Consider the following 57,280-nt stretch of genomic DNA (forward strand, 5'->3'; position numbering starts at 1 on the left):
GGACGCGCAGCGCCTCGCGGGTCTCGGCGACGACGACGCCCCCGAGCGTCACGACGACGTGCTCGGAGGTGGTCTCGACCCTGGGGGGTCGCGGGTAGTCCCAGACGGATTCCTGGCCCTCGGCGGGCGGCACGCGCTTCATCCCGCTCACGCTACGCGGCGGGGAGCGGCGCTCCGGCGCCTCCCAGAGGATGCCCGGCCGGGCGCCGCGACCCGGCGGATCGCCGCCGCCGGGACGCACGGGGGCCCCGGTCGCGTAACGTCGTCCCTGCGGCGGAACCCCGAGCCCGCGCGCAGAAGGAATCCAGAGTGCCCACCGAATGCATCCACGGCCTCGACATCGCGCTCTGCGACGTCTGCACCCCGAAGAAGCTCCCCGAGCAGGTCGGCCGTGCCACCCGCACCCCCGCGCGCGTGCCCGGCACCTCCCGTGCAGCCACCGCCCGCGCGGCCGCGCGCGGCACGGCGCGCGAGAAGCCCCTGCCCAAGGTCGACATCGCCGCGCAGCGGATCTACCACGTCACCCACCTCGACAACCTCGAGGCGATCGTCGCCGCCGGCGCGATCCTGGCGGACCAGCAGCTCGAGGAGCGCCCCGCGATCGACGTCAGTGCCGAGACCACCCGCGAGCACCGCCGTGCCGTCCAGGTGAAGGACGGCATGAGCGTCGCCGGCTTCGTGCCCTTCTTCCTCTCCCCCGACGCCGCACTCTGGGCCGACCTGCGCGGCGAGCGGGTCGCTCCGCACTGGTCGCCGAGCGCCCACACGACCACGGCCTCGCAGTACGTCGTCCTGGTGGGCTCGCTCGCCTCCGCCCCGGTGCTGAGCGACGGCGACGCCTCCCACGTCCTCACGCGCTTCACCGAGGGCGACGCGCTCGTGCGCACCTTCGCGCGCCTCCTCGTCGACGAGCCGGCTCTGCGCAGCGCCGAGGCGCTCGTGCCCGAGCGCTTCCCGCTCGACGGCGTCGCGACGGTCGGCGTGGCGTCGGTCGCCGCCCGGAACCGCGTCAAGGCTCTCTTCGAGGGCATCGACGCCTCTCCCCGCGTCGCTGTCTACCCGCCGTGGTTCCACCCGGTGGCCGAGGAGGAGTGACCCGGCGCTAGTCGGCCTCGAGGAGGTCGAGGCGGTCGGCCAGGTACCGGCGCAGCGGCATCAGTCCCTGCTCGCCCAGACCGGGCGCCCAGCGCACGAGCACCTCGGAGCCGCGCAGGGCCAGCGGCTCCTGGCCCGACTCGAGCGCCGGGGCGTCCAGGATGAGGCGCCGCCAGCCGTAGTTGACGATCTCGCCCTCCTGGAACGGTCCGTCGAAGGCGGCGCGCCGGATCTCGCGGCGCGCCTCCTGCGACTCCGACTGGTTGTTGGCGTGCAGTGGAGCGACGGCGCGGGTCACCGAGCCCGTCGCGAACAGCTCGCCTCCGCGCCCGAGGAGCACGACGCCCAGGCGCCACGCGCGGGTGACGGAGGCCATCACGGGCTTGCGGCGGAAGCCGAGGATCGCGCGCGGAGTCCGCAGCTCGGCGACGGCCTGGTCGGCGATGCCGCGGGCGTCGAGCTCGGCGGAGACCTCGCGCAGGAGCGCGGCCAGATCGGCGGCGGCCTGCTCGGCCCCTGGTGCTGCGGGCATCGGTCCTCCTCGGCTCGTCCCGCCAGCCTACGGGCGCGGTGTGCACCGGCCTCCCCGCTCCGCACCGCTAGCATCGCCTGACGACACCGAGGAGGACGAGCGATGCGCGTCATCATGATGGGCCCGCCCGGCGTGGGCAAGGGCACCCAGGCGGCCGTGCTGTCGCGCGAGCTGGGGGTGCCGGCCATCTCCACCGGCGATCTGTTCCGCGCGCACGTCGCCGACGGCACCGACCTCGGACGGCGCCTGCAGGCGCTCGTGGAGGCCGGCGAGTACGTGCCGGACGAGCTGACGAACGCGCTGGTGGCGGAGCGCATCGCCGAGGAGGACGCCCGGGACGGGTTCATCCTCGACGGCTACCCGCGCACGCTCGCCCAGGTGGACGCGCTGGCGGAGCTCCTCGAGGAGCGGGGCACGCCGCTGACGTGCGTCGTGCTGCTCACGGCCGACGCGGACGTGGTCCTCGCGCGGCTGCACGTGCGGGCGCAAGAGCAGGACCGTGCCGACGACGACCCCGAGGTCGTCCGGAACCGGATCGAGGTCTACGAGCGCGAGACCGCTCCCCTGGCGGAGGTCTACGACGAGCGCGAGCTCCTGGTGCGGATCGACGGCTCCGCCTCGCAGGACGAGGTCGCCGCGAGGATCATCGCGGCGTGCCGACCCGAGTGAGCCGGCCCGCCGCGACGGGAGGTCAGATCGCCGAGGCGAGGACCTCGTCGAGCTTGGCCGAGGCCTCCTCATCGGTGCCCTTCAGGGCGAGCGAGAGCTCCGACACGAGGATCTGACGCGCCTTGAGGAGCATCCGCTTCTCGCCGGCGGAGACGCCGCCCGCCTGCTCGCGGCGCCACAGGTCGCGGACGACCTCGCTGACGCGGTACACACTGCCGCTGGCCATCTTCTCCTGGTTGGCCTTGAAGCGGCGGGACCAGTTGCTTGCCTCCTCCGCGACGTCGCTGCGCAGGACGTCGTAGACGGCCTGGACTCCGGCGTCGTCGATGATCTCGCGGACGCCGACGAGCTCGGCGTTCTCGACGGGGAGGGTGATGGTGAGCTCGCTGGTGTGCACGTTCATGGTCATGAACGTCTTCTCGACGCCCTTGACCGAGCGCTTCTCGAGCCCGGTGATCGTCACCGCTCCGTGGTGCGGGTAGACCAGCGTCTCGCCGACCTCGAATGTCATCATGTCGTGCCTTTCGTCGTGGGGCGTGGTGGGAGTGAGGAGTCCAGGGGGCGCAGCGGCGCCGCGGCGAGCCAGGCCGGGAGCAGCGCGACGAGGTGCTCGACCAGCTCCTCGTCGGTGCCGTCGAGGGAGCCGGCGAGCCAGGCGCCGACCACGGAGAGGACACCGCCGGCCGCGAAGACCGCGGTGAGCTCGGGGTCGACCGATGCGGGGACGTCGACCCGGGCGAGCACCTCGCGGTGCAGGGCGAGCGCCGTGTCGAGCACGGCGTCGTCGGAGGCGACCCGGGCGGAGGCTCGCGCGCGGAGCCGGGCGTGGAAGGCGTGGCGGTCGACCAGCCGCTCGACGAGCCGCGAGTAGCCGCGCTGCAGGGCGTCGGCTCCGCAGCGGTCGGCGGGATCGCCCTCGGCGACGTCGGCGACCGCGAGGTCCTGGCGGAGCAGCGCGGAGGCGACTCCCGCCGCGTCGTCGAAGTGGGCGTAGAACGAGCTGCGGCTGATCCCGGCCTCGCGCACGATGTCGCTCACCGCGATGCCCTCGGCCCTCTCGCCGTCGCTCTGCATGACGAGGCGCTCGACCGCGTCGAACACGCGGCGGCGGGTGCGCCGGGCCCGCGGGTCGGCGGAACCGGGCGCCACCGGGTACTCCGCCGCGGGCACGGAGGCGAGGCGGGCGGAAGTCATCGACGTCAGTCTACCACTTCTCGGACAGGTGTACGGAAAGAGCGTCAGGCGCCGGTGCGCACCGGATCGAGGCCGGCGATGCGGTCGATCGCGGCCTGCTCGCTCGGCGAGACCCGGCCGAGATACCGGCCCAGGAACACGAACAGCAGGCGGTTCGCCGTGATCGCCGGCCACCACGGGCGCCGGAGGCCCAGGAGCCTCCGCACCTCGGGGCTGAGCGAGGCGACCGCGCCGGCGAACAGCAGCGGGTAGACCACGCCCGCCTCCCCCGGCAGCCGGATGTCGCGGAGGAAGCCGACCGCCTCGTGCACGCGCGCGTCGGGCTTGAGCTCGCCCGCGAATCCGGCGAGCTGCGCGCGGAGCTCCGCGACGCTCTCGGGCGGATCCTCCACTCCGAGCAGTCGGCCGGAGGCGGCCCACTCGCGCACGTAGGCGTCGGGGCCGCCGGGGATCCGTCCACCCCAGATCTCGTGAGCGCCGAGGAACGCGTCGGTGAAGGCGTCGTGCACCCAGAGCAGCAGGCGGGGATCCTGGGCGGAGTAGGAGCGCTCGCGCCCGCCGGCGTCCTCGTAGGAGCCGACGATCCGCTCGTGCACGCCGGTCACCCAGCGCGCCGCTCCGCTCGCCGCGGCGGTGTCCCCGAAGCTGGTGGTCAGGACCCAGCGGACCGTGTTGTCGAGCCGGCCCATCGGGTCCTCGCGGTAGCGGGAGTGATCGTGGACACCGGCCATCGCTCCGGCGTGAAGGGTCTGCATGAGCAGAGCCCGCACTCCGGCGATCATCGTCGGCAGCCCTCCGTTCACCGCCCAGACCGCGCTGCCCGGCCCGAAGAGCCCGGCGTCGTCGCCCTTCTCGAGGGCCACGATCCAGTCGGCGCGGGGGCGGGGGCGGCGGCGTCTCATCCGCTCAGTGTGCGCTCGGACCCTGGGTCGCGGCTGGCCGTTCCGTCACCCTTCGTGGGGCCGTGGTCACTCGGCCAACAGCTCGCGGACGTCATCGGCCGTCAGCGCCCGCGCGAAGAGCTCGCCCTCGTCGAGCACCGCTGCGCTGAGACGGCCCTTGCGCTCCTGGAGGCGCACGATCTTCTCCTCGATCGTGTCCGCCGCCACCAGCCGGTACACGTTCACCCGCCGCTCCTGGCCGATGCGATGCGCGCGGTCGACGGCCTGCGCCTCGGCCGCCGGGTTCCACCACGGGTCGAGGATGAAGACGTGATCGGCCTCGGTGAGCGTGAGCCCGGTGCCGCCCGCCTTCAGGCTGATCAGGAAGACGGGCGCGGCTCCCGAGCGGAACTCCTCGATCACTCCCGCGCGGTCCCGGGTGGAGCCGTCGAGCTGCACGAAGGGGATGCCGCGCCGGCGCAGCCGCTCCCCCGCCCGCTCCAGGTACGACGTGAAAGTGCTGAAGACGAGGGCTCGGCGGCCCTCCGCGATCACGTCGTCGAGCTGCTGGACGAGCACGTCGAGCTTCGCGGACGGAACGTGCCGGTAGGCCGGGTCGACCAGGGACGCGTCGAGCGCGAGCAGGCGCAGCAGGGTGAGCGAGCGGAACACCGTGAAGCGCTGCCGGTCGAGGTCGTCGACCAGGCCCAGGAGCTTCCGGCGCTCGCGCTGGAGGTAGCCGTCGTAGAGCACTCGGTGGGCGGGAGTCAGCGCGACCTCGATCGTCTGCTCCTGCTTCTCGGGGAGCTCCGGCGCCACCGCCTCCTTGGTGCGGCGGAGCAGGAACGGACGCAGTCGCCGACGCAGTCTCTCGAGGCGGCGGCGCGCGCCCTCGGTGTGGCTGACGGTCCGCCCCTCGGACAGATCGGGCGAGGCGATGCCGACGGGCGCCTCCGCGTGCAGGATCGGCCGGGTGTACTCCTCGCGGAAGCGGCGCAGCGGCGGCAGGAGCCCGGGCGCCACGAGGGCGAGGACCGCCCAGAGCTCATCGAGCGAGTTCTCCAGCGGAGTGCCCGTGAGAGCGAGCGTGACGGGCGCGCCGACCCCGCGGGCGGCCAGGTGCGTCTGCGAGGCCGGGTTCTTGACGAACTGGGCCTCGTCGAGGATCAGCGCCGACCACGTCCTCGCCGCCCAGCGCTCGCCACCGAGGCGCAGGACCGCGTAGCTGGTGAGGACCACGTCCGCGTCGGCCGGGATCGCGTCGAGCGCGCCCTCCCGCGAGCTCGCGACGACGTGGACGCGCAGGGCGGGCGCGAAGCGCTCGGCCTCCGAGCGCCAGCCCGGCACGACCGACGTGGGGGCGACCACGAGGAACGGCGCGCGGCGGATCCCGGCGCGGCCCGCCTCCTCGACCGCGTCGAGCATCATGGCCAGCGCCTGCAGGGTCTTGCCGAGGCCCATGTCGTCGGCCAGGATCCCGCCCAGTCCGTGGCGGAGGCGGTGCACGAGCCAGGCGTAGCCCGCCCGCTGGTACGGGCGCAGCCGGGCGGTCAGTCCCTCCGGCGGCTCCACGTCCTCCGGCGACCCGGCGGCCAGCGCGGAGTCGAGCACGGCGCGCCACGCGTCGGAGGGGACGCTCTCGTCAGCGAGCTCCTCCAGCTCGTTCCAGAGCCCGGTCTGGTGCCGGCCGAGCCGCGGTCCCGTCTCCCACTCCTCGAGCTCGTCCGCCCGGGTCAGCAGCTCCCGGAGCCGGTCGAGGCCGGGGTGCGCGAGCGAGAGGTAGGAGTGGTCGACCAGGCGGATGCGGTCGCCGCCCGCCGCCAGAGCGCGGAAGAGGGGCAGGAACGGCACGGTCGCGTCGCCGATCGTCACGACGACGCCGAGGTCGAACCAGTCGGCGCTCTCGGTGTCGACGGCGGTGACGGTGAGCGTGAGCGGCCCGGTCAGCAGGCGGTAGTCCGGGGCCGCGCCCTCGCGCTCGACCCGGACGCCGCCGATCCCCTCCAGCTGCGGGAGCTGCTCCACCACGAACACCGCCGCCTCGGCCCCGCGCAGGACCGCGCTCGTCCCCGGCTCCGGCACGACGGCGGATCCGGCCTCGCCGAGCACCGAGCGCACCCGGCGGAGCACCGCGCGCTCGAGAGCCGCGTCGGCCGTGCCGTCGAGCTCGCCCGCGCGATCGGGCGAGCGGCGCCAGTGCCAGCCGACCCTGACGGCGCGCCGCGGCTCGAACGAGACCGTGCAGACCAGGCGCGGCGGCTCCGGGTCGTCCAGGACGAGGTCGACGCCCTCCTCGCGGACCGCGACCCGGCCCCGGAGGGCGGGGAGGTGCTCGCCGACGAACTCGGGCACGTCCTCCGCCGGGACCACCGTCTCCTCGGGGTGGTCGAGGAGCCGCAGCTCCTCGTCGTCGAAGGGAAGGGACGCGGGCGCGAGCAGGAGCGAGGAAGGATCGCCGCCCTCGACCGCGTACACGCCGTGCCGGGCGACCGGACGCGCCGACTCCGGTGCGTGCTCCGCACCGTCGATCCGCAGCACCGGCCGCAACCGGAGCGATCCCTCCTCCGCCGAGACCGTCACCGCCACGTGCGCGGGACCGGCGAGGCGGACCGATCCCTTCTCCGGGGCGAGCAGCGGGATCCCGGCGGCCTGCGCCTGCTCGAGAAGCCGCCAGAGCAGCGGGCTCTCGTAGTCGTCGAGGTGGATCCAGTCGGGGTCCTGCCCCAGGTGGACGGTGCGCGTGGCGCGGTGCAGGGCCGCGAACTCGGCGAACCAGCGCTGGTGAGCGGGGTCGAGCGAGAGCCGGTGGGTCTGGAAGTTCAGCGACTTCCACGTGAGGGTGGTGCGGTTCCAGGCGCCCCCGCGCCCGCGGACGACGGGGCGGGTGGCCAGACGGTGGTCGCGGCGCTCGCCGGGGTCGTAGGTCTTCGCCGTGACGCGCTCGCTCGCGGGCGCCCGCCACGGATCGTCGGCCCGGCGCACCAGTCGGCGCAGCTCGAACTGCAGCCCGATCGGCGTGAGGACGGGCGGCGACTCGGCCTCGGCGGATCCGCTGAGCTCGCCGACGCGGGCGCGCCAGGAGGAGGGGATCGACTCGGGAGGCACCGCCCCATGCTGCCACGCGCCGCCGACATGCCCGCCCGCACCGCGCGACGGGCAGAATCGGAGAATGACCAGCAGCGACTCCCCCGCGCCCACCGCCCTCACCCTCGGCAGCGAGAGCCTGCGCCTCGCCCTGACGACCGCCGGCGCCGAGATGACGTCCCTCCGGGACGAGGAGGGCCGCGAGTACCTGTGGCAGGCCGGCCCGGAGTGGCGCCGGCACGCGCCCGTGCTGTTCCCGATCATCGGCCGCCTCCCCGGCGACACGCTGCACCACGACGGCGCGGACCACCGGATGGGTCAGCACGGCTTCGCGCGGGACCGCGTCTTCGAGCTCGCGGGCGTCTCGGCGGACGAGGCGGTGTTCCGGCTCCGGAGCGACGACGCCACGCGCGCGGTGTTCCCCTTCGACTGGACGCTCCTCATCGCCTACGCCGTGACCGGCGCCTCGCTCCGGATCACCCAGACCGTCGAGAACAGGGGTCCCTCTCCCCTGGGCTTCTCGCTCGGCAACCACCCGGCCTTCGCGCTGCCGCTGCCCGAGGGCCGCGGCGAGCACCGCATCCGCTTCGCGCAGCCCGAGCCGGAGGGGTTCCGCCGCGCTCCGGAGAACCTGCTGCTGGAGGCCCGCCACCCGGCGCCGCTCGAGGACGGGGTCCTGACGGTCGACGACGGCCACTTCGAGGAGGGCGTGATGATCTTCGACGAGCCTCGCCGCCGGACCCTCAGGCTCGAGGCCGACGGCGCCGCCCGTGCGATCGTCGTCGACACCGGGGACTTCGACGTGGTCGGCGTATGGAAGCCCGTCGGGGCACCGTTCGTCTGCCTCGAGCCGTGGCGGAGCGTCCCGACACCCGAGGGCTGGGACGGCGACATCGTCGACAAGCCGCGCCAGATCGTCCTCGAGCCGGGCGGACGGCGGTCGCTGTCCTACAGCATCGCGCTGAGCTGAACGTCCTCGCGCTGGATCTGCGCGTCGAGCAGCTCGAAGCGGCGGATGATGAGCCCCTCGCGGGTGGCCCAGGGGCAGATCACCAGCGTCTCGACGCCGAGGGCGTCCATGGCCGCCTCCGCGACGAGAGCGCCCGCGAGCAGCTGCGGAGCCCGCAGAGCGGAGACGCCGGGGAGGGCTGAGCGGTCGGCCGTGCTGATCGCGGCGAGGCGGGAGGACCACAGCCGGAGGTCGACCAGGTGCAGCTCGCGGCGCATCAGCGGACCGGCCGCGCTCGGAGCGGCGCCGGTGATCCGCGCCAAGGAGCGGAAGGTCTTCGACGTGCCTGCGACCAGGTCGGGGCGCCCCAGGGCGAGGAAGCCGCGGACGGGCTCCGCGAGCACCTCGCGGGCGTGACGCCGGGCGGCCTTCACGCTCGTGGCCGAAGCGGGATCGCCGAGCAGCAGGTCGCGCGTCACCCTGCCCGCTCCGAGCGGGACCGACACGGCGAGCTCGGGCACCTCGTCCACACCCATCGAGAGCTCGAACGAGCCGCCGCCGATGTCGAGGTCCAGGATCGAGCCCGCGCCCCAGCCGAACCAGCGGCGCACGGCGAGGAAGGTGGCCGAGGCCTCCGCCTCGCCTCCGAGCTCCTGGAGGTGCACACCCGTCTCGGCGCGGACCCGGTCGAGGACCGCCGCACCGTTGCCGGCCTCGCGGATCGCGGAGGTCGCGAACGCCAGCAGGTCCTCCGCGCGATGCTCGCGGGCGACCTCGGCGGCCTCGGTCACGAACGCGATCAGTTCGCGCTGGCCACGCTCGGTGATCTCCCCCGCCGCGTCCAGGTGCGCCACGAGAGCGAGGCTCCGCTTGTGCGAGCGGTAGGGCACCGGGCGGGCGCCGGGGTGCGCGTCGACGAGGAGCAGGTGGACCGTGTTGGAGCCGATGTCGAGTACGCCGAGTCGCATGGGTCCACGGTATAGGCCCGCGGAGGCACGTCCCGCCACGCGGACCGCCGGGGAACGCCGGAGGGCCCGGCCGCTCGCGCGGCCGGGCCCTCCGGGGGTGCTGGACTCAGTGGTCCCAGTTCTCGGCCCTGTCGGCCGAGCTGGACGAGCCGACGATGTGCACCCGCATGTCGTTCGTCGTGCCGGCGCGCCCGGGGGGCGATCCGGAGACGACGACCACGGTCTCGCCCGCCTGGGCGAGGCCCTCGCGGAGCAGCACCGCGTCCACCTGCGCGAACATCGCGTCGGTGTGGTTGACGCGCGGCGTGACGAAGGACTGGACGCCCCAGTTCAGCGCCATGCGGCGGCGGACGGCGGGCTCGGGGGTGAAGCCGATGATCGGGATGCCGTGGCGCAGGCGCGTCATGCGGCGGACCGAGTCGCCCGACTCCGTGAACACGCAGAGGAACTTCGCCTCGACGAACTCCGCGACCTCGGCGGCGGCCAGCGTGACCGATCCGCCCTGGGTGCGGGGCTTGCTGCCCAGCGGGGGGATGCGCTCCAGGCCGTGCTCCTCGGTGGACTCGACGATGCGGGCCATGGTCTGCACGGTGACGACGGGCCAGGCGCCGACGCTGGTCTCGCCCGAGAGCATGACCGCGTCCGCGCCGTCGAGGATGGCGTTCGCGACGTCCGAGGCCTCGGCCCGCGTGGGGCGGGGGCTCTCGATCATCGACTCGAGCATCTGGGTGGCGACGATGACCGGCTTCGCCCAGCGGCGGGCGAGCTCGACGGCGTGCTTCTGCACGATCGGCACCGCCTCGAGGGGCAGCTCGACGCCGAGGTCGCCGCGGGCGACCATGATGCCGTCGAAGACGTCGATGATCTCCTGGAGGTTGTCGACCGCCTGCGGCTTCTCGATCTTGGCGATGACGGGAGCCTTGCGGCCCTCCTCCGCCATGATCTCGTGCACGCGCTCGATGTCGCTGGCGTTGCGCACGAAGGAGAGGGCGATGATGTCGGCGCCGAGGCGGATCGCCCAGCGGAGGTCGTCCTCGTCCTTCTGGGAGAGTGCGGGGACGTTGACCGCGACGCCGGGCAGGTTGATGCCCTTGTTGTTCGAGACGTTGCCGGGGACGACGACCTCGGTGACGACCCGGGGGCCCTCGACGGCGGTGACGCGGACAGCGACCTTGCCGTCGTCGATGAGGAGCATGTCGCCCGGGTTCACGTCGTCCGGGAGGCCCTTGAACGTGGTGCCCGAGAGCTCGCGCGTGCCGAGGACGTCCTCGGTGGTGATGGTGAAGACGTCGCCCTCGGCGAGGGCGTACGGACCGCCCTCGAACTTGCCGAGGCGGATCTTCGGACCCTGCAGGTCGACGAGGATCGCGACCGCGCGCCCGGCGTCGTCCGCGGCCTTCCGCACGAGGCGGTAGATCCCTTCGTGGACGTCGTAGCTTCCATGACTGAGGTTCATGCGGGCCACGTCCACGCCGGCGTCGATGATCGCACGAATGGTCTCGTACGACGACGTTGCCGGGCCGAGGGTGGCGACGATTTTCGCTCGTCTCATTGAGGGGGTGCTCCGTTGTTCTGCGCCCGGAGGCGCGTCGTTAGCGGGGAGGGTGAGCTGATTGCTGGCGGGCCGAGACTATCGCGTCCCGGGGACTAGAGCGTGAAGCCCCGGTCGTTCGGACCGACCGGCGCGGGCAGCTGGGTCGTGCCCTCGAGGTAGCGGTCGACCTCGGCCGCGACGGAGCGGCCCTCGGCGATCGCCCAGACGATCAGGGACTGGCCCCGCCCGGCGTCTCCGGCCACGAAGACCCCGGGGACGCTGGTCTCGAAGGCGTCGCCGCGCGCGACGTTGCCGCGCTCGGTGAAGGGGACCTCGAGCTGGCGGCCGAGGTGGTCCGACTCCGGACCGGTGAAGCCGAGCGCCAGGAGGACCAGGTCCGCCGGGATCTCGCGCTCGGTGCCCGCCTTGGGGACGCGGCGTCCGTCGAGGTACTCGGTCTCGGCCACGCGCACCGCGCGGACCTCGCCGCCCTCGTTCGCGAGGAACTCCACGGTCGACGCGAGGAACATCCGCTCCCCGCCCTCCTCGTGAGCGCTCGAGATCTCGAACACGGTCGGGTCCATCGGCCAGGGCTGGCTGTCCGGGCGCTGCGACGGCGGCTGCTGCCCGATCGCCAGGTTCGTGACCGAGGCGGCCTTCTGGCGATGGGCGGTGCCGATGCAGTCCGCTCCGGTGTCGCCTCCACCCAGGACGACGACGTGCTTGCCCTCGGCCGAGATCTGCTCGAAGACGCGGTCGCCCGCGATCGCGTGGTTCGACTGCACGAGGTACTCCATGGCGAAGTGTACGCCGTCGAGGTCGCGACCCGGGATCGGCAGATCGCGCGGCACGAGGGCGCCGGTGGCGACGACGACCGCGTCGTAGCGCGCCCGCAGGTCGTCCCAGGTGATGTCGGAGCCGATGTCGACGCCCGCGCGGAAGCGGGTGCCCTCTGCCTTCATCTGGTTCAGGCGCAGCTCGAGGTGCTTCTTCTCCATTTTGAAGTCCGGGATCCCGTAGCGCAGGAGGCCGCCGATGCGGTCGTCGCGCTCGTAGACCGCGACGGTGTGCCCGGCGCGGGTGAGCTGCTGCGCGGCGGCGAGCCCCGCGGGTCCGGAGCCGACGACCGCGACGGTCTTGCCGGTCAGGCGCTCCGGCGGGTGCGGCTGCACCCAGTCGTTGCCGAACGCCTGATCGATGATCGAGACCTCGATCTGCTTGATCGTGACGGCCGGCTGGTTGATGCCGAGCACGCAGGACGACTCGCACGGCGCCGGGCAGAGCCGGCCCGTGAACTCCGGGAAGTTGTTCGTCGCGTGCAGGCGCTCGATCGCCTGGCGACCCTCGCCGCGCCACATCAGGTCGTTCCACTCGGGGATCAGGTTCCCCAGCGGGCAGCCCTTGTGGCAGAACGGGATGCCGCAGTCCATGCAGCGGCCCGCCTGCCGGCGCAGCACGGCGGAGTCGCCCTGCTCGTAGACCTCTTTCCAGTCCATCAGGCGGACGGACACGGGACGCCGCTTGGGCAGCTCCCGGTCCTGCACCTTCAGGAACCCCTTGGGATCAGCCACCGGTCACCTCCAGAATCCGTCCCCAGACGACGTCGCCGTCGGGGTCGAGCCCCTCCTCCACAGCGGATGCGCGCGTCGCGAGCACCGCGGCGAAGTCGCGGGGCAGTACCTTGACGAAACGCGAGACCGTTCCGTCGAAATCGTCGAGCATCCCCTGGGCCAGGGTCGACTCGGTCTCCGCGACGTGCCGCTCGAGCAGGTCGCGCAGGATCTCCACATCGGCGCTGCCGAGCTCGGAGAGGGTCAGCTCGCCGGAGGCGATCGCGTCGCGGTTCACGAGCTCGCGGCGCAGGCCGTGGATGTAGGCGGTGCCGCCGGACATGCCTGCGCCGAGGTTCCGCCCGGTCTCGCCGAGGATCACGGCCAGACCGCCCGTCATGTACTCCAGCGCGTGGTCGCCCACTCCCTCGACCACGGCGGTGGCGCCGGAGTTGCGGACCAGGAAGCGCTCGCCGACCATCCCGCGGATGAACATGGTGCCCTGGGTCGCCCCGTAGCCGATCACGTTGCCCGCGATCACGTTCGTCGAGGCGTCGAAGGTGCTGCGGCGATCCGGCCGCACCACGATCTGGCCGCCCGAGAGGCCCTTGCCGACGTAGTCGTTGGAGTCGCCCTCGAGCCGCAGCGTGATGCCGGCGGGAAGGAAGGCTCCGAGCGACTGCCCGGCCGAGCCGCGGAGCGACACGACGATGGAGTCGGCCGGCAGGCCGTTCTCGCCGAAGCGGACCGTGACCTCGTGGCCGAGCATGGTGCCGACGGCGCGCTCGGTGTTCTTGATCTCGCGCTCGATCCGGACGGTGCCGCGGTGGTCGAGCACGTTCGCCGCGAGGCGGATCAGTTCGTTGTCGAAGTGGCGCTCGAGCTCGTGCTCCTGCGCGCGGCCGTGGCGGCGCGGCTCCTCGGCCGTGAAGACCGGTCCGACGAGGATCGGCGTCAGGTCGAGCCCGCTCGCCTTCCAGTGCTCGATCGCCCGGTCGACGTCGAGCAGCTCGCGGTGGCCGACGATCTCGTCGACGCTCCGGAAGCCGAGCTTCGCGAGGTACTCGCGCACCTCCTGGGCGATGAACTCGAAGAAGTTGACGACGAACTCGGGCTTGCCGGAGAACCGCTGGCGCAGCTCCGGGTTCTGCGTCGCGACGCCCACCGGGCACGTGTCGAGGTGGCAGACGCGCATCATGATGCAGCCCTCGACGATCAGCGGAGCCGTCGCGAAGCCGAACTCCTCGGCTCCGAGCAGCGCGCCGATGACGACGTCGCGGCCGGTCTTCATCTGGCCGTCCACCTGCACGACCACGCGGTCGCGCATGCCGTTGAGCATCAGCGTCTGCTGGGTCTCGGCCAGGCCGAGCTCCCAGGGCGTGCCCGCGTGCTTGAGCGAGTTCACCGGGCTCGCACCGGTGCCGCCGTCGTGACCCGAGACGAGGATCACATCGGCGAGGGCCTTCGCGGTGCCGGCGGCGACCGCTCCGATGCCCGACTGGCTGACCAGCTTCGCGTGGATGCGCGCCGACGGGTTCGCCCGCTTGAGATCGAAGATCAGCTGCTTCAGGTCCTCGATCGAGTAGATGTCGTGGTGGGGCGGCGGCGAGATCAGGCCGACGCCGGCGGTCGCGTGCCGGGTGCGCGCGATCCACGGGTAGACCTTCGTGGGCGGCAGCTGACCGCCCTCGCCGGGCTTGGCGCCCTGAGCGAGCTTGATCTGGATGTCGTCGGCGTGGGTGAGGTACATGCTCGTGACGCCGAAACGGCCCGACGCGACCTGCTTGATCGCGGAGCGGCGCTCGGGGTCGAGCAGCCGCTCGGTGTCCTCGCCGCCCTCTCCGGTGTTCGACTTGGCGCCGAGGCGGTTCATCGCGATGGCGAGGGTCTCGTGCGCCTCCGGCGAGATGGAGCCGTAGCTCATCGCGCCCGTCGAGAAGCGCTTGACGATCGCCTCGACCGGCTCGACCTCGTCGATCGGGATCGGGGTGCGTCCCGCGGTGTCGAGCGTGAACATGCCGCGGAGGGTCATCAGCGAGCTCGCCTGGTCGTCGACCATCTTCGTGTACTCGCGGAAGACGTCGTAGCGGCGGTTGCGCGTCGAGTGCTGCAGGCGGAACACCGTGTCCGGGTTGAACAGGTGGGGGGCGCCGTCGCGGCGCCACTGGTACTCGCCGCCGACCGCCAGGCGCTCGTGGGCGACGATCGCGCCGTCCTCGGGGTACGCGGCGCGGTGGCGCGCGGCGTTCTCCTCGGCGACGACGTCGATGCCGATGCCGCCGAGCTTCGAGACGGTGCCGGTGAAGTACTGGTCGACGAACACCTGGCTGAGGCCGACGGCCTCGAAGGTCTGCGCGCCGGCGTAGCTCGACACGGTGGAGATCCCCATCTTGGACATGATCTTCAGCACGCCCTTGCCGAGCGCCTTGATCACGTTCTTCACGGCCTTCTCCGGCGAGACGTCCGACAGCATGCCGCTGCGGACCAGGTCCTCGCAGGTCTCCATCGCCAGGTACGGGTTGACCGCGGAGGCGCCGTAGCCGATCAGCGTCGCCACGTGGTGCACCTCGCGGACGTCGCCCGCCTCGACCACGAGCCCCACGCGCATCCGGTTCTCGGTGCGGATGAGGTGGTGGTGCACGGCGGCGAGCATCAGCAGCGACGGGATCGGCGCGAGGTCCTTGGTGGAGTCGCGGTCCGAGAGCACCAGGAACTGGGCTCCCGCGGCGATGGCCTCGTCGGCCTCGTCGCACATCTCGTCGATGCGGTCCTGCATCGCCCGGGGTCCCGCGTCGACGCGGTAGAGGCCGCGGATCGTCGTGGTGATGTGGCTCAGCGGGCGCGGCGCGATGTGCTGGATCTTCGCGAGCTCGTCGTTGTCGATGACCGGGAAGTCGAGGACCACCTGGCGTGCGTGCTCGGCGCCGGCGGTCAGCAGGTTCCGCTCGGGGCCGAGCCCCAGGCGGAGCGAGGTCACGACCTCCTCGCGGATCGAGTCCAGCGGCGGGTTCGTCACCTGCGCGAAGGCCTGCGTGAAGTAGTCGAAGAGCAGGCGGGGGCGCTTCGACAGCACGGCCACGGGGGTGTCCGAGCCCATCGCTCCGAGCGGCTCCGCACCGGCGCGCGCCATCGGCAGCAGGAGGAGACGGACCTCCTCCTCCGTGTAGCCGAAGGTGCGCTGGCGGCGGTTGACCGACGCCGGCGTGTGCACGATGTGCTCGCGCTCGGGGAGGTCCTTGAGGTTGATGCGGCCCTTCTCGAGCCACTCCTCGAACGGACCGGAGGCGGCGAGCTGCCCCTTGATCTCCTCGTCCTCGACGATGCGGCCCTGCTCGGTGTCGACGAGGAACATGCGTCCGGGCTGGAGGCGTCCCTTGCGGACCACCTTCGCGGGGTCGATGTCGAGCACGCCGATCTCGCTGGCCAGCACCACGAGCCCGTCGTCGGTGACGACGTAGCGGCCGGGGCGCAGGCCGTTGCGGTCGAGGGTGGCGCCGACGAGCTCGCCGTCGGTGAAGACGATCGCGGCCGGGCCGTCCCACGGCTCCATGAGCATCGAGTGGTACTCGTAGAACGCGCGCCGCTTCGGGTCGAGCGCGCCGTCCTGGTTCTCCCAGGCCTCCGGGACCATCATCATGACCGCGTGCGGGAGCGACCGGCCGGCCAGGTTGAGCAGCTCGACGGTCTCGTCGAACGAGGCGGAGTCGCTGCGGCCGGGCGAGACGATCGGGAACAGCGGAGCCAGGTCGCCCAGCTCGCGGCTCTTCAGCTGCGACTGGCGTGCGCGCATCCAGTTGCGGTTGCCCTGCACCGTGTTGATCTCGCCGTTGTGCGCGATCATCCGGAACGGCTGAGCGAGCGGCCACGACGGGAAGGTGTTGGTGGAGTAGCGGGAGTGCACCAGCGCGAGCTTCGAGGCGAAGCGCTCGTCGGACAGGTCCGGGTAGAACGGCTCCAGCTGGAGCGTCGTCACCATGCCCTTGTACACGAGCGTCCGGCTCGAGAGCGACATGAAGTAGACCTCGAGCTCGCGCTCGACGCGCTTGCGCAGGCGGAAGGTCAGGCGGTCGAGGCGGATGGAGGAGAGGGGCGTGCCGCTCTCGTCGGTCAGCTCGCTCCGGATGAACAGCTGCTCGATCGCCGGCATGGCGGCCCGGGCGAGCGTGCCGATCTCGTCGGGCTGCACGGGCACGGAGCGCCAGCCGACCACGGCGAGGTTCTCCTCGCGGGCGATGTCGGCGATCGTCGACTTGACCCGCTCGCGTTCGAACACGTCCACCGGGAGGAAGGCGTTGCCGACCGCGTACTGGCCCAGCGGTGGGAGCTCGAAGGGAGCGACCGCGCGGAGGAACTCGTCCGGGATCTGCGTGATGATGCCCGCGCCGTCGCCCGTTCCGGCGTCGGAGCCGACCGCGCCGCGGTGCTCGAGGTTGCGCAGCGCGTTCAGCGCGGCGTCGATGATGTCGTGGCCGGCGGTGCCGCGCATGGTGGCGACCATCGCGAGACCGCACGCGTCCTTCTCGGCGGCAGGGTCGTACATCCCCTGCGCCGGCGGCATGCCCAGGAAGGGCACGGCGCGGGCCGGGGTCGAGGGCTGGGCGGAGGCCATGGGAACCGTCCTCACGGGGGTGATGGCTGATCGGGACGTCGCTGGCCCGCGGTGGTGGAGGAGGGGCGGCTCCCCGATCGGGAGGGCCGCAGGGTTCTGCCGCGGCGCGAGCGTCGCGCGCCGTCGGCGGTGCCTGCACGACGACCCGCCCGCGGCAGCGCTCGTGGCTGCGCCGCGATGGGGCGGTCGTGGAGGTGTCGGGCACCCGGGTGGCGGTCGCGGAGGCTCCGCGACCTCCGTCAGGTGCGGGAGACCGTCGGCTTCTCGGCGTCGGTGCCGGAAGCAGGGGTGGTGGTGTCGTCGGAGTCGTACTCGACGTCCTCGAATTCTACCGCAGCCGGGGCGGGCGTCCACTCGCGACCCGGGCGGTAGGCCGAGGGCTCGGCACCGGGGTGCTCCCGCTTCTGGATCACCACGAGGACCAGGCCGACGACCACGGCGATGAGCGCGGCCCAGACGTTCGTGCGGATGCCCCAGAAGAACTCGCTCGGATCGATCCGGATGGACTCGAACCAGACGCGTCCGATCCCGTACCAGATCAGGTAGGCGGCGAAGACGGTCCCCCACTGCAGCTTCAGACGGCGCTCGAGCAGGAGGATGACCGCGATGCCCACCACGTTCCACAGGATCTCGTAGAGGAAGGTCGGGTGGAAGAGCGTGCCCGCCGGGAGGCCGACGGGGAAGGCGGGGTTGGTGGTCTCGATCTCGAGGCCCCAGGGCAGGGTCGTGGGCAGGCCGAAGAGCTCGTGGTTGAACCAGTTGCCCAGGCGCCCGAGCGCCTGCGCGGCGAGCATGCCGGGCGCGAGGGCGTCGGCGAAGGTCCAGAAGCGCACTCCTGTCCAGCGGCAGCCGATGAACGCGCCGACCGCGCCTCCGATCAGGCCGCCGAAGATGGCGTTGCCGCCGTTCCAGATGCGGACGACCTCCCACGGGTCGGCGCCGTCGTAGAAGTAGTCGCCGGGGTGGGTGAGCACGTGGTAGGCGCGGGCGCCGACGATGCCCAGCGGCACCGCCCAGATGATGATGTCGAGGACGACCCACGGCTCGGCGCCGCGGCGCTTGAGGCGCTGGTTCGTCATGATCGTCGCCACGATGATCCCCGCGAGGATGCAGAGCGCGTAGGTGTGGATCGCGAGCGTGAAGGTGCCGATCGTGAGGTCGTACTGACTCCACGCGTCGGGGGGGCTCGGAATGCTCAGCGGTACGGACACCGGTACTCGACCTTTCGAAGGAGGGGGTCCCCCGGGCACGGCTCGGCCGCGCCCCGGTGGGCATCCCGATTGTAGCGGGAGGGTGTCAGCGCGCGGAGCGCAGGCGGGTGCCCTCGGCGAGGCCGCGGGAGGTCTCGGCGACCGCGTCGACACCGCCGGACGCCAGGGCGCGCACGAGAGCGGAGCCGACGATCGCGCCGTCCGCGTAGGCGAGGATCTCGGCGACCTGCTCGCCGGTCGAGATGCCCAGGCCGACGCACGCGCTCTCGGAGCCGGCGGCGCGGAGGCGGTCGACCAGGGTGCGGGCCGCGGAGTCGACGTCGGTGCGCGCGCCGGTGATGCCCATCGTCGAGACCGCGTAGACGAATCCGCGGCTCGAGTCGACGGCCTGACGCAGGCGCGTGTCCGTCGAGGACGGTGCCGCGAGGAACACGCGGTCGAGTCCGAGCCGCTCGGAGACGGCGAGCCACTCGGCGCCCTCGTCCGGGATCAGGTCGGGCGTGATGAGGCCGGACCCGCCGGCCTCGGCCAGATCGGTGGCGAATCGCTCGACCCCGTACTGCAGGACCGGGTTGTAGTAGGTCATCACCAGGACCGGCACGTCGACGCGCGCCCGGATCTCACGGACCGCCTCGAAGCCGTGGCGGAGGCGGAAGCCGCCCGCGATGGCGGCCTGGGTCGCCTCCTGGATGACGGGACCGTCCATCACCGGGTCGGAGTACGGCAGGCCCAGCTCGATCGCGTCGACGCCGTTCTCGGCCATGGCCACGGCGGCGTCGATGCTGGTCGGCAGGTCCGGGAAGCCGACGGGGAGGTAGCCGATCAGGGCGCCCGCCGCCTCCTCGTTCCGGCGCCGGACGGTCTCGGCGACGCTCGGTCCGCGGCCGCTCACGACTGCACCGCGCCCTGGTCCATGAGGCCGAAGTAGTGCGCCGCCGTCGTCATGTCCTTGTCGCCGCGGCCGGAGAGGTTCACCAGGATGGTGGCCTCGGGGCCGAGCTCGCGCCCGAGCTCCAGCGTGCCGGCCAGCGCGTGCGCGGACTCGATCGCCGGGATGATCCCCTCGGTGCGGCTGAGGAGCATGAGCGCGTCCATCGCCGCCGAGTCGGTGACCGCGCGGTAGTCGGCGCGGCCGATGCTCGAGAGCCACGCGTGCTCCGGGCCGATTCCCGGGTAGTCGAGGCCGGCCGAGATCGAGTGCGACTCGACGGTCTGGCCGTCCTCGTCCTGGAGGAGGAAGCTGCGGGCGCCGTGCAGGACGCCGGGGCGGCCCTTGCTGATGGTCGCCGCATGGCGGGGCGTCTCGATCCCGTCGCCGCCGGCCTCGAAGCCGACGAGGCGGACCTCGGGGTCGTCGAGGAAGGCGTGGAAGATCCCCATCGCGTTGGAGCCGCCGCCGACGCAGGCGGTGACCGCGGTGGGCAGCGAGCCGGTGAGCTCGAGGACCTGCTCGCGCGCCTCCTCGCCGATGATCTTCTGGAAGTCGCGGACGAGGGCCGGGAACGGGTGCGGGCCCGCGACGGTGCCGAAGATGTAGTTCGTGGTGCCGACGTTCGTGACCCAGTCGCGCATCGCGTCGTTGATCGCGTCCTTGAGGGTGCGCGAGCCGGTCGTCACGGGGATGACCTCGGCGCCGAGCAGGCGCATGCGGGCGACGTTGAGGGCCTGGCGCTCGGTGTCGACCTCGCCCATGTAGACCACGCAGTCGAGGCCGAACAGGGCGGCGGCCGTGGCGGTCGCGACGCCGTGCTGGCCCGCTCCCGTCTCGGCGATGACGCGGGTCTTGCCGATCCGCTTGGTGAGCAGCGCCTGGCCCAGCACGTTGTTGATCTTGTGCGAGCCGGTGTGGTTGAGGTCCTCGCGCTTGAGGATGATCCGCGCACCGCCGGCGTGCTCGGCGAACCGCGGCACCTCGGTGATGATCGACGGACGGCCGGTGTAGCTGCGGTGCAGCTCCATCAGCTCGGCGGCGAACGCGGGGTCGACCTTCGTGCGCTCGTACTCGGCGCTCAGCTCGTCGAGGGCCTCGACGAGGGACTCGGGGACGTAGCGTCCGCCGAACTCGCCGAAGTAGGGGCCGAGTTCATCCCGGAGTGCCATGGGGGTACCGCCTATCGGTGTGGTCAGTGCGCCAGGAAGCCGGCGAGGGTGGAGACGGGGTCGCCGCCGGTGACGAGAGCCTCGCCCACGAGGACGACGTCCGCTCCGGAGCCGCGGTAGTGCGCGACGTCGTCGGCGGTGAGGACGGCCGACTCGGCCACCTTCACCGCGTCGTCGGGGAAGCGCTCGGAGAGGCGGCCGAAGAGGTCGCGGTCGAGCTGGAAGGTGGAGAGGTCGCGGGCGTTCACGCCGATGAGCCGTGCGCCGAGGTCCGCGGCCCGGTCGAGCTCATCGGCCGAGTGCGTCTCGACGAGCGGGGTCATCCCCAGCTCGAGGACGAGGGCGTGCAGCTCGACGAGCAGGGGCTGCTCGAGCGCGGCGACGATGAGGAGGACCAGGTCGGCTCCGGCCGCGCGGGCCTCGAGGACCTGGTACGGCTCGGCGACGAAGTCCTTGCGCAGGACGGGGATCGACACGCGCTCCCGGACCGCCTCGAGGTCCGCGAGGGATCCCTTGAAGCGGCGCTCCTCGGTGAGGACGCTGATCGCGCTCGCTCCCCCGAGCTCGTACTGCCCGGCCAGCTCGGCGGGGACGGGGATGTCGGCGAGGGCTCCGCGCGACGGGCTGGCGCGCTTGACCTCGGCGATGATCCTGACGCGCTCGGCGGGGGCCAGTGCGGCGAGGGCGTCGAGGGCGGGCGCCTGGGCGAGCGCACGGCGCTCGACGGCCTCGAGCGGAGCGCTCTCGCGGCGCCGGGCCGCGTCGGCCAGGGCGCCGGCGGTGAGGTCGGCGAGCACCTAGGCGCGCGCCTTCGGGTTCGCCTTCGCGCCGTCGACGCCGTAGCCCGCCTTGGCCATGCCCATGCCGACGAGCAGGCCCACCACGACCAGGCCGGCCGAGAGCCAGACCACCAGGGGCACGTCGAACCAGAACGCGATCGTGCCGATCGTGAATCCGACCAGCATGATGACGACGGCCGTCCACGCTGCCGGCGAGTGGCCGTGGTTGTCGTCGTCGTGCTCGGTGCTCATGGGTCTCCTCCTGGGGGTGCATCGGGACCAGAGCAGTCTAGCGTGAGGCGCCTGGGCGCCCGGCCCCGGACTCGCCCCGAGGAGCCCCCCAGGAGGCCGGGATCCCGGACCGCAGGACGCGCCCCGGCCGGTGTCAGCGGCCGGAGGTGGGGTCGCCGCCGCGGGAGAGCTCGTCCCACGAGACGACCGGATCGATGTCGCCGTCGTCCGTCTGCACGGTCGTCGCGCCGTGGCCGTAGCCGTCGGCGGGCTCGAAGCGGGACGCGCGCTTCTTCGCCGCCCCCGGCCAGCGGCGCGAGGTCGCGAGGACGCCGATCCCGAGCAGCGCCGTGAGCACGCCGCAGACCAGGGCGACGACGGGCCAGGCCGTCGCGGAGGACGAGGCCACCAGCGCCGCGACGGACTGCTCCCCCGCGATGGCGGTCGCCTCCGTGACCAGCGCGGCCCCGGCGCGCGCGGGATCGCCCAGCGCCGTCGCGGCCGCGAGCACCACCGAGGCGCCGAGGACGGCCTGGAGCAGTCCGAGCACGATCCGGAAGACGGGACCGGCGATGGCCAGGGCCGCAGCGAGGGCGAGGCCCGCGAGCGCCAGAGCGGAGAGCGCGGGCGCGGCGACGGTCCCGGCCACGTCGATCCGCTGGCCCTCCCCCTCGATCGCGGCCAGGGTCAGCGTGGACCAGGTCTGCGTGGAGGAGGTCAGCTCGAGCGCGGCGAGCAGCACGACCCCGAGGATCGCGGTGTACTTCAGCCGCCGTCCGCTCATGCTCGACCCGCCGGGCCGAGGCCGGTGAACGGGACGAGGGGATCGACGTCGAAGCAGGCGTGCTCGCCCGTGTGGCAGGCGGCGCCGATCTGCTCGACCTGCACCAGCAGGGTGTCGGCGTCGCAGTCGAGGGCGGCACCCCGCACGTACTGCGCGTGACCGGACGTGTCGCCCTTCCGCCAGTACTCCTGACGCGAGCGCGACCAGAAGGTGACGCGGCCCTCGGTGAGGGTCCGCCGGAGCGCCTCGCGGTCCATCCAGCCCATCATGAGCACCTCGCGGGTGTCGTGCTGCTGGATGATCGCGGGCAGGAGCCCGGCCGGATCGAAGGCGGCGCGGTCCAGCACGGCGTCGAGCTCGGCGGGGGTCATCGGATCTCGATCCCGGAGGCGGCGAGCGCGCGCTTGACGTCGCCGATCGTCAGCTCGCGGTTGTGGAAGACGGAGGCGGCGAGCACGGCGTCGGCTCCCGCGTCGACGGCCGGGGCGAAGTGCTCGACGGCGCCGGCGCCTCCGGACGCGATCACCGGCACGGAGCTCAGCTCGCGCATCGCGGCGATCAGCTCGAGGTCGAAGCCCTGCTTGGTGCCGTCGGCGTCGATGGAGTTGACCAGCAGCTCCCCGGCGCCGCGCTCGACGGCCTCGGCCGCCCAGGCCAGGGCGTCGAGCTCGGTCTCGCGGCGGCCGCCGTGGGTGGTGACGACGAAGCCGGACGCCGTGGCGTCGCTCCGCTTGACGTCGAGCGAGAGCACGAGCACCTGAGCGCCGAAGACGTCGGCGATCTCGCCGAGGAGCTCGGGCCGGGCGATCGCGGCCGAGTTGACGCCCACCTTGTCGGCGCCGTGCGCGAGCAGTCGCGAGACGTCCTCGGCGCTGCGCACGCCTCCGCCGACCGTGAGCGGGATGAAGACCTGCTCGGCCGTCGCCCTCACCACGTCGTAGGTGGTCGAGCGGTCGTCGACCGTGGCGGTGACGTCGAGGAAGGTCAGCTCGTCGGCGCCCTGCTCGAAGTAGAGGCGGGCGAGCTCGACGGGGTCGCCCGCGTCGCGCAGGTTCTGGAAGTTGACGCCCTTCACGACGCGGCCGGCGGCGACGTCGAGGCAGGGGATGACGCGGACGGCGAGACTCATCGGCTCCCCCTCTACAGGCGCGCGGCGTGGATGGAGGTGACCAGGATCGCGCGGGCGCCCAGGTCGTACAGGCGGTCCATCACCTGGTTCATGTCCGAGCGGGGCACCATCACGCGGACGGCGACCCACTCGGCGTCGTGCAGCGGTGACACCGTCGGCGACTCGAAGCCCGGCGCGATCGCCGTGGCGCTCTCGAGGAGCGCGACGGGGCAGTCGTAGTCGAGCAGCACGTACTCGCGGGCGACCAGCACGCCCTGCAGGCGGCGCAGCAGCACCGGGATGCCCTCGGGCTCTCCCGCGGCGGAGACGAGGACGGCGGTCGAGTCCAGGATGACCGGGCCGAAGATCTCGAGGCCGGCCTTGCGGAGCGTGGTGCCGGTCTCGACGACGTCGGCGATGACGTCGGCGACGCCGAGCTGGATCGCGGACTCGACCGCGCCGTCGAGGCGGATCAGCGTCACCTCGACGCCGTGCTCCCGGAGGAAGCGGCCCACGAGGCCCGGGTAGCTGGTCGCCACGCGGAGGCCGTCGATCTGCGCGAGCTCGTCGTAGCGGCCGGCGGGCCCGGCGAAGCGGAAGGTGGAGTTCGCGAAGCCGAGGCTCGCGATCTCGCGCGCCTCGGAGCCGGAGTCGATCAGGAGGTCGCGGCCGGTGACCCCGACGTCGAGAGCGCCGGAGCCGACGTAGGTGGCGATGTCGCGGGGGCGCAGGTAGAAGAACTCCACCCCGTTGCGCTCGTCGACGACGTGCAGCTCCTTCGGGTCGCGACGGCCGGTGTAGCCCGCTTCCGCGAGCATCTGACCGGCGGTCTCCGAGAGGGAGCCCTTGTTGGGGACGGCGACGCGCAGGAGCGCCGGGGCGGGGGTGGTGGTCACGGGACGTCCTTCATGACTCGACGGCTGTTCAGGGGGCGGCACGGCTCCTCGGGGAGCGTGCGGGCGCGACGGCGCGGAGCGGAGGCGCACCCCGGCGAGCGGGGCGGGGCTCACAGATGCCGGTAGACGTCGGCCGTCGTGAGTCCTTTGGCGAGCATGAGCACCTGGAGGTGGTAGAGCAGCTGCGAGATCTCCTCGGCGGTGCGCTCATCGCCCTCGTACTCGGCGGCCATCCACACCTCGGCGGCCTCCTCGACGATCTTCTTGCCGATGAAGTGCACGCCGGCGTCGAGCTCGCGGACGGTGCCCGAACCCTCGGGACGGGCGGCGGCCTTCTCGCCCAGCTCAGCGAAGAGGTCGTCGAAAGTTTTCACCGGGGAAGTCTATACGGCGGGCGGGCCGCAGCCGCGTGGGAGCTGCGGTGCAGGGCGGACGTGCGCGGACGTCGCTCCCCCGCGATCCGCCGGTGATGGTGCGATTCGCAGGGGACGGTGCCGTCTGCAGGAGGTCGTGCCGTCTGCAGGGGTTCGTACGGTGTGCAGGCGACCCTGCCGTCTGCAGGGGTTCGTGCCGTGTGCAGGCGACCCTGCCGTCTGCAGGGGCCGTGTGCAGGGGATTCGCGCTCTCGCGCGGCTCGCAAGCGGCAGGACCGGCGATCCGGCCCGAGGATCCTGCAGATCGCACAGAGTCCTGCAGACGGCACAGAGTCCTGCAGACGGCACGGGAGCCTGCAGATCGCACAGGGGCCTGCAGTCCGCACGACCTCCGGCCCCCGCCCCCCGGCGCCCGCGCGCCGCCTCAGTGCCGGTGCAGGTGCGCGGTCGCCGTCTCGCGCAGCGACGCGATCGCGGCCTCCGGGTCGTCCGCACCGAAGACCGCGGAGCCCGCGACGAAGGTGTCGGCCCCCGCCTCCGCTGCGATCTCGATCGTCCCGGGTGCGATCCCGCCGTCGACCTGGAGCCAGACGTCGAGCCCGGTGCGGTCCACCACGTTCCGGAGCGTGCGCAGCTTGGGCATCGTCTCCTCCATGAAGGACTGTCCCCCGAAGCCGGGCTCGACCGTCATCACGAGGACCTGGTCGAACTCGGGCAGGAGGTCGAGGTACTCGTCCACCATCGTGCCCGGCTTGAGCGCGATCCCCGCCCGCGATCCGATCTCGCGCAGGCGCCTCGCGAGGGCCACGGCGTCGCGCGCGGCCTCGGCGTGGAAGGTCACGGAGTAGGCGCCGGTCTCGGCGTAGTCGGGGGCCCAGCGGTCGGGGTCCTCGATCATCAGGTGCAGATCGAGCGGGCGGGGCGATACCTCCTGGAGGCGCTGGACCATGGTCAGCCCGAAGGTGAGGTTCGGCACGAAGTGGTTGTCCATCACGTCGACGTGCACGAGGTCGGCTCCGGCGATGCGCTGCAGCTCGGCCTCGAAGTTCACGAAGTCGGCGGAGAGGATGCTGGGGTTGATCCGTGCGGGCATGCCTCCAGCCTAGATCGGAGCGTCCTCCGCGACCGCCCGGCCGCGCGCGCTCCCGCTCCGGACGTCAGGCGTCCGGCGACGCCGACTCGAGGGGCCGGCGGCGGAGGAGCTGCACGAACATGGCGTCGGTGCCGTGCCGATGCGGCCAGAGCTGCACGTGGAGGGGCCCGTCCGGCAGCGGGAGCGGGTCCGCCGTCACCCCGCGCAGCACGGCCGGCGTGTCGACGAGCTCGAGCTCGTGCCGCTCCTGCGCCAGGGCGAGCACTCGCCGGGTCTCGCCGAGGTGCGGCGAGCAGGTCACGTAGGCCAGCAGCCCGTCGGGAGCGAGAGCCCGCACCGCGGAGTCCAGCAGCTCGCCCTGGAGGGCGGCCAGCGGCTCCACGTCGGCCGCGGACTTGCGCCAGCGCGCCTCGGGCCGCCGCCGCAGCGCGCCGAGACCGGTGCAGGGCGCGTCGAGGAGGATGCGGTCGAACGATCCCGGCTGCTCGTCGCCCAGGTCGCGCCCGTCGCCGGTGCGCACCTCGACCGACGGATCGACGGCGGCCAGCGCCTGCCGCACCAGGCCCGCGCGGCCCGGGACCACCTCGTTCGCGAGCAGAGACGCCCCTCCCGTGCGCGCCTCCGCCGCGAGCAGCGCCGCCTTGCCGCCGGGTCCCGCGCACAGGTCGAGCCAGCGCTCGCCCGGGCGGACCGGCCGTGCCCGGGAGAGTGCCAGAGCGGCGAGCTGGGAGCCCTCGTCCTGCACTCGCACGCGGCCCTCGTGCACCGCGGGGAACGACTCCGGGTCGCCGCCGGTGCTGGTCATGCCGACCGGCGAGAACCGGTCGGGCTCGGCGTCGGCGATCTCGCCGGGAGACGCCAGGCCCGGCAGAGCGACCAGGTTCACGCGCGGAGCCGCGTTGTCGGCGTCGAGCAGCGCGTCGAGCTCATCGGCCGCCCCCTCCGCCGCCAGCGCCCGTCGCAGGGCGCGCACGATCCACACGGGGTGCGAGCTCAGCGCGGCGATCCGGTCGTCCCCGGAGACCGCGGCGGCGGAGACCCGCTCCCGCCAGTCGACGGCGCTGGAGCGGGAGACCGTGCGCAGCACGGCGTTGGCGAAGGCGACCGCTCCCCGCGAGGAGCCGGCCGCGACGAGCGCGACGCTCTCGTTCACCGCGGCGTGCGGGGCCACGCGGGTCGCGAGGAGCTGGTGCACGCCCAGGCGCAGCGCATCGAGCACCGGCGCGTCGATGCTCTCGACGGACCGGCCGGCCGCGAGGGCGATCACGCGGTCGTAGTAGCCGGACATCCGCAGGGTGCCGTAGCAGAGCTCGGTGGCCAGTCCCGCGTCGGCGGGCGAGAGGCCGGCGGCGCTGATCCGCGCCGGCAGGACCAGGTTCGCATAGGCGTCCGACCCGCTCACCGCGAGCAGGACGTCGTAGGCGACCCGGCGGGCGGGAGCGGCCTCGCGCCGGGCGCTCACGCGAGCACCGTGCTCTCGCGCAGACCGCGGGCCCAGGCCGCGCCGGCCATCGGGTTCTTGCCGGCGGGCTGGACGCTGACGAGCTCGACCGCTCCGTCCGCGGTGCCGACGAGGGCGCGCCCCGAGTCGAGGCGGACGACGCCCGGAGCGAGGTCGCCCTCCGCCGCGCGGACCGCGAGCACCTTGAGGCGGGCGTCGCCCACCGCGGTCGAGGCTCCGGGCTCGGGAGTCGTTCCGCGCACGAGCGCGAGGACCCGCGCGGTGGGGAGCGTCCAGTCGATCCGGCCGTCGGCCGCGTCGAGCTTGGGAGCGGGGGTCGGCTCTCCGGCCTGCGGAGTCGCGACGGCCGTGCCCTCCTCCAGCGCGTCGACCACGCCGAGGGTGAGGCCGGCGCCGCTCCCGGCCAGCTCCGCCAGCAGCTCGCCCGCGGTGCGCTCCCCCGCGTCGACGGCGAGCTCGGCGTAGACGTCGCCCGCGTCGAGCTCGGCGACCAGCTGGAAGACGCTCGCACCGATCCGCGTGTCGCCGGCCATCAGGGCCCGCTGGACGGGGGCCGCCCCGCGCCAGCGCGGCAGCAGGGAGAAGTGCAGGTTGATCCAGCCCAGGCGCGGCACCGCCAGCAGGCGCTGCCGGACGAGGCCGCCGTAGGCCACGATCACGCCGAGATCGGGGGCGAGCCCCGCGATCCGGTCCGTCACGTCCTCGTCGAGGCGGTTCACCCGGATCACCGGGATCCCCAGCTCCTCGGCCGCGACGGCGACCGGCGAGGGGGAGAGCACGCGCTTGCGGCCCACCGGGGCGTCCTCCCGGGTGACCACGGCGGCGACCTCGTGCGCGGAGGCGGCGAGGTCGCGGAGGGTCGGGACGGCGGCGGCGGGCGTGCCGGCGAAGACGAGGCGCACGGGGGTCTCCTGGGGAGTCAGAGGATGTCGGGGTCGTCGAGACGGACCCGGAGCCGGGGGGCCGGCCGGAAGCGGCCGGGCGTGGTCGGCGGGCGACGGCGGCGCGTGGCGTTGCGGATCACGGCGGAGCGGAGGCGGGCGGCCACCTCCGCACCGCGAGCGTAGTCGAACCGCACGATCGCCCGGACGGAGCCGTCCTCGAGCCCGACCGGACCGAGCACCTCGTGCCGGTCGTCCTCGTCGAGCGCATCGAGCGCCTCCTCCACCGCGTGCGCGTCACCGCTCACCGTCGCCAGGCGCACCGCGGGCGGGAACCGCAGAGCGCGCCGCTCCTGCAGCTCGGCCCGGAGGTACTCGGCCTGCCGCCAGGTCGCCAGGGCGGTCGCGAGCCGGCCGCCGACCCCGACCAGGAGCACCGGGGCGCCCGGGCGGGCCAGCGCCGCGGCGTTCGACCAGGTGCGGAGCGCGTCGTCGGCGACCCGCAGGCTCTCGCGAGCCAGCATGCGCTCGCCGTCCAGCAGCAGGACGGCGTGGTAACCGCCGTCGGCCCGCGGCTCCGCTCCGCGCGTGGCCACGACGAGCGCGGGCTCGTCGGGGAGGGTGAGCACAGGGCGCTGCCCGTCGGCGACGATCACTTTGGCTCCCGGGAAGGCGCGCCCGAGCTCCTCCGCGGTGCGGCCGGCGCCGAGGGAGACGAGGCGCAGAGCCGTCGCCTCGCAGACGGAGCAGGTCCAGTCGGCCGCGATCAGGCCGCACCAGCCGCAGCTCGGCCGCCCGCCCTCGGAGTGCACGCCGAGCGGACCCTGGCAGCGGTTGCAGCGCGCGACGGTCCGGCAGCGGGCGCAGGCGACCACGGGCGCGTAGCCGGGGCGCGCGACCTGCACCAGCACCGGGCCGGAGTCGAGGGCCTTCCGCGCCTCCCGCCAGGCGGAGGAGGGGATGCGCGCGGCCGCGTCGTGCTCGTCGGCCGCCCACTGCTGCGCCGTCGGCACGACGTGCGGGCGGCGGCTCGGCCGCGGCTCCACCTCGGTCGCGAAGCCGATCTCGACGAGCCGCTCGACCTCGACCGTGCGCGTGTTGCCGAGCAGGACGAGGCCGGCGCCGCTCTGCTCCTGCCGCACCAGGGCGACGTCGCGGGCGTGCGCGTAGGGTGCGAGCGGCTCGGCGAAGAGTGGATCCCCGTCGTCCCAGAGCGCGATCAGGCCGACGGCGGAGGAGGGCGCGTAGAGGACGGAGCGGTTGCCGACGACGACCCGCGGCCCGGGATCGAGGCAGCGGACGAAGGCGGAGTACCGCTCGGCGCCCTTCTGCCGCGCATCGAGGCGCACCACCGCCTCCGCGGGGACGAGGGCGGCGAGTGCGAGCTCCAGCTGCTCCTGGTCGCGGTAGTCGGGGACGGCCAGGATCGCGTCGCGGCCCGCGGCGAGCGTCTCCCGGGCGAGCTCGGCGAGCGTGACGGCCCAGCCGCCGACCCAGGCGCCCGAGGCGAGCCTCACGGGAGCCGGCACGGCCCCGACCGCCAGGCGGGCCCCCTCGGCCAGCCCGGCGAAGGAGGCGTCGGGGTAGCCCGTCACGCCGCCCGCCTCGACCGCGGGCGCCGCAGGAGCGGGACCCGCGGCGAGGCGCGCCTTCTCCACGCGGACGTGGCGGCGCGGCACGGCCAGGCGCAGCACGTCGCTCGCGCCGCCGGAGGCGCGGTCGGCCACTCGGCGGGCCAGGGCCCAGACCTCCGGAGTCAGCACGACGAGCGGCGAGACCAGCTCCTCGATGCCGCTGAGCGCTCCGGCGTGCTCGGTCCCCTCCCCCGTCTCGACGACGAACGCGTCGGCGATCCGGCCCCCGGTGCGCAACGGCACGCGCACGCGCACGCCGGGGACCACCCCGCCGCGCAGCGCCTCCGGCACCGCGTAGTCCAGGAGCCGGTCGAGCTGCGGGAGGGGCGAGTCCAGGAGCACGCGCGCGACGGCTCCGCTCGTCGCCATCGCCGCCGCGTCCGCTACGAGAGGCCCGCGGCGGAGCGCAGGTCGTCGACCCGGTCGAGACGCTCCCAGGTGAAGTCGGGGAGCTCACGGCCGAAGTGGCCGTAGGCCGCGGTCTGCGCGTAGATCGGGCGGAGCAGGTCGAGCGCGTGGATGATCGCGGCCGGGCGCAGATCGAAGACCGAGCGGATCGCCTCGGTGATCGTCTCGTCGGAGACGGTGCCGGTGCCGAAGGTCTCGACGTAGAGGCCGACCGGGGCCGCCTTGCCGATGGCGTAGGCGACCTGCACCTCCAGCCGCGAGGCGAGCCCTGCGGCGACCGCGTTCTTGGCGACCCACCGCATGGCGTAGGCGGCCGAGCGGTCCACCTTCGACGGGTCCTTGCCCGAGAACGCGCCGCCGCCGTGGCGGGACGCTCCGCCGTAGGTGTCGACGATGATCTTGCGGCCGGTGAGGCCGGCGTCGCCCTGCGGGCCGCCGATCTCGAAGCGGCCGGTCGGGTTGATCAGGAGGCGCACGGCGGAGGAGTCGAGGTCGACCGTCTCGAGCACGGGGCGGATGACGTGCGCCGCGATGTCCGCGTGGATGGTCTCTGTGCTGACGTGCTCGGCGTGCTGGGTGGACAGCACGACGGTGTCGATGGTGGACGGCGTGGTGCCGTCGTAGCCGATGGTGACCTGGGTCTTGCCGTCCGGCCGGAGGTAGTCGAGCTCGCCCGACTTGCGGACGGCGGCCAGGCGCTCGGCGAGGCGGTGCGAGAGCCAGCTCGGCAGCGGCATGTACTCGGGGGTCTCGTCGGTCGCGAAGCCGAACATCAGGCCCTGGTCGCCCGCGCCCTGGCGGTCGAAGGCGTCCTCGCCCGCCTCGGAGGAGCGGACCTCGAGCGCCGTGTCGACGCCCGCCGCGATCTCGGGCGACTGCTGGCCGATCGAGACCGAGACGCCGCAGGAGCGGCCGTCGAAGCCCTTCTCCGAGGAGTCGTAGCCGATCTCGACGATCGTGTCGCGGACGATCTTGGGGATCTCGACGTAGCCGCTCGTGGAGACCTCGCCCGCGACGTGCACGAGCCCCGTCGTGACCAGCGTCTCGACGGCGACCCGGCTGTGCGGGTCCTCGCGGAGCAGGGCGTCGAGGATGCGGTCCGAGATCTGATCGCAGATCTTGTCCGGGTGGCCCTCGGTGACGGACTCGGAGGTGAACAGGCGGAGGGGACCGGAGGTCATGCTTCTCTTCTCGTCCCGGCTCGTGCGCACCGGGGTCGTTCGTACCGGGAGTGGCCTGGCGGGCGCGATGCCGGGCGGCAGGCGATCGGCGCCTGGGCGGGCGGACCGGCGGGGCTAGCGCACGACCGCGTCGAGGACGCGATCGGCCACCTCCGCCTTGCTGCCCGAGGCCTCGCCAACTATAACGCCGGCCCGATCGAGGACCACGACGGCGTTGCTGTCGCTCTGGAAACCCTCGGCCCAGCCCACCCTGTTGAGGACGAGCAGGTCGCAGCCCTTGCGGACGATCTTGGCGCGGCCGAGGGCGAGCATCGCGTCCCGGTCCGGCTCGGTCTCCGCGGCGAAGCCGACGACGATCTGCCCCTCCCGCCGGGAGGCGGAGATCTCGGCGAGGACGTCCGGGTTCTTGACGAGCTCGAGGACGAGCCGGTCGCCCTGCTGCTCCTTCTTGATCTTCGCCTCGGCGACCGCGGCGGGCCGGTAGTCGGCGACGGCCGCGGCCATGATCACGACGTCCGCGCCGGGGGCCGCGGCGAGGGCGGCCTCGCGCAGCTCGAGCGCAGTGCCCACCGGGAGGACCGTGACGCCCTCCGGCGCCGGCACGTCGAGGTTCGCGGCGAGGAGGGTGACCTCCGCGCCCCGGGCCGCAGCGGCCAGCGCGAGCGCGACGCCCTGCCTGCCGCTGGAGCGGTTGCCGACGAAGCGCACCGGGTCGAGGGGCTCGCGGGTGCCGCCGGCGGTCACGAGGACGCGCACGCCCGCGAGGTCGCTGCGGGCGGAGGCGGAGCGGGCGTGGACGGCGAGGGCCTCCGCGACGATCGTCTCGGGCTCCTCCATGCGGCCCGGGCCCGAGTCGGCGCCGGTGAGGCGCCCGACCGCGGGGCCGACGACGTGCACGCCGCGGGAGCGGAGCACCGCCATGTTCGCGACGGTGGCGGCGTTCGCCCACATCTCGGTGTGCATCGCGGGGGCGACCACGAGCGGGGCCGTGCTCGCCAGCACCGTGTTGCCGAGCAGGTCGTCGGCGAGACCGGCGGCGAGCTTCGCGAGCGTGTGCGCCGTGGCGGGCGCGATCACGATGAGGTCGGCGGCCTGGCCGATGGCCACGTGCCGGACCTCGGCGACGCCCTCGTAGAGCTCGGTGTGGACCGGGTTCCGCGAGATGGCCTCGAGGGTGGGCTTCCCGACGAAGCGCAGCGCGGCCTCGGTCGCGACGACGTGCACGTCGTGCTCCGCGAGGACCAGCGCGCGGACGACTCCGACGGCCTTGTACGCGGCGATGCCGCCGGTGATGCCGACGACGACGTTGAGCCGTCGGCCGGCCTCGAGAGAGGAGCCCACCCGGAGGGGACTACTCGGCGAGGGGCTTGGCGACGAGCTTGTCCTCGTTGATCTCGTGCAGTGCGACCGAGAGGGGCTTGTCGTCGATGGTGGAATCGACCAGCGGGCCGACGTTGTCGAACAGGCTGCCCTCGTGGAGATCGGCGTAGTAATCGTTGATCTGGCGGGCGCGCTTGGAGGCGAAGATCACCAGCGCGTACTTCGAGTCGACCTTCGAGAGGAGCTCGTCGATGGGCGGGTCGATGATGCCGAGGTTGTTGGCCATGGGTGTCTCCTTGCAGGCGCATCAGCGCCGATCTGCGGCTCCGGAGCAACACGGCGCGCGGGCCCCGAGGGGCGTGAGCCCGGTGGGACCCGGGGCGTCGGCCCGGAGGTGGTCGGTGGCCCGGTGTCAGCGGCCCGGGTCAGCGGGCGCGCCGTCGGCACGAGGCGACATCAATTCTACGACCTCGCGGGCCGCTTCGGGCACGGTGCTGTTGACGACGGCGAAATCGAACTCGTCCTGCGCGGCCAGCTCCACCCTCGCGGTGGCCAGGCGGCGCTCCTGCTCCTCCGCGCTCTCGGTGCCGCGGCCGACCAGCCGACGGACCAGCTCGTCCCAGCTCGGCGGCAGGAGGAAGACCAGGCGGGCGTCCGGCATCCGCTCGCGCACCTGGCGCGCGCCCTGGATGTCGATCTCGAGCATCACCTGGCGGCCCTGCTCCAGCGCGGCGTCGATGGGACCGCGGGGCGTGCCGTAGCGGTGCGCGTTGTGGACGACGGCGTACTCGAGGAACTCCCCCGCCGCGACCATCCGGTCGAACTCGGCGTCGTCGACGAAGTAGTAGCTGACGCCGTCCACCTCGCCCGGACGCGGGGCCCGGGTGGTGGCCGAGACCGAGAGCAGGACGTCCGGGTAGTTCTCGCGGATGTAGGTGGACACGGTGCCCTTGCCGACCGCGGTCGGACCGGCGAGGACGAGCAGGCGGTTGCGGCCGGGGCGGCGCTGCCGCGACTCCCGCTCCTCCAGGAACGACGCCAGGCCCTCGACCTGGCGCCGGCCGAGCCCGCCGAGGCGCTTCGACTCGGCGATCCGCAGCTGGTCCATCACCCGGGGGGTCTTCACCACGCCGAGCGCGGGCACGGCGCGGAGCAGCTCGCTGACGCGCATCCGCCCCTCGACTCCGAGCGGCTCGGCCTGGGCCGCCGCGAGCACGGCGGTCGCGGGGCGGCGTCCGGCGGCGACGGCCTTCTTCACGGCGGCGCGGGCACGGCGCGCCGCGATCGCGGCCTCGGAGGCGGCTCGCCGGTCGACCTCGGGCGGCGAGGGACGGCGCACGGCCTCCGGGCGCGACGAGGCGCCGGGATCGGGGCTGACGGTTTCAGCGGACAAGGGTCTCCTGGATGTCGGTCGCGCGGCGGGTGATCTCGGCCGCGATCCCCGAGGGGCCGGCGCCGAGCACGCTGCGCGACTCGCTGACGATGGTGGCGGCGCTCAGCGCGCCGAACAGCTGCTGAGCGTCCGCGACGGCCGCGCCCTGGTGGCCGAAGCCGGGCGCGAGCACCGGGAGTGCGGGGTGCAGCGGCTCGTCGATGCCGATGCCGAAGTCGCCCAGGGCGACCGTGGCGCCGAGCACCACGCCGACCGATCCGATCGACGCGCGAGCGTGAGCGTCGTTCCAGGATGCCACGTCCGCCACGACCGCGCGTGCCACGGTGGAACCCGCCCGGCCGCCGTCCTGCACGAGTGCGCGCTGCACGGGGCGGGCCTCGGGGTTGGAGGTGGCCGCGAGGACGAACACGCCCTTGCCCGCCTCCTCGGCGAGGCTCAGCATCCCCTCGAGGGAGCCGAGCCCCTGGTAGGCCGCTGCGGTCATGGCGTCCGCCTCGAGCGGCGAGCCCGGCCGGAGCCACGCCTCGGCGTAGGCGGTGACGCTGGTGCCGATGTCGCCGCGCTTGACGTCGGCGATCACCAGCAGTCCGGCCTCGCGGGCGTCGGCGAGCACGCGCTCGAGCGCGACGTAGCCCGCCGAGCCGTGCCGCTCGAAGAACGCGATCTGCGGCTTCACGACGCCCACGCGGCCGGCCGCCGCCTCGACGACCGTGCGGCCGAAGCTCTCGAGCCCGGCCGCGTCGTCGGCGAGGCCCCACGCGTCGAGCAGGTACGCGTGCGGGTCTATCCCGACGCAGAGCCGGCCGTGCGCGGCGAACGCCGCCTCGAGGCGCGAGCCGAAGGAGGCGGTGCCCGCCGCGCCGCCGCTCACGCGGTGCGCTCCGCGCGGCGCAGGGCGTAGTCCTGCAGGCTCGTCACCTCGAACGGCTCGTTCGCCGCGTCGAGCGAGGCGACCGCGGCGGCGAGCTGAGCGATCGTGGTGAACAGCGGCTTGTCCGCGGCGACCGCGGCGGCGCGGATCTCGTAGCCGTCGGCGCGGGTCGCTCCTCCGCTGGGCGTGTTGATCACCACGTCGACCTCGTCGCGGGCGATCAGCTCGACGATCGAGGGCGCGTCGCCCTCGGCGGCCTCGCTGTACTTGCGGACCACGCGGGCCTGGATGCCGTTGCGGTTCAGCACCTCGGCCGTGCCCTCGGTCGCGAGGATGTCGAAGCCGAGCTGGCGCAGGCGCAGCGCGGGCAGGACGATCGAGCGCTTGTCGCGGTCGGCGACCGAGATGAAGACGGTCCCACCGGTCGGCATGCCGCCGTACGCGGCGTCCTGGCTCTTCGCGAAGGCGCGCGGGAAGTCGCGGTCGATCCCCATGACCTCGCCGGTGGAGCGCATCTCGGGCCCGAGCAGCGAGTCGACGATCTGGCCCTCCTTGGTGCGGAAGCGCTTGAACGGCAGGACCGCCTCCTTCACCGCGATGGGAGAGTCCATCGGGACGTCGGAGCCGTCGCGCTCGGGGAGCAGGCCCTCGGCCTTGAGTGCGGCGATGGTCTCGCCGACCATCAGGCGCGAGGCGGCCTTCGCGAGCGGGATCCCCAGCGCCTTCGACACGAACGGCACGGTGCGCGAGGCCCGGGGGTTCGCCTCGAGCACGTAGAGCACGCCCTGGCCGATCGCGAACTGCACGTTGAGCAGTCCCCGGACGCCGACGCCCTGCGCGATCGCGAGGGTCGCCTCCCGCACCTGGTCGATCTGGCGGCGACCCAGCGTCACCGGCGGGAGCGTGCAGGCCGAGTCGCCGGAGTGGATGCCGGCCTCCTCGATGTGCTCCATCACGCCGCCGATGTAGAGCTGCTCACCGTCGAAGAGCGCGTCGACGTCGATCTCGATCGCGTCGTCGAGGAAGCGGTCCACCAGCAGCGGGTGCGCCTCGTCGATGATCCCCTCGCCGGCCATCCGCTCGAAGTAGTCCTCGAGCTGGGGAGTGCCGTAGACGATCTCCATCCCGCGCCCGCCGAGGACGAACGACGGACGGACGAGGACCGGGTAGCCGATCTCCACCGCGACCTCGCGGGCGCCGTCGAGGTCGGTGGCCGTGCCGTTGCGCGGAGCGAGCAGCCCCGCCTCGTCGAGGATGCGCGAGAAGGCGCCGCGCTCCTCCGCGAGGTCGATGTTCGCGGGGGTCGTGCCGAGGATGGGCACGCCGGCCGCCTCCAGGCCCGCGGCGAGCCCGAGCGCGGTCTGGCCGCCCAGCTGCACGACGACGCCCACGAGCTCGCCGGACTGCGACTCGGCGTGGATGACCTCGAGCACGTCCTCGAGCGTCAGCGGCTCGAAGTAGAGGCGGTCCGAGGTGTCGTAGTCGGTCGAGACCGTCTCGGGGTTGCAGTTGATCATGATGGTCTCGAAGCCCGCGTCCGAGAGCGCGAACGAGGCGTGCACACAGGAGTAGTCGAACTCGACGCCCTGGCCGATGCGGTTGGGGCCGGAGCCGAGGATGACGACCTTGCGGCGGTCCGCGGCGACGACCTCCGTCTCCTCGTCGTAGGAGGAGTAGTGGTACGGAGTGAGCGCGGGGAACTCGCCCGCGCAGGTGTCGACGGTCTTGTAGACCGGGCGCACGTCGAGCGCGTGGCGGGTGCGGCGGACCTCCGCCTCGTCGAGCCCGCGGAGCTCGGCGATCTGAGCGTCCGAGAAGCCGTGGTCCTTCGCCAGGCGGAGGAGCCCGGCGTCGAGACCGTCGTGCTCGCGCACCAGGTCGGCGATCTCGTTGATCAGCACGATCTGGTCGAGGAACCAGGGGTCGATCTTCGTGGACTCGAACGCCTGCTCGACGGTCGCGCCCAGCCGCAGCGCCTGCTGCACCGTCACGATGCGGCCGTCGGTCGGGGTCTTCGCGATCTCGAGGAGCTCCTCCACCGACCGCTCCTGCGCACCCCAGTGGAACGACGACCCGCGCTTCTCGAGCGACCGCAGCGCCTTCTGCAGCGCCTGCGCGTAGTTGCGGCCGATGGCCATCGCCTCGCCCACCGACTTCATGGTGGTGGTCAGCGTCTTGTCGGCGGCGGGGAACTTCTCGAACGCGAACCGCGGGACCTTCACGACGACGTAGTCCAGCGTCGGCTCGAAGCTCGCCGGGGTCACCTTGGTGATGTCGTTCGGGATCTCGTCGAGGCGGTAGCCGATGGCGAGCTTCGCGGCGATCTTGGCGATCGGGAAGCCGGTCGCCTTGGAGGCGAGGGCGGAGGAGCGGGAGACGCGCGGGTTCATCTCGATCACGATGATCCGGCCGTCCGCCGGGTCGATCGCGAACTGGATGTTGCAGCCGCCGGTGTCCACGCCCACGTCGCGGATGATCCGGATGCCGATGTCGCGCAGCTTCTGGTACTCGCGGTCGGTGAGGGTCAGCGCCGGTGCGACGGTGATCGAGTCGCCCGTGTGCACGCCGACGGGGTCGACGTTCTCGATCGAGCAGACGACGACCGTGTTGTCGGCCGTGTCGCGCATCAGCTCGAGCTCGTACTCCTTCCAGCCGAGGATCGACTCCTCCAGGAGCACCTCGGTGGTGGGGCTCTGGTGCAGGCCGTCGCCGACCATCCGCACCAGCTCCTCGCGGGTGTAGGCGAAGCCGGAGCCGAGGCCGCCCATGGTGAACGACGGGCGGATGACGAGGGGGTAGCCCAGGTCCTCGGCGTACTCGATCGCCTCGTCGACGGTGTGCGCGATGTAGGACTTCGCGACGTCGGCGCCCGCGTCCAGCACCAGCTGCTTGAAGATCTGGCGGTCCTCGCCGCGGTTGATCGCCTCGAAGCTCGCGCCGATGAGCTCGACGCCGTACTTCTCGAGGATCCCGAGGTCGTGCAGCTGGATGGCCGCGTTGAGGGCCGTCTGCCCGCCGAGGGTCGGCAGGATCGCGTCCGGCTTCTCCTTGGCGATGATCGCCTCGATCGCCTTGGGCGTGATCGGCTCGACGTAGGTGGCGTCGGCGAAGTCGGGGTCGGTCATGATCGTCGCCGGGTTGGAGTTGACGAGGATGACGCGCACCCCCTCGGCGCGGAGCACTCGGCACGCCTGGGTGCCGGAGTAGTCGAACTCGACGGCCTGTCCGATGACGATCGGGCCGGAGCCGATGACCAGGACGCTCTGGATGTCTTCCCTGCGCGGCATTACTTCTGCTCTCCGATGCTGCTGGTCGTGGGGATGTCGGTGGGCTCCGAGGCCGGGCGCCCGGCCGTGCGCTGCACGACCATCTCGCGGAAGCGGTCGAAGAGGTGGTTGGAGTCGTGCGGGCCGGCCGCCGCCTCCGGGTGGTACTGCACCGAGAAGGCGGGGATGTCGAGGCAGCGCAGGCCCTCCACGACCGAGTCGTTGAGGGAGTAGTGGCTGACTTCGACGCGCCCGAAGCCCTCGGGCGAGTCCAGCTCGCCCTCGATCGGCGCGTCCACGGCGAACCCGTGGTTCTGCGAGGTGATCTCCACGCGGCCGGTGAGCTTGTCGAGCACCGGCTGGTTGATCCCGCGGTGCCCGAACGGGAGCTTGTAGGTGCCGAAGCCGAGCGCGCGCCCCAGCAGCTGGTTGCCGAAGCAGATGCCGAAGAACGGCAGGTCGGCGCGCAGGGTGGTGCGCAGAAGCTCGACGTGGCGGTCCGAGGCCTCGGGGTCGCCGGGGCCGTTGGAGAAGAAGAGCGCGGACGGGTCGAGCGCGAGCACCTGCTCGGCGGTCACCGACTCGGGCAGCACGTGCACGTCGAAGCCGCGCTCCGCGAGGTAGGTGACCGTCGAGGTCTTCACGCCCAGGTCGATCACCGCGACCGAGCCGACGCGCTCGCCGCGGGCGGGGACCGTGTACTGCTCGTCGGTCGAGACCGAGGAGGAGAGGTTGAGCCCCTGCATCTGCCGGCCGCCGAGGACCAGCGCGAGCTGCTCCTCCTCGGGGAGGGCGAGGTCCTCGCCGGAGAACACGCCGGCGCGCATCGAGCCGGCCGAGCGGATGTGGCGGGTGATCGCGCGGGTGTCGACGCCGGAGATCCCGACGATGCCGTCGGACTCCAGGTCGTCGCCGAGGGAGCGCTGCGCGCGGAAGTTGGAGACGACGCGGGAGGGGTCGCGGACGACGTAGCCGGCGACCCAGATGCGGCGCGACTCCATGTCCTCGTCGTTGGTCCCGGTGTTGCCGATGTGGGGCGCGGTCTGCACGACGATCTGGCCGGCGTAGCTCGGGTCGGTCAGCGTCTCCTGGTAGCCGGTCATGCCGGTGGCGAAGACGATCTCGCCCAGGGTGCGGCCTCGGGCGCCGTAGGCCTGTCCCCGGAATCGTCGTCCGTCCTCGAGGACGAGGACGGCGGTGGGTTCGGTGCTGAGGCGTGTCGTTGGCACGGACTAGGAGCCCTTCTGGGTCGTGTCGGGGCCGCCGTCGGCGGCTCCGGGGTGGGAGGGGGAGGAACGGGGGCCGGCGAGGCGCTGCAGCTCGACGACCAGGTGCGCCCGGAGGGCGGGCTCGGCCACACGGAGGTAGCTGTCGACGGTCTCGTCGCCGCGGGGCGACCAGGAGATCACGAGCAGGCCGCCCTCCTCGACGACGCGGTCGATCACGTAGCTGCCCTGGCCCGCTCCGCGCAGGAGGGCGGCCGGGATCACCGTCTCGCGCTCGCCGACGGGGGCGATCACGACGCCGCGCTCGTGGAGGCGCAGCACCGCGTTGCCGCGGAAGCCGAGCCCGGGCAGCACGACGCGCTCGAGCGGCTGCTCGAAGCGGGTCGTGGCCACGTACGGCAGGTCGACGCGCTCGACCTCGGCACCCAGCGAGGACGCGGGCACGGGCTCCGGCGCGAGGGCGGCCGAGCGGCGGCGCCGCTTGCGCCAGGAGAGCAGCATGCCGACGAAGACGAGGACGACGACCGCGGCGATGACGATCGTGATCGCGGCCCTATCCACGGGAGGCCTTCGCGGACGCGGCGACGACCGCCGCGTCGACGAGCTCGCCGTCCAGCACGGTCGGGAAGCCCCGGTGGAGAGTGGCGACGACGCGGCCCGGCAGCTCGCGACCGAGGTACGGGGAGTTGCCGCTGCGACCGCGCAGGTCCCCGGCCGAGAAGCGGCGGCGCGCCTCCGGGTCGTAGAGCACGAGGTTCGCGGCGGCCCCGACGGCGAGGCCCTGGTCGTAGCCGTCGAGCCGGCCGATGCGGGCGGGCGCGGAGGAGAGCACGCGCGCGACGTCGGACCAGCTCATCCGGCCGTCCTCGACGACAGCGGCGTGCACCACGCTCAGCGCGCTCTCGAGGCCGACCATGCCGAACGCCGCGGCGTCCCACTCGCAGTCCTTCGCCTCCACCGGGTGCGGCGCGTGGTCGGTGGCGACGATGTCGATGGTGCCGTCGGCGAGGGCCTCGCGGAGGGCGAGCACGTCCTCGTCGCGGCGCAGCGGCGGGTTCACCTTGAAGCGGGCGTCGTAGCTCGGCCCGTCCTGGCCGGCGACGGCCTGCTCGGTGAGGAGCAGGTGGTGGGGGGTGACCTCGGCGGTCACGTCGATCCCCCGGGCCTTCGCCCAGCGGATGACGTCGACCGAGCCCGCCGTCGAGACGTGGCAGACGTGCAGGCGGGAGCCCACGTGCTCGGCGAGGAGCACGTCGCGCGCGATGATCGCCTCCTCGGCCACGGCGGGCCAGCCCTGCAGCCCGAGGGCGCTGGAGACGGCGCCCTCGTTCATCTGCGCGCCGACGGTGAGCCGCGGCTCCTGCGCGTGCTGGGCGACGACTCCGTCGAACGCTTTGACGTACTCGAGCGCGCGCCGCATCAGCAGCGCGTCCGAGACGCACTTCCCGTCGTCCGAGAAGACCCGCACGGCAGCACGGCTGCGGGCCATCGCGCCGAGCTCGGCGAGCGACTCCCCCGCCAGCCCCACGGTCACCGCACCGATCGGGCGGACCGTCGCGTAGCCGGCGTCCTCGCCCAGGCTCTGGACCTGCTCGACCACGCCCGCGGTGTCCTGCACCGGCGAGGTGTTCGCCATCGCGAAGACGGCGGTGAAGCCGCCCGCGGCCGCAGCGCGCGTGCCGGTGAGGATCGTCTCGCTCTGCTCGAACCCCGGCTCGCGGAGGTGGGTGTGCAGGTCGACCAGGCCGGGCAGCGCCAGCAGGCCGTCGGCGTCGATCACGCGGGCCCCGCTCGAGTCGAGGTCAGCGCCGATCTCGACGATCACGCCCCCGTCGATCAGCAGGTCGGCGGTCGACTCGTCGGCGAGGGTCGCTCCCGAGATCAGGATCCGCTCCGTCGCCGTGCTCGGGCGTTGCTGGGCAGTGCTCATCAGTGGACCTCCCGTTCGCCGGACAGCAGCAGGTAGAGCGCGGCCATCCGGACGGACACTCCGTTCGTGACCTGTTCGAGCACCGTGGAGCGGCTCGAATCGGCGGCCGCCGAGGAGATCTCGACGCCCCTGTTCATGGGTCCGGGGTGCATGACGATGGTATCCGGACCCAGCCGGGCGAGCCGCTCGTCGTCGAGGCCCCAGATCCGCGCGTACTCACGGCCGTTGGGGAAGAACCCGCTCGACATCCGCTCGAGCTGGATGCGCAGGAGCATCACGACGTCGGGGAGCCCGGTGTCGATCGCCTCGTCCAGATCGAAGCGGACGGTCGCGGGCCAGTCGCGCGTGTCGACAGGCACGAGGGTCGGCGGAGCGACCAGGGTGACCTCGGCGCCCAGCGCCGTCAGCAGCCAGACGTTCGAGCGCGCCACGCGCGAGTGCAGGACGTCGCCGACGATGGTCACCGCGACGCCGTCGAGGCTCTTGCCCCGGGACGCGGACGCGCCGTGCAGGCGCCGGCGGATGGTGAACGCGTCCAGGAGCGCCTGGGTCGGGTGCTCGTGGGTCCCGTCGCCGGCGTTGAGGATCGACGCGTCGATCCAGCCGCTCGCGGCCAGCACCGCGGGAGCTCCGGAGGCGCTGTGGCGGATGACCACGCCGTCGGCGCCCATCGCGGCGAGCGTCTGCGCGGTGTCCTTCAGGCTCTCGCCCTTCGAGACGCTGGAGCCCTTCGCGCTGAAGTTGATGACGTCGGCCGAGAGCCGCTTCGCCGCCGCCTCGAACGAGATCCGCGTGCGGGTGGAGTCCTCGAAGAAGAGGTTGACCACGGTCTTCCCGCGCAGGGTCGGGAGCTTCTTGACCTCGCGGTTCTGCACGTCCGCCATGTCCTCGGCGATGTCGAGGAGGGCGATCGCGCTCGCGCGGTCGAGGTCGCGGGTCGAGAGCAGGTGCTTCACGGAGCCGCCTCCTCGCCGGTGGCGTGCGACTCGATCGCGACCAGGTCCTCGCCGTCCGTCTCGACGAGCCGGACGTTGATCCGCTCGCTCAGGCTGCTCGGAAGGTTCTTGCCGACGAAGTCGGCCCGGATCGGGAGCTCGCGGTGCCCGCGGTCGACCAGCGCGGCCAGCCGCACGGCTCGCGGACGCCCGATGTCGCTGAGGGCGTCCAGGGCGGCGCGGATGGTGCGGCCCGAGAAGAGGACGTCGTCGACGAGGACCACGGTCCGGCCGTCGATGCTCGCGGGGACGGCGGTGCGAGCGGGGGTGCGGACCGGGTGCCGGGAGAGGTCGTCGCGGTACATCGTCACGTCGAGGGAGCCGGCGAAGACGGGGGCCGCGTCCGGCTCGATCCGCGCGATCGTCTCGGCGATGCGCCGCGCGAGGGCGACGCCGCGCGTGGGGATCCCGAGGATGACCAGCGACTCGGGGCCGCGGTTCGACTCGAGGATCTCGTGGGCGATGCGCGTGAGCGCTCGCGTGATGTCAGCGCCGTTGAGCACGATTCGTGCCGTCACACCGACCTCCTTCCCCGCCTCACAGGACGGCTGTTAAAGGAAAAGCCGTGTCGAGTATAGGGGCAGTCGCGCACCCCGCCGGACGGGCCCCCGGGAACGTCCTCGGCCCGCCGGATCACGGGGATCCGGCGGGCCGAGGACGGTCTCGTAGCGGTCAGGCCGTCGTGCGGGACTCCGCGACCGAGGCCAGGAGCCCGTTGATGAAGCCCGCCGAGTCGTCGGTCGACAGCGACGTCGCGGCCTCGACGGCTTCGGAGATCGCGACGCCGTCGGGGACCGCGTCATTGTGCAGGATCTCCCACACCCCGATCCGGAGGATCGCGCGGTCGACCAGCGGCATGCGCGAGAGGGTCCAGCCCTGGGCGAGGCGGGCGATCAGCTCGTCGATCTCGTCGGCGTGGTCGATGACTCCGTCGACGATCTCGCGGGCGTAGAGCCACGAGGCCTCACGAGCCGGCTCGTTCGCCGCCCGCTCGGCCTCGGCGCGCAGCGACTGGGCGAAGCTGATCTGCCGGACGTCGGCGTTGTAGAGGATGTCGAGGGCGCGCTTGCGCGCCTTCGTGCGAGCACTCACGGGAGGCCCGGCTCAGCTGACGCGGCCGAGGTAGTCGCCCGTGCGGGTGTCGACCTTGACCTTCGTGCCCTGCTCGAGGAAGAGCGGGACCTGGATCTGGTAGCCGGTCTCGACCGTCGCGGGCTTGGTGCCGCCGGTCGAGCGGTCGCCCTGGAGGCCGGGCTCCGTGTAGGTGATCTCGAGGACGACCGAGGCGGGGAGGTCGATGTAGAGGGGGTCGCCGTCGTGCAGGGCGAGGGTCACGTTCTGGTTCTCGAGCATGAAGTTCGCCGCGTCGCCGACGACCGCCTCGGGGACGGTGATCTGGTCGTAGTCGCTGGTGTCCATGAACACGAAGTCCGCGCCGTCGCGGTAGAGGTACTGGAAGTCGCGGCGGTCGACGTTGGCCGTGTCGATCTTGGCGCCCGCGTTGAAGGTCTTGTCGACGACCTTTCCGGTGAGGACGTTCTTCATCTTCGTGCGGACGAAGGCGCCGCCCTTGCCCGGCTTGACGTGCTGGAAGTCGATGACGTTCCAGAGCTGGCCGTCGATGCTGAGGACGGTGCCGTTCTTGATGTCGGTGGTAGAGGCCATGCGAAGGGGGATCCGTTTCGGTGGAAGTCTGCGCCGGCGAGCCCGGTACGCGGGCGCGGCGATATCGGCCGGTCCGGCTGACCCGTCGAGTGTAGTCGACGCGGCCCCGTCGGCAGAGGAGTCTGGACGCCGCGTGCGAATCGCCCCACCGGTCCGCCGGAGCGCGAGACGGTGGAGGACCGACCCCGAGGAGGAGCACATGGACACCGTTCCCGCCGACATCGTCGTGCCGCCCTGGTACTCGATCGCGTTCACCGCCGTGCCGATCGTCATCGCCGTCGTGATCGTGCTCGTCGTGGTGCTGATCGTCGTGAACGTGCGCCGGGCGCGCTCGCTCGGAGTGGATCCGCTGACCCTGCGGACCGACGTCGCGGCCCGCTTCGCCCGCGAGGGTCCCGGCTCCGCCCGCCCGCTCGCGGACCGGCTCGCCGAGCTGGAGGCGCTGCGAGCGGCGGGAACGATCACCGAGGCCGAGTACGCCCAGGCGCGAAGGGCGGCCCTGGGCGGAGGCTGACGGCGCCGCCCCGGCGAGGGCTCCTGCTCAGCCGGAGCTACGACCCGATCTCCTGGTACGCCGCGAACAGCAGCGACGTCTCCGGACCCTGCAGGATGCTCGGCCGCGCGATGTCGTCGAGGACCACGAAGCGCAGCATCCCCGCGCGGGTCTTCTTGTCGCGCTGCATGGCGGCGAGGAGCGTCTCCCACCGGCCGAGCGGGTAGCTCGTCGGCAGGGTCAGCGACTCGAGGACCCGGCGCTGGCGGTCCACGACCGCGTCGCTGAGCGATCCGGTCAGGCGCGAGAGCTCGGCCGCGAACATCATCCCGACGGAGACCGCCGCGCCGTGGCGCCACTGGTACCGCTCGGCGTGCTCGACCGCGTGCCCGAGGGTGTGCCCGTAGTTCAGGATCTCGCGCAGGCCCTTCTCGGTGAAGTCCTCGCCGACGACCCGCGCCTTGATCCCGATCGACAGCTCGACCAGGCTGCGGAACTCCTCCGACGTCGGGTCGGTGGCCAGGTCGATGTCGGACTCGATGATGTCGAGGATGCGCGGCTCGGCGATCATCCCGTACTTCACGATCTCGCCGAAGCCGGCGAGGATCTCGTTGCGCGGGAGGCTGGTCAGCACGTCGAGGTCGGCGACGACCGCCCGCGGCGCGTGGAAAGCGCCGACGAGGTTCTTGCCCTCGGCCGTGTTGATGCCGGTCTTCCCGCCGACGGCCGCGTCGACCATCCCGAGCACCGTGGTCGGCACCTGCACCAGGTCGACCCCGCGGAGCCAGGTGGCGGCGACGAAGCCGGCCAGATCGGTGATCGCGCCGCCGCCGAAGCCGACGACCACGTCCGTGCGGGTGAAGTCGGACTGCCCCATCACCTGCCAGCAGAACGCCGCGACCTCCACGCGCTTCGCGGCCTCGGCGTCCGGGACCTCGGCGAGCAGCACCTCGTAGCGCTCGAGCAGGCTCTCGCGGATCTCGGCGGCGAGGACCGCGAGGGTCGGCGGGTGCACGATGAGCACCTTCGCGGCCCGGGGGCCGATCGCGTCGGCGAGGCCGTCGAGGAGTCCGCGCCCGACGTGGATGTCGTAGCCGTTCTCTCCGGCGACGGGAATGGCGGTGGTGCCGTCGTTCATGACTGTCTTCCGCTCGGGCGGCTCGTGGCCGCCGGGTCCGATGGTGCAGGGGTGGCGGAGGAGCGCTGCGCGCGCACCCACTCCGCGATCTCGGCGGCGATCAGGGTGATCGGCCGCCGGGAGGTGTCGACCACGGTGTCCGCGAGGGACTCGTAGACCGGGCGCCGCTCGTCGAAGATGCGGACCCAGTCGCCGACCCCGCCGCGCACCAGAGGGCGGGAGCCGGAGCCGAGCCGGTCGCGGACGGCCTCGGCCGTGGTGGTGAGAAGAACGACGGGCACGTCGGCGAGGTCGGCGCGCGTCGCGGGATCGAGCACCGCTCCCCCGCCGAGGCTCAGCACGACGTCGCGGCGGACGGCGCGCTCGACGACGCGGCGCTCCTCCCGGCGGAAGGCCGGCTCGCCGTGGGCGTCGAAGTAGGGGGCGATCGGGCCGTGGGTGCGCACGAACTCCGCATCGGAGTCGACGAACCCGGCGCTCAGCGCCTTCGCGACCCGCTTGCCGATCGTCGTCTTGCCGGCCCCCATCGGGCCGATCAGGACGACGCGGGCGCGGGCCGCGCCGGTATCGTGACCCGCCATCAGCGGGCCGCCGAGGACGCGGCCATCAGGCGAGCCCGAGACCCGGGTCGCTCGCGGCGGCCGTGCGGAGCTCGTCGGGGACGGCGGCGAGGTAGCCCTGCAGGTTGCGGCGGGTCTCGGTGACGCTGTCGCCGCCGAACTTCTCGAGCACGGCGTTCGCGAGCACCAGGGCGACCATCGCCTCCGCGACGACGCCCGACGCCGGCACCGCGCAGACGTCGGAGCGCTGGTGGTGGGCGCCCGCCGCCTCACCCGTGGCGACGTCGACGGTGCGCAGGGCGTGCGGCACGGTCGCGATCGGCTTCATGCCGGCGCGGACCCGCAGCACGGTCCCCGTGCTCATCCCGCCCTCGGTGCCGCCGGCCCGGTCGCTGGACCGGGAGATCCCGGCGGCGGCCTGGAACAGCTCGTCGTGCGCCTCCGAGCCGCGGCGGGTGGTGGTGAGGAAGCCGTCTCCGACCTCGACGCCCTTGATCGCCTGGATGCCCATCAGTGCCGCCGCGAGCTGGGCGTCGAGGCGACGGTCCCAGTGCACGTAGGAGCCGAGTCCGGGCGGGAGGCCGTACGCGAGGACCTCGACCACGCCGCCGAGGGTGTCGCCGTCGTCGTGGGCGCGGTCCACCTCGGCCACCATGAGGGCGCTGGTCGCGGCGTCGTGGCACCGCAACGGGTCCGCGTCGAGGGCGGCGACATCTGCCGGCTCGGGCAGCGGCGAGCCCTCGGGCACGCGGACCGGCCCGATGGCGAGCGTGTGGCTGACGAGCGCGATGCCGAGCTCGCCGAGGAAGCGGCGGGCGACGGCGCCGAGGGCGACGCGGGCAGCGGTCTCGCGGGCGGAAGCGCGCTCGAGCACGTTGCGGGACTCGGGGAAGCCGTACTTCTGCATCCCGACGAGGTCGGCGTGGCCCGGGCGGGGACGGGTGAGCGCGGCTCCGCGGCCCTTCGGCAGGCTCTCGGGGTCGCGGGGCTCCGCCGACATGACGTCGACCCAGCGCGGCCACTCCGTGTTGCCGATGCGCAGGGCGATGGGGCTGCCCATCGTCGCTCCGTGCCGGACGCCGGAGGAAATCGTCAGCTCGTCCTGCTCGAAGTTCATCCGGGCCCCGCGGCCGTAGCCGAGCTTCCGGCGCGCCAGATCGGCGCGGATGTCGTCGAGGGAGACGGGGACGCCCGCCGGCAGTCCTTCGAGGACGGCGACGAGTTCGGGACCGTGGGATTCCCCGGCCGTGAGCCAACGGAGCATCCTCCGATTCTGGCACACGAGGTCAGTGCGCCGGGCCCGCCGAGACGGCTCGGCGCATCGCGGCGAGCACCTCGTCCTCGCGTTCGAGAGGCAGGGCCGGGTCGCCGCCGACGAAGATCCGCACCTGCACGAGGGCCTGGTGGAGCAGCATCCCGAGCCCCGAGACGACCGGGGAGCCGCCCTGCTCCCAGCGCCGGGCGAGCGCGCTCGGCCACGGGGAGTACGCCACGTCGAACAGGGTGGAGCCCGCGACCGCCGCGTCCGGGACGTCGAGGTTGTCCGCTGCTCCGCCCGGGAGCGTCGAGATCACCAGGGGCGCTCCGGTGGACCAGTCGCCGAACGAGTGGACCGAGAGCGAGACGCCGAGCGACTCCGCGAGCGGAGCGAGCTCGGCGGCCCTCGACGCCGTCCGCAGGACGAGGTCGACCCGCGCCGCACCCAGTCCGGCGGCGGCGGCGAGGGCGGAGGCGGCGGTCGCTCCCCCGCCGAGCACCTGGACGCGCTCCGCCGAGACGACGCCCGCCTCGGCGAGGGCCCGCACGATGCCCGCGACATCGGTGTTGAAGCCGCGGAGGCGGGGTGCCGGGCCGGAGCGGTCGACCAGCACGGTGTTGACCGCGCCGGTGACCCGGGCGACCGCGTCCTCCTCGGCCAGCAGCGGACGCACCGCGTGCTTGAGCGGCATGGTCAGCGACAGGCCGTGCCAGGGCTCGCCGGACACGACCTCGGCGAGGGTCTCCTCGGTCGTCTCGACGGCACGGTAGCTCCAGTCGAGTCCGAGCACCCGGTAGGCGGCCGCGTGCAGCGCGGGCGACTTCGAGTGCGCGATCGGCGCGCCGAGGACCGCGAGGCGGTACCCGGCGGCCGTCACTGGTACTCCGGGTGGTCCCGCATCCAGGCCTGCCACTGGTCGACGGCCGCGTTGTGCTCGGCGTCGGTGGTGGAGTAAACCGTCTCGCCCGTCTCGAGGTTCACCGTGACGAAGTACATCCAGGTGCCGTCCGCGGGGTGCATGACCGCGTCGATCGCCACGTCGCCCGGGTTCGAGATCGGCGCGGGCGGCAGTCCGTCGCGCTGGTAGGTGTTGTAGACGTTGCCGGCGTCGTTCCGCTCGGCGTCCGTCGTCGAGACGCGGTCGGTCGCGCCGGTCCCGTAGGCCACGGTCGCGTCCGACTGCAGGCGCCACCCCTGGTCGAGACGGTTCTGGAACACGCGCGCGACCTTCGGGAAGTCCTCGGCGACGCGGGCCTCGCGCTGCACGAGGGAGGCGAACACGACGACGCGGTAGCGGTCGTCCACCGGCACGCCGGCCTGGTCGAGCGCCTGGTACATCCGGTCGACCAGCGTCTTCAGGATGTCGTGCGCGGGCGTCGACGGGTCGATGTCGTACGTCGCGGGGAACAGGAACCCCTCGAGGCTCGTCGCGCCGGCCGGGAGTCCGAACGAGCCCCAGTCGGCGGCGGCCGCCTCGAGGTCCGTCAGCGCGACCCCGGTGCCGTCGGCGATGAGCGGCAGCGCCTCCTTGAGGGCCGTCCCCTCGGGGATGACGAAGGTGTTCGCGAGGCGGGTCGACTCGGAGTCGAGCAGCGCCGACAGTGCGGCCTTGGCGCTCATCTCGGCCTTGAGCGAGTAGGCGCCGGGCTGGAAGACGGGCTCGGGGCTCTGGGCGAGGAGCAGGTCGTAGAACGGGTCGTAGGACTTGATGACCCCGTCCGAGACGAGGTTGTTGGCGATGTCGCTGCCGCCGTCGCCCTGGTGGATCGTGAACAGCACCTCGCTCGAGCCGGTGCCGGTGAAGTCGGTCGGCTCGGGCTCGGCGAACAGGCCGCGCACGGGCTCGAGGAAGATCGTCACGGCGATGGCGACGAGCGCGGCGAAGACGCCGAAGGCCAGGAGCCCGCCGATGAGCCCGCGGCGGCTGCGGCGCTTCTTCGCGCCGCCGGTCGCGCGAGCCGCGCGGCGCCGCTTCGGGCGCGCGTCCGGGTCGAACGCGGCGGCGTCGTCGCGGCCGCGGGGCTCGGGCACGTCGGGCCCGGTGAAGAGGCGGCCCAGCGGATCGTGCGCCTCAGTCGGCGCGGGCTGCTGCTCCGGAGTCGGGTCGGGCGGAGTCGGCTGCGACTGCTCGGCGGCGCGGGCGTCGCGGCGGCTCGGGGGGACGTCGGTCACGAGGAGGTCCTTCGTTCGGTTCGAGCAGGACTCCGGCCGGGGTGCCGGCCGAGCGCTCGGAATCGATGGCGTGCTGCAGGATCACCACGGCGGCGACCTGGTCGATCACGGCTCGGGAGCCGCGGGTGGTGCGTCCGGAGCGGTGCAGGGCGCTCTGGGCGGTGACCGTCGACAGCCGCTCGTCGACGAGCCGCACCGGAGCGGTGGGGACCGCTTCGGCGAGCAGCCGAGCGAATCCGCGCGCGTCCTCCGTCGAGGCCGTCTCGGCCCCCGACAGCGACAGCGGCAGTCCGACGATGATCGCCTGGGCATCGTACTCGGCGGCGAGGTGCGCGATCCGGGAGACGTCCGAGGATCCGCCGTCAGTGCCCGCCCGCGGGACCGTCTCGACGGGCACCGCGAGCAGGCCGTCGGCGTCGCACCGGGCGACCCCGATGCGGGCTCGGCCCACATCGATGCCGAGCCGGACGCCGAACCGGCCCATTCAGCTGGTCGCTTCCTGGACCACGGCCTCGAGTGCCGCGCCGATGGCGGAGACGTCGGAGCCGCCGCCCTGGGCGAGGTCGTCCTTGCCGCCTCCGCCGCCGCCGAGGATCCCGGCGGCGCGCTTGGCGAGCACACCCGCGCGGCGGCCCTGATCGCGGGCGGCCTGGTTGGTGGCGACGATCACGGCGGGCTTGCCCGAGACGTCGGCGGCCAGCGCGACGACGGCCGGCTCCTGGCCGAGCCGCTCGCGGACGGAGGTCACGAGGGAGCGCAGCTCGTCGGTCGATCCCGCGGTGCCGATGTTCTCGGCGACGACGGTCGTGCCGCCCACTGTGCGGCGGGTCGCCGCGAGGGCGGGCACCCGGTCGGAGAGGGCCTTGGCCTCGAACGCGGCGATCCGCTTCTCGGCGGCCTTGAGGCTCGCGACGAGCTCGCCGATCCGCTCGGGCAGCTGCTCGCGCGGGGTCTTCAGCGAGGACGAGATCGTGCTGACGAGGGCGCGCTCGGCGGCGAGCTCCTGGAAGGCCTCGCGGCCCACGAGCGATTCGACGCGGCGGTTCGTCGATCCGACCGAGGACTCGCTGACCAGGCTGATCACGCCGACCTCGGACGAGCGCCCGACGTGGGTGCCCGCGCAGAGCTCGCGCGACCAGGGCCCGCCGATGTCGACCACGCGGACGACGTCGCCGTACTTCTCGCCGAAGAGGGCCATCGCGCCGAGCGCCTTCGCCTCGTCGATCGGGAGCTCGCGCGTGACGACCTCGAGGTTGTCCCGGATCGCGGTGTTGGCGATCTCCTCGATCTCGCTGCGGGTCTCGAGTGAGAGGGCCTGGTTCCACGAGAAGTCCAGGCGCAGGTAGCCCGCCTTGTTGTACGAGCCGGACTGGTGTGCCTGCGGGCCGAGGACCTGGCGCAGCGCGGCGTGGATGAGGTGCGTGCCCGAGTGGGCCTGCGTGGCGCCCCGGCGCCAGTCGCGGTCGACGACGGAGGTGGCGGCGTCGCCCACTCCGACCTCGCCGCTGGCGACCTGGACCTTGTGGCTGATGAGCCCCTTGACGGGCTTCTGCACGTCGAGGACCTCGAGGTCGAAGCCGGAGCCGACGATGCGGCCCGCGTCGGCCTCCTGGCCGCCGGACTCCGCGTAGAGGCTGGTCGCCTCGAGGATCACCTCCGCGATGTCGCCCGCGACCGCCTTGGTGACGGAGTGCCCGCCGACGATGAGGCCGAGGATGCGCGTCTCGGTGTCGAGCACGTCGTAGCCGGTGAACAGCGTCTCGCCGTGGGCGCGGAAGTCGGCGTAGACCGAGAGGTCGGCCAGCGCCGACTTCTTCGACTTCGCGTCCGCCTTCGCCCGCGTCCGCTGCGCGGTCATGAGGGAGTCGAACGCCTCGCGGTCGACCGTCAGGCCCGACTCCTCGGCGATCTCGAGGGTGAGGTCGATCGGGAATCCGAAAGTGTCGTGCAGGAGGAACGCGGTGTCTCCCGGCAGCGTCGGCGACTCGGCCTTCTTCGTCTTCAGGACGGCGAGGTCGAGGATCTCGGTGCCGGCCGCGAGGGTGCGCAGGAACGCCTCCTCCTCGCCGTAGGCGCTGGTCGAGAGGCGCTCGAACTCGGTGGACACCTCGGGGTAGGCGGATGCCATCGCGTCGCGCGAGGCGGTGAAGAGCTCGGGGAACGTCGCGGTGTCCACTCCGAGCAGGCGCATGGCGCGCACGGTGCGGCGCATCAGGCGGCGGAGGATGTAGCCGCGCCCCTCGTTGGACGGCGTCACGCCGTCCGACAGCAGCATCAGCGAGGAGCGCACGTGGTCGGCGATGACGCGCATGCGGACGTCGTCCTCGTGGACGGCTCCGTAGCGGCGCCCCGAGAGCTCGGCGGCGCGGTCGAGGACCGGCCGGACCTGGTCGATCTCGTACATGTTCTCGACGCCCTGCTTGAGGAAGGCGACGCGCTCGAGGCCCATGCCGGTGTCGATGTTCTTGCGCGGCAGCTCGCCGAGGATGTCGAAGTCGACCTTGCTCGTGCCCTCTCCGCGGAGGTACTGCATGAAGACGAGGTTCCAGATCTCCACGTAGCGGTCGTCGTCCGTCGCCGGGCCGCCGTCGATCCCGTAGGCGGGGCCGCGGTCGAAGAAGATCTCGGAGCAGGGCCCGGCGGGGCCGGGCTGGCCGGTCGACCAGTAGTTGGTGTCCTTGTCCAGGCGCTGGATGCGCTCGTCCGGCAGTCCCGCGATCGTCTTCCAGAGGGCGATCGCCTCGTCGTCGTCCTTGTAGACGGTGACCCAGAGGTCCTTCTCGTCGAAGCCCAGTCCCCCGTCGCTCTCGGCGCCGGTGAGCAGCTCCCAGGCGTAGCCGATCGCCCCCTCCTTGAAGTAGTCGCCGAAGGAGAAGTTGCCGTTCATCTGGAAGAACGTGCCGTGACGCGGCGTCTTGCCGACCTCCTCGATGTCGTTGGTGCGGATGCACTTCTGCACGCTGGTCGCGCGCGGGAACGGCGCGGGGACCACTCCGGTGAGGTAGGGCACGAACGGCACCATGCCGGCGACGGTGAAGAGGAGGCTCGGGTCCTCGCTCACGAGGGAGGCGGAGGGGACCACGGTGTGGCCGCGGCTCCCGAAGAAGTCGAGCCAGCGGTTGCGGATGTCTGCGGTCTGCATGGGTTCCGTTACGGTTCGGTCGGTGACGACGCGGATGTCGGGCGGCGGGGCGTCAGCCCTCGCCGATGGCGGCCTTCAGTTCGGCCTCGCGCTGGTGGTAGCCCTCGGAGACGGCCTCGCCGAGCTCCTTCGCGGTGCGGTTGATGTCGGCGAAGAGCCGGGCGCCCGCCTCGGTGCGCGAGACCTGGTGGGCGACCGCGAATCCGAGGCCGATCCCGATGACGATCAGGAGGATGTTCTTCACGGGGTGTCCTTCCACAGCGGCGGGGCGGCCGCGGCGGCGCGACGACCCGTTCGATTCTAGGGCGCGGGCGCGGCGCTACTTCGAGCGCGGCCGCTTCGTGCGCTTCGCGGCGGAGCGGCCGACCGCGGCTCCGGCCTTGTCGGCCGTGCGTCCGGCGACGAGCACGGCGCGGACTCCGGCGGTGAAGCCGGCGAGCTTGATGAGCGGACCGCCGACGGTCGCGGCCGTGAGGGCGACGAGCGCGTTGACGTTGCCGGTGACCTCGGCGACGTCCTTCGTGATCGTGTCCACCCGGGCCAGCTGGTGGTTGGCCTCGCGGAGGGTGGAGGCCGACTCGTCGAGGATCGGCGTCAGGCCGTCGCCGGCCTGCTTGATGGCCTCGCTCGTGCTGTCGAAGACGCGTCCGAGCTTCCAGAGCGGGACGGCGGTGATCGCCACCAGGATCGCGAACACCCCCGCGGCGATGAGCCCTGCGATGTCTCCACCGGTCACGGTGACCTCCGTTCGATGCCGCCCAGCGCGGCACTCCAGCCTACCGACGGGCTGCGAGCGGGCGTGCGCGCCGGGTCCCCGCGTGCGATCTGCAGGTGCCTGTGCCGTGTGCAGGTGTCCATGCGGTCTGCAGGGGACCGTGCCGTGTGCAGGTGTCCGTGCGGTCTGCAGGGGACCGTGCCGTGTGCAGGTGTCCGTGCGGTCTGCAGGTGACCGTGCCGTGTGCAGGTGTCCGTGCCGAGACGCCGTGCCGTCTGCAGGTGACCGTGCCTGGCCGCCGTGCCTTCTGCACGGGGCGGATGTGCCGTCTGCAGGGCGCGGGTGTGCCGTCTGCAGGGCGCGGGTGTGCCGTCTGCAGGGCGCTGTGCCGTCTGCAGGGCGCTGTGCCGTCTGCAGGGCGCTGTGCCGTCTGCAGGGGGCGGAGGTGCCGTCTGCAGGTCCTGCAGGGCGAATCGCCTGTTTTTCCACATGATCGGAGTCGAAACCCCGGCATCCCCTGCAGATCGCGCCTTCCCCTGCAGATCGCGCCTTTCCATGCAGATCGCGCAGGTGCCTGCAGATCGCGCCTTCCCCTGCAGACCGCGCCTTTCCATGTAGATCGCGCAGGTGCCTGCAGGTCGCGCAGGTGCCTGCAGATCGCACGCCGAGACCCCGGGAACGGGAAAGGCCCCGGTGCGGACACCGGGGCCTTTCTCTGCGGGGCTGGACTCAGCGGGCCGCGTAGTACTCGACGACGAGCTGCACTTCGCAGGTCACGGGGACCTCGGCGCGCTTCGGGCGGCGCAGGAGCGTCGCCTGCAGCTTGTCGATCTCGACCTCGAGGTAGCCCGGGGTCTTGGGGAGGACGTCGACGTGTCCACCGGCCGCGGCGACCTGGAAGGGCTCGGTGCCCTCGGAGCGGGTCTTGACGTGGATGACCTGGCCCGGCTTCACGCGGAAGGAGGGGCGGTCGACCGTCTTGCCGTCCACCATGATGTGGCGGTGGGTGACGAACTGGCGCGCCTGCGCGGTGGTGCGGGCGAAGCCCGAGCGCAGGACGAGGGCGTCGAGGCGCATCTCGAGGAGCTCGACCAGGTTCTCACCGGTCAGGCCCTGGGTGCGGCGCGCCTCCTGGAAGGCGATGCGGAGCTGCTTCTCGCGGATGCCGTACTGGGCGCGCAGACGCTGCTTCTCACGCAGGCGGACCGCGTAGTCGGAGTCGGCCTTGCGCTTCGAGCGGCCGTGCTCACCGGGAGCGTAGGGACGCTTCTCGAGGTAGCGGGCGGCCTTCGGGGTCAGGGGGATGCCGAGGGCGCGCGAGAGGCGCGTCTTCGAACGGGTACGGGACGTGGTCGACACAGTGGTCCTTCCAAGGTCTGAGAGGTTCGGTCGCAGCTCTCGACCGCCGGCTCCGGGAGGAGGGCGGACGCCGCGGTCGTGTCCTCCGCGGGTGCGGGGGAAGGGTGACCGCAGTGGCGGGCTGCGCGATTCAGAGGGATGTGCTGCTCCGCTCGGCTACAGAGCGGTGGGCAACCTCGCAAGACTATCAGGCCGCGGCCTCCTGTGCGGGTCCCGCGAGCACGCGGTCGGCGCGGTCAGCCCCGGTCGCCGCGGATGATGCGCAGGAGCTTCGTCACGCGCGCGGAGACGTCGCGCTCGTTGCCGTGCTCAGTGGGCCGGTAGTACCGCGCGCCCTGGAGCGGGTCCGGGAGGTACTGCTGCTCGAGCACGCCGAGGTCGGCGTCGTGCGGGTACCGGTAGCCCTTGCCGTGGCCGAGCTTCTTGGCGCCGGGGTAGTGCGCGTCGCGCAGGTGCGGCGGGACCCGCCCCGCGCGGCCCGCACGCACGTCCGCGATGGCCGCGTCGATGGCGGAGTAGGACGCGTTCGACTTCGGAGCGGTCGCCAGGTGCACGACCGCCTGGGCGAGCGGGATGCGTCCCTCCGGCATGCCGATGAACTGCACGGCGTCGGCCGCGGCGATCGCGACGACGAGCGCCTGCGGGTCGGCCATGCCGATGTCCTCGGACGCGGAGACGATGATGCGGCGGGCGATGAACCGCGGATCCTCCCCCGCCTCGATCATCCGGGCCAGGTAGTGGAGCGCCGCGTCGACGTCGGAGCCCCGGATGGACTTGATGAAGGCGCTGATGACGTCGTAGTGCTCGTCGCCGTTGCGGTCGTAGCGCAGCAGGGCGCGGTCGACGGCGCGCGCGACGACCTCGGTCGTGATGACGGGGAGCGCGGGCTCCTCGGCGACCGCCTCGACGGGAGCGTCCTCCTCGTCGTCCTCCTCGTCCGGGTCCTCCGCGGCGGCGGCCCGGGCGACCCGGTCGGCCTCGCGGGCCTCCGAGCGGGCGGAGGTGGCGGCGGCCTCGAGCGCGGTCAGCGCCCGCCGGGCGTCTCCGGAGGCGAGCCGCACGATGCTCGCCCGGGCCTCCTCCTCCAGCGTCACGGAGTCGCGGAGGCCCCGCTCGTCGTGCAGGGCGCGGTCGACCAGGACGCCCAGGTCGTCGTCGCTGAGCGGTTCGAGGGTCAGCAGGAGCGAGCGTGAGAGCAGCGGCGCGATCACCGAGAACGAGGGGTTCTCGGTCGTGGCCGCGATGAGGATGACCCACCCGTTCTCGACCCCGGGCAGCAGCGCGTCCTGCTGGGCCTTCGTGAAGCGGTGGATCTCGTCGAGGAAGAGCACCGTCGACGTGCCGTAGAGGTCGCGGGTGGAGAGCGCCTCCTCCATCACCTGCCGCACGTCCTTCACGCCCGCCGTGACGGCGGAGAGCTCGACGAAGCGGCGGCCGCTGGAGTGGGCCACCGCCTGCGCGAGCGTGGTCTTGCCCGTGCCGGGAGGGCCCCAGAGGACGACGGACACCGCTCCCCGCTCCCCCGTCGTGTCGGCGGCGAGGGCGACCAGGGGCGAGCCGGGCGTGAGGAGATGGCGCTGACCGGCGACCTCCTCGAGGCTGCGCGGCCGCATCCGCACGGCGAGCGGAGTCGCCCCGGAGCGGAGTCCGGCCTGCTGCATGGTCATGCCCCCAGCGTAACGACGGCCTCCGACAGATCCCCGGCCCGACCGCTCGGCGCGACGGAGCGGCGTTTGTCGCGCCTCCGGCGGTTCTCGTAGGCTCGACGCGGCCTGCGTGCGCGGGCCGCCGCGCCGAAGCCGCGCGGACGAGGACGTCGGAGGAACACGTGGCCCAGGGCAAGTCGAACGACCGCGAGGCGCGCACCCGGCTCCGGGCCTACCAGGCCCGTCAGAGCCTCCACCGCTCGAGGCAGAAGCGGCGCGTGCGCGACAACGTGATCGCGGCGATCGCCGCCGTCGTCGTGATCGGGCTCGCCGTCGTCGCCCAGATCCTCTACTTCTCCGGCGGCCCCGGCACGCCGGTCGCCGCGCCGACCCCCTCCTCCTCCTCGACCCCGACGCCCGAAGCGACGGGCGAGAACACCGGCGACGTGCCCTCCTCGGACATCGCCGAGGGCCGCGACTGGACGGGCACGCTCACGATCGGCGAGGACCCGCTGGGCATCACGCTCGCCGGCGCCGCCGCACCGCAGGCCGTCTCGTCCTTCATCTCGCTGACGCAGTCCGGCTTCTACGACGGCGTCTCCTGCCACCGCCTCACCACCGAGGGCCTCTACGTCCTCCAGTGCGGCGACCCGAACGGCGACGGCACCGGCGGACCGGGCTACAGCTACGGCCCCGTCGAGAACGCGCCCGAGGACGGCGTCTACCCGGCCGGGACCATCGCGATGGCCCGTCAGGGCGGCAACGGCTACAGCCAGGGCAGCCAGTTCTTCGTCGTCTACCAGGACACGACCCTGCCCGCCGACGCGGCCGGCGGGTACACCGTGCTCGGGCAGGTCACCTCGGGGCTGGACGCGCTGGTCGCCGACGTCGTGTCGAAGGGCACGGCCGACGGATCGAGTGACG

At 72.9% G+C, this 57,280-nt stretch carries 52 protein-coding genes and 1 pseudogene (2 of these 53 running past the window's edge); 5 read left to right on the forward strand and 48 right to left on the reverse strand.

Annotation, left to right across the window (positions count from 1 at the left end; all coding sequences use genetic code 11):
- Window positions 1-142, reverse strand: partial view of a DUF427 domain-containing protein gene (locus tag C5D44_RS01550; RefSeq protein WP_104280633.1) — the 5' end (the start) only. The gene continues 347 nt to the left of window position 1, outside the view; the window shows 142 of its 489 coding nt (coding positions 1-142); it begins with the start codon at window positions 140-142; its stop codon lies beyond the left edge, outside the window.
- Window positions 143-309: 167 nt separating this feature from the next.
- Between C5D44_RS01550 and C5D44_RS01555 the strand changes: the two genes are divergently transcribed.
- Window positions 310-1,095 (forward strand): DarT ssDNA thymidine ADP-ribosyltransferase family protein, encoded by a 786-nt coding sequence (locus tag C5D44_RS01555; protein WP_181118418.1) that lies wholly within the window; start codon window positions 310-312, stop codon window positions 1,093-1,095.
- A gap of 7 nt (window positions 1,096-1,102) precedes the next feature.
- On the opposite strand, the gene C5D44_RS17850 is transcribed toward C5D44_RS01555, so the two are convergent.
- On the reverse strand, window positions 1,103-1,627 hold the full coding sequence (locus C5D44_RS17850; protein ID WP_181109975.1) for a hypothetical protein: 525 nt from the start codon (window positions 1,625-1,627) through the stop codon (window positions 1,103-1,105).
- A 102-nt stretch (window positions 1,628-1,729) separates the two neighbouring features.
- Between C5D44_RS17850 and C5D44_RS01565 the strand changes: the two genes are divergently transcribed.
- Entirely contained in the window at window positions 1,730-2,296 is a 567-nt protein-coding gene (locus C5D44_RS01565) for an adenylate kinase (RefSeq protein WP_104280635.1), read from the forward strand.
- Window positions 2,297-2,318: 22 nt separating this feature from the next.
- On the opposite strand, the gene C5D44_RS01570 is transcribed toward C5D44_RS01565, so the two are convergent.
- The 4 genes from C5D44_RS01570 to C5D44_RS01585 form a co-directional block, all read right to left on the reverse strand.
- Window positions 2,319-2,807, reverse strand: a complete 489-nt coding sequence (locus C5D44_RS01570) for a CarD family transcriptional regulator (RefSeq protein ID WP_068257183.1) — start codon at window positions 2,805-2,807, stop codon at window positions 2,319-2,321.
- A complete protein-coding gene (locus tag C5D44_RS01575; RefSeq protein WP_104280636.1) occupies window positions 2,807-3,490 on the reverse strand; it encodes a TetR/AcrR family transcriptional regulator in 684 nt (227 codons plus the stop codon). The genes C5D44_RS01570 and C5D44_RS01575 overlap by 1 nt, the downstream gene beginning before the upstream one ends.
- Window positions 3,491-3,534: 44 nt before the next feature.
- Window positions 3,535-4,392, reverse strand: a complete 858-nt coding sequence (locus tag C5D44_RS01580; protein WP_104280637.1) for an oxygenase MpaB family protein — start codon at window positions 4,390-4,392, stop codon at window positions 3,535-3,537.
- 66 nt (window positions 4,393-4,458) lie between these two features.
- Window positions 4,459-7,476 (reverse strand): DEAD/DEAH box helicase, encoded by a 3,018-nt coding sequence (locus C5D44_RS01585; RefSeq protein ID WP_258067218.1) that lies wholly within the window; start codon window positions 7,474-7,476, stop codon window positions 4,459-4,461.
- Window positions 7,477-7,540: 64 nt separating this feature from the next.
- Here C5D44_RS01585 and C5D44_RS01590 point away from each other — a divergent pair, with 64 nt between their 5' ends.
- The gene (locus C5D44_RS01590) at window positions 7,541-8,425 is read left to right on the forward strand and encodes an aldose 1-epimerase family protein (RefSeq protein ID WP_104275574.1); all 885 of its coding nucleotides are present in this window, start codon (window positions 7,541-7,543) and stop codon (window positions 8,423-8,425) included.
- Here C5D44_RS01590 and C5D44_RS01595 read toward each other — a convergent pair.
- The 31 genes from C5D44_RS01595 to efp all read right to left on the reverse strand — a co-directional run bounded on the left by C5D44_RS01595 (window position 8,404) and on the right by efp (window position 43,873).
- The gene (locus C5D44_RS01595; RefSeq protein ID WP_104280638.1) at window positions 8,404-9,372 is read right to left on the reverse strand and encodes an exopolyphosphatase; all 969 of its coding nucleotides are present in this window, start codon (window positions 9,370-9,372) and stop codon (window positions 8,404-8,406) included. The two genes, C5D44_RS01590 and C5D44_RS01595, sit on opposite strands and share 22 nt — an antisense overlap.
- Window positions 9,373-9,478: 106 nt before the next feature.
- Window positions 9,479-10,924 carry a pyruvate kinase gene (gene pyk / locus C5D44_RS01600; RefSeq protein WP_104275572.1) on the reverse strand — a complete coding sequence of 482 codons (1,446 nt, stop codon included), beginning with the start codon at window positions 10,922-10,924 and terminating at the stop codon, window positions 9,479-9,481.
- 95 nt (window positions 10,925-11,019) lie between these two features.
- Window positions 11,020-12,477, reverse strand: a complete 1,458-nt coding sequence (locus tag C5D44_RS01605; RefSeq protein ID WP_104275571.1) for a glutamate synthase subunit beta — start codon at window positions 12,475-12,477, stop codon at window positions 11,020-11,022.
- Complete coding sequence (gene gltB, locus C5D44_RS01610) at window positions 12,470-17,065, reverse strand: glutamate synthase large subunit (protein WP_104275570.1); 4,596 nt, start codon at window positions 17,063-17,065, stop codon at window positions 12,470-12,472. The genes C5D44_RS01605 and gltB overlap by 8 nt, the downstream gene beginning before the upstream one ends.
- A gap of 239 nt (window positions 17,066-17,304) precedes the next feature.
- Complete coding sequence (gene lgt / locus C5D44_RS01615; protein ID WP_258067216.1) at window positions 17,305-18,276, reverse strand: prolipoprotein diacylglyceryl transferase; 972 nt, start codon at window positions 18,274-18,276, stop codon at window positions 17,305-17,307.
- An 85-nt stretch (window positions 18,277-18,361) separates the two neighbouring features.
- Window positions 18,362-19,168 (reverse strand): tryptophan synthase subunit alpha, encoded by an 807-nt coding sequence (gene trpA, locus C5D44_RS01620; protein WP_104232657.1) that lies wholly within the window; start codon window positions 19,166-19,168, stop codon window positions 18,362-18,364.
- On the reverse strand, window positions 19,165-20,376 hold the full coding sequence (trpB, locus tag C5D44_RS01625) for a tryptophan synthase subunit beta (protein WP_104225310.1): 1,212 nt from the start codon (window positions 20,374-20,376) through the stop codon (window positions 19,165-19,167). The genes trpA and trpB overlap by 4 nt, the downstream gene beginning before the upstream one ends.
- 23 nt (window positions 20,377-20,399) lie before the next feature.
- On the reverse strand, window positions 20,400-21,173 hold the full coding sequence (trpC, locus tag C5D44_RS01630) for an indole-3-glycerol phosphate synthase TrpC (protein ID WP_104275569.1): 774 nt from the start codon (window positions 21,171-21,173) through the stop codon (window positions 20,400-20,402).
- Window positions 21,174-21,407 carry a DUF6704 family protein gene (locus C5D44_RS01635; protein WP_104275568.1) on the reverse strand — a complete coding sequence of 78 codons (234 nt, stop codon included), beginning with the start codon at window positions 21,405-21,407 and terminating at the stop codon, window positions 21,174-21,176.
- 133 nt (window positions 21,408-21,540) lie between these two features.
- The gene (locus tag C5D44_RS01640) at window positions 21,541-22,170 is read right to left on the reverse strand and encodes a Trp biosynthesis-associated membrane protein (protein WP_104280639.1); all 630 of its coding nucleotides are present in this window, start codon (window positions 22,168-22,170) and stop codon (window positions 21,541-21,543) included.
- Window positions 22,167-22,541, reverse strand: a complete 375-nt coding sequence (hisI, locus tag C5D44_RS01645) for a phosphoribosyl-AMP cyclohydrolase (RefSeq protein WP_104280640.1) — start codon at window positions 22,539-22,541, stop codon at window positions 22,167-22,169. The genes C5D44_RS01640 and hisI overlap by 4 nt, the downstream gene beginning before the upstream one ends.
- A complete protein-coding gene (gene hisF, locus C5D44_RS01650) occupies window positions 22,538-23,299 on the reverse strand; it encodes an imidazole glycerol phosphate synthase subunit HisF (RefSeq protein ID WP_104221853.1) in 762 nt (253 codons plus the stop codon). Before hisF ends, hisI begins: the two co-directional genes overlap by 4 nt.
- A gap of 11 nt (window positions 23,300-23,310) precedes the next feature.
- Window positions 23,311-24,174: an ATP phosphoribosyltransferase gene (hisG, locus tag C5D44_RS01655; RefSeq protein ID WP_104221851.1), complete on the reverse strand. Its 864-nt coding sequence runs from the start codon at window positions 24,172-24,174 to the stop codon at window positions 23,311-23,313.
- 110 nt (window positions 24,175-24,284) lie between these two features.
- Entirely contained in the window at window positions 24,285-24,548 is a 264-nt protein-coding gene (locus tag C5D44_RS01660; protein ID WP_055791842.1) for a phosphoribosyl-ATP diphosphatase, read from the reverse strand.
- Window positions 24,549-24,972: 424 nt separating this feature from the next.
- Complete coding sequence (gene rpe, locus C5D44_RS01665; protein WP_104277692.1) at window positions 24,973-25,641, reverse strand: ribulose-phosphate 3-epimerase; 669 nt, start codon at window positions 25,639-25,641, stop codon at window positions 24,973-24,975.
- A gap of 64 nt (window positions 25,642-25,705) precedes the next feature.
- Window positions 25,706-27,103 carry an RsmB/NOP family class I SAM-dependent RNA methyltransferase gene (locus C5D44_RS01670; RefSeq protein WP_258067840.1) on the reverse strand — a complete coding sequence of 466 codons (1,398 nt, stop codon included), beginning with the start codon at window positions 27,101-27,103 and terminating at the stop codon, window positions 25,706-25,708.
- Entirely contained in the window at window positions 27,100-28,005 is a 906-nt protein-coding gene (locus C5D44_RS18370; protein ID WP_104280642.1) for a methionyl-tRNA formyltransferase, read from the reverse strand. Before C5D44_RS18370 ends, C5D44_RS01670 begins: the two co-directional genes overlap by 4 nt.
- A gap of 17 nt (window positions 28,006-28,022) precedes the next feature.
- Window positions 28,023-29,987 carry a hypothetical protein gene (locus C5D44_RS01680; RefSeq protein WP_104280643.1) on the reverse strand — a complete coding sequence of 655 codons (1,965 nt, stop codon included), beginning with the start codon at window positions 29,985-29,987 and terminating at the stop codon, window positions 28,023-28,025.
- Window positions 29,988-30,001: 14 nt separating this feature from the next.
- Complete coding sequence (gene metK, locus C5D44_RS01685; protein ID WP_104221839.1) at window positions 30,002-31,207, reverse strand: methionine adenosyltransferase; 1,206 nt, start codon at window positions 31,205-31,207, stop codon at window positions 30,002-30,004.
- 114 nt (window positions 31,208-31,321) lie between these two features.
- The gene (gene coaBC, locus C5D44_RS01690; RefSeq protein WP_104280644.1) at window positions 31,322-32,548 is read right to left on the reverse strand and encodes a bifunctional phosphopantothenoylcysteine decarboxylase/phosphopantothenate--cysteine ligase CoaBC; all 1,227 of its coding nucleotides are present in this window, start codon (window positions 32,546-32,548) and stop codon (window positions 31,322-31,324) included.
- Window positions 32,549-32,558: 10 nt separating this feature from the next.
- A complete protein-coding gene (gene rpoZ, locus C5D44_RS01695) occupies window positions 32,559-32,813 on the reverse strand; it encodes a DNA-directed RNA polymerase subunit omega (protein ID WP_104221835.1) in 255 nt (84 codons plus the stop codon).
- Between the two features lie 126 nt (window positions 32,814-32,939).
- Window positions 32,940-33,866: a guanylate kinase gene (gene gmk / locus C5D44_RS01700; protein ID WP_104277687.1), complete on the reverse strand. Its 927-nt coding sequence runs from the start codon at window positions 33,864-33,866 to the stop codon at window positions 32,940-32,942.
- A gap of 43 nt (window positions 33,867-33,909) precedes the next feature.
- Window positions 33,910-34,791: an orotidine-5'-phosphate decarboxylase gene (pyrF, locus tag C5D44_RS01705; protein WP_104280645.1), complete on the reverse strand. Its 882-nt coding sequence runs from the start codon at window positions 34,789-34,791 to the stop codon at window positions 33,910-33,912.
- Window positions 34,788-38,078, reverse strand: a complete 3,291-nt coding sequence (gene carB, locus C5D44_RS01710) for a carbamoyl-phosphate synthase large subunit (RefSeq protein ID WP_104277685.1) — start codon at window positions 38,076-38,078, stop codon at window positions 34,788-34,790. Before carB ends, pyrF begins: the two co-directional genes overlap by 4 nt.
- The gene (carA, locus tag C5D44_RS01715; RefSeq protein ID WP_104280646.1) at window positions 38,078-39,286 is read right to left on the reverse strand and encodes a glutamine-hydrolyzing carbamoyl-phosphate synthase small subunit; all 1,209 of its coding nucleotides are present in this window, start codon (window positions 39,284-39,286) and stop codon (window positions 38,078-38,080) included. Before carA ends, carB begins: the two co-directional genes overlap by 1 nt.
- 3 nt (window positions 39,287-39,289) lie before the next feature.
- Complete coding sequence (locus tag C5D44_RS01720) at window positions 39,290-39,844, reverse strand: hypothetical protein (protein ID WP_104280647.1); 555 nt, start codon at window positions 39,842-39,844, stop codon at window positions 39,290-39,292.
- The gene (locus tag C5D44_RS01725; RefSeq protein ID WP_104280648.1) at window positions 39,837-41,213 is read right to left on the reverse strand and encodes a dihydroorotase; all 1,377 of its coding nucleotides are present in this window, start codon (window positions 41,211-41,213) and stop codon (window positions 39,837-39,839) included. Before C5D44_RS01725 ends, C5D44_RS01720 begins: the two co-directional genes overlap by 8 nt.
- Window positions 41,213-42,169: an aspartate carbamoyltransferase catalytic subunit gene (locus C5D44_RS01730; RefSeq protein WP_104277683.1), complete on the reverse strand. Its 957-nt coding sequence runs from the start codon at window positions 42,167-42,169 to the stop codon at window positions 41,213-41,215. Before C5D44_RS01730 ends, C5D44_RS01725 begins: the two co-directional genes overlap by 1 nt.
- Window positions 42,166-42,726 (reverse strand): bifunctional pyr operon transcriptional regulator/uracil phosphoribosyltransferase PyrR, encoded by a 561-nt coding sequence (gene pyrR / locus C5D44_RS01735; protein ID WP_104277682.1) that lies wholly within the window; start codon window positions 42,724-42,726, stop codon window positions 42,166-42,168. Before pyrR ends, C5D44_RS01730 begins: the two co-directional genes overlap by 4 nt.
- A 154-nt stretch (window positions 42,727-42,880) precedes the next feature.
- Window positions 42,881-43,300, reverse strand: coding sequence for a transcription antitermination factor NusB (gene nusB, locus C5D44_RS01740; RefSeq protein ID WP_104224751.1), 420 nt, complete (start codon window positions 43,298-43,300; stop codon window positions 42,881-42,883).
- Window positions 43,301-43,312: 12 nt separating this feature from the next.
- Window positions 43,313-43,873, reverse strand: coding sequence for an elongation factor P (gene efp / locus C5D44_RS01745; protein WP_068210208.1), 561 nt, complete (start codon window positions 43,871-43,873; stop codon window positions 43,313-43,315).
- Window positions 43,874-44,072: 199 nt separating this feature from the next.
- Between efp and C5D44_RS01750 the strand changes: the two genes are divergently transcribed.
- Window positions 44,073-44,387, forward strand: a complete 315-nt coding sequence (locus C5D44_RS01750; protein WP_104277681.1) for an SHOCT domain-containing protein — start codon at window positions 44,073-44,075, stop codon at window positions 44,385-44,387.
- Window positions 44,388-44,424: 37 nt separating this feature from the next.
- Here the strand turns inward: C5D44_RS01750 and aroB are convergent, their stop codons facing one another.
- From aroB to C5D44_RS01805, 11 genes and pseudogenes are all read right to left on the reverse strand, one after another.
- Entirely contained in the window at window positions 44,425-45,504 is a 1,080-nt protein-coding gene (gene aroB / locus C5D44_RS01755) for a 3-dehydroquinate synthase (protein WP_104224752.1), read from the reverse strand.
- Window positions 45,501-46,085, reverse strand: a complete 585-nt coding sequence (locus tag C5D44_RS01760) for a shikimate kinase (RefSeq protein WP_104280649.1) — start codon at window positions 46,083-46,085, stop codon at window positions 45,501-45,503. Before C5D44_RS01760 ends, aroB begins: the two co-directional genes overlap by 4 nt.
- A 25-nt stretch (window positions 46,086-46,110) precedes the next feature.
- Window positions 46,111-47,328 (reverse strand): chorismate synthase, encoded by a 1,218-nt coding sequence (aroC, locus tag C5D44_RS01765; RefSeq protein WP_104280650.1) that lies wholly within the window; start codon window positions 47,326-47,328, stop codon window positions 46,111-46,113.
- A gap of 22 nt (window positions 47,329-47,350) precedes the next feature.
- Window positions 47,351-48,199 (reverse strand): shikimate dehydrogenase, encoded by an 849-nt coding sequence (locus C5D44_RS01770; RefSeq protein ID WP_258065276.1) that lies wholly within the window; start codon window positions 48,197-48,199, stop codon window positions 47,351-47,353.
- Window positions 48,196-49,494: an endolytic transglycosylase MltG gene (gene mltG, locus C5D44_RS01775; RefSeq protein WP_181118419.1), complete on the reverse strand. Its 1,299-nt coding sequence runs from the start codon at window positions 49,492-49,494 to the stop codon at window positions 48,196-48,198. Before mltG ends, C5D44_RS01770 begins: the two co-directional genes overlap by 4 nt.
- Window positions 49,495-49,504: 10 nt before the next feature.
- Window positions 49,505-49,978, reverse strand: a pseudogene (gene ruvX, locus C5D44_RS01780) (Holliday junction resolvase RuvX); the annotation flags it as partial.
- A complete protein-coding gene (gene alaS, locus C5D44_RS01785) occupies window positions 49,979-52,636 on the reverse strand; it encodes an alanine--tRNA ligase (RefSeq protein ID WP_104280654.1) in 2,658 nt (885 codons plus the stop codon). It abuts the pseudogene before it with no gap.
- Between the two features lie 52 nt (window positions 52,637-52,688).
- Window positions 52,689-52,880 (reverse strand): hypothetical protein, encoded by a 192-nt coding sequence (locus C5D44_RS01790; protein WP_104225329.1) that lies wholly within the window; start codon window positions 52,878-52,880, stop codon window positions 52,689-52,691.
- Between the two features lie 75 nt (window positions 52,881-52,955).
- A complete protein-coding gene (locus C5D44_RS01795) occupies window positions 52,956-53,372 on the reverse strand; it encodes a DUF948 domain-containing protein (protein ID WP_104277674.1) in 417 nt (138 codons plus the stop codon).
- 708 nt (window positions 53,373-54,080) lie between these two features.
- Window positions 54,081-54,710 (reverse strand): 30S ribosomal protein S4, encoded by a 630-nt coding sequence (rpsD, locus tag C5D44_RS01800; protein WP_068210518.1) that lies wholly within the window; start codon window positions 54,708-54,710, stop codon window positions 54,081-54,083.
- 236 nt (window positions 54,711-54,946) lie between these two features.
- Window positions 54,947-56,377 carry a replication-associated recombination protein A gene (locus tag C5D44_RS01805; RefSeq protein WP_104280655.1) on the reverse strand — a complete coding sequence of 477 codons (1,431 nt, stop codon included), beginning with the start codon at window positions 56,375-56,377 and terminating at the stop codon, window positions 54,947-54,949.
- A gap of 161 nt (window positions 56,378-56,538) precedes the next feature.
- Between C5D44_RS01805 and C5D44_RS01810 the strand changes: the two genes are divergently transcribed.
- Window positions 56,539-57,280, forward strand: partial view of a peptidylprolyl isomerase gene (locus C5D44_RS01810; protein ID WP_104277672.1) — the 5' portion only. The gene runs 47 nt beyond the window's last position; the window shows 742 of its 789 coding nt (coding positions 1-742); its start codon is at window positions 56,539-56,541; its stop codon lies off the right edge, out of view.

This window comes from Rathayibacter sp. AY1B5 (assembly GCF_002932795.1).
GTDB lineage: Bacteria > Actinomycetota > Actinomycetes > Actinomycetales > Microbacteriaceae > Rathayibacter.

What these genes read in the sequence shown, in the direction of transcription:
- C5D44_RS17850 (WP_181109975.1), bottom strand. Translation starts at nt 1,627, where the DNA reads ATGCCCGCAGCACCAGGGGCCGAGCAGGCCGCCGCCGATCTGGCCGCG.
- C5D44_RS01565 (WP_104280635.1), top strand. Translation starts at nt 1,730, where the DNA reads ATGCGCGTCATCATGATGGGCCCGCCCGGCGTGGGCAAGGGCACCCAG.
- C5D44_RS01570 (WP_068257183.1), bottom strand. Translation starts at nt 2,807, where the DNA reads ATGACATTCGAGGTCGGCGAGACGCTGGTCTACCCGCACCACGGAGCG.
- C5D44_RS01575 (WP_104280636.1), bottom strand. Translation starts at nt 3,490, where the DNA reads ATGACTTCCGCCCGCCTCGCCTCCGTGCCCGCGGCGGAGTACCCGGTG.
- C5D44_RS01580 (WP_104280637.1), bottom strand. Translation starts at nt 4,392, where the DNA reads ATGAGACGCCGCCGCCCCCGCCCCCGCGCCGACTGGATCGTGGCCCTC.
- C5D44_RS01590 (WP_104275574.1), top strand. Translation starts at nt 7,541, where the DNA reads ATGACCAGCAGCGACTCCCCCGCGCCCACCGCCCTCACCCTCGGCAGC.
- C5D44_RS01595 (WP_104280638.1), bottom strand. Translation starts at nt 9,372, where the DNA reads ATGCGACTCGGCGTACTCGACATCGGCTCCAACACGGTCCACCTGCTC.
- pyk (WP_104275572.1), bottom strand. Translation starts at nt 10,924, where the DNA reads ATGAGACGAGCGAAAATCGTCGCCACCCTCGGCCCGGCAACGTCGTCG.
- gltB (WP_104275570.1), bottom strand. Translation starts at nt 17,065, where the DNA reads ATGGCCTCCGCCCAGCCCTCGACCCCGGCCCGCGCCGTGCCCTTCCTG.
- trpB (WP_104225310.1), bottom strand. Translation starts at nt 20,376, where the DNA reads ATGGCACTCCGGGATGAACTCGGCCCCTACTTCGGCGAGTTCGGCGGA.
- C5D44_RS01635 (WP_104275568.1), bottom strand. Translation starts at nt 21,407, where the DNA reads ATGAGCACCGAGCACGACGACGACAACCACGGCCACTCGCCGGCAGCG.
- C5D44_RS01640 (WP_104280639.1), bottom strand. Translation starts at nt 22,170, where the DNA reads ATGAGCGGACGGCGGCTGAAGTACACCGCGATCCTCGGGGTCGTGCTG.
- hisI (WP_104280640.1), bottom strand. Translation starts at nt 22,541, where the DNA reads ATGACCCCCGCCGAGCTCGACGCCGTGCTGGACCGCGCCGCCTTCGAT.
- hisF (WP_104221853.1), bottom strand. Translation starts at nt 23,299, where the DNA reads ATGAGTCTCGCCGTCCGCGTCATCCCCTGCCTCGACGTCGCCGCCGGC.
- rpe (WP_104277692.1), bottom strand. Translation starts at nt 25,641, where the DNA reads ATGCCCGCACGGATCAACCCCAGCATCCTCTCCGCCGACTTCGTGAAC.
- C5D44_RS01680 (WP_104280643.1), bottom strand. Translation starts at nt 29,987, where the DNA reads ATGGCGACGAGCGGAGCCGTCGCGCGCGTGCTCCTGGACTCGCCCCTC.
- metK (WP_104221839.1), bottom strand. Translation starts at nt 31,207, where the DNA reads ATGACCTCCGGTCCCCTCCGCCTGTTCACCTCCGAGTCCGTCACCGAG.
- rpoZ (WP_104221835.1), bottom strand. Translation starts at nt 32,813, where the DNA reads ATGGCCAACAACCTCGGCATCATCGACCCGCCCATCGACGAGCTCCTC.
- carB (WP_104277685.1), bottom strand. Translation starts at nt 38,078, where the DNA reads ATGCCGCGCAGGGAAGACATCCAGAGCGTCCTGGTCATCGGCTCCGGC.
- C5D44_RS01725 (WP_104280648.1), bottom strand. Translation starts at nt 41,213, where the DNA reads ATGAGCACTGCCCAGCAACGCCCGAGCACGGCGACGGAGCGGATCCTG.
- efp (WP_068210208.1), bottom strand. Translation starts at nt 43,873, where the DNA reads ATGGCCTCTACCACCGACATCAAGAACGGCACCGTCCTCAGCATCGAC.
- C5D44_RS01750 (WP_104277681.1), top strand. Translation starts at nt 44,073, where the DNA reads ATGGACACCGTTCCCGCCGACATCGTCGTGCCGCCCTGGTACTCGATC.
- aroB (WP_104224752.1), bottom strand. Translation starts at nt 45,504, where the DNA reads ATGAACGACGGCACCACCGCCATTCCCGTCGCCGGAGAGAACGGCTAC.
- C5D44_RS01760 (WP_104280649.1), bottom strand. Translation starts at nt 46,085, where the DNA reads ATGGCGGGTCACGATACCGGCGCGGCCCGCGCCCGCGTCGTCCTGATC.
- aroC (WP_104280650.1), bottom strand. Translation starts at nt 47,328, where the DNA reads ATGCTCCGTTGGCTCACGGCCGGGGAATCCCACGGTCCCGAACTCGTC.
- alaS (WP_104280654.1), bottom strand. Translation starts at nt 52,636, where the DNA reads ATGCAGACCGCAGACATCCGCAACCGCTGGCTCGACTTCTTCGGGAGC.
- C5D44_RS01805 (WP_104280655.1), bottom strand. Translation starts at nt 56,377, where the DNA reads ATGACCATGCAGCAGGCCGGACTCCGCTCCGGGGCGACTCCGCTCGCC.